This window comes from Halorubrum sp. ARQ200 (genome assembly GCF_005435115.1).
Classification (GTDB): domain Archaea; phylum Halobacteriota; class Halobacteria; order Halobacteriales; family Haloferacaceae; genus Halorubrum; species Halorubrum tropicale.
The window spans coordinates 56252-112483 of sequence record NZ_SGTZ01000009.1 but is presented as its reverse complement, the minus strand read 5'-3'; the positions used below and the strand labels follow the sequence as shown (position 1 = coordinate 112483).

General features: G+C 69.9%; 55 protein-coding genes (2 of these 55 only partly in view). 32 read left to right on the top strand and 23 right to left on the bottom strand.

The annotated features are described in order from the left end of the window. Together EXE50_RS11665 and EXE50_RS17880 are read left to right on the top strand one after the other, a co-directional pair. Window positions 1-530 carry the 3' end of a bifunctional oligoribonuclease/PAP phosphatase NrnA gene (locus tag EXE50_RS11665; RefSeq protein WP_053772409.1) on the top strand. Its footprint begins 646 nt before the window's first position, so only the last 530 of its 1176 coding nucleotides appear in the window; its start codon lies off the left edge, out of view; it ends in the stop codon at window positions 528-530. An 83-nt stretch (window positions 531-613) separates the two neighbouring features. After that, window positions 614-745: a hypothetical protein gene (locus tag EXE50_RS17880; RefSeq protein ID WP_255510291.1), complete on the top strand. Its 132-nt coding sequence runs from the start codon at window positions 614-616 to the stop codon at window positions 743-745. A 55-nt stretch (window positions 746-800) separates the two neighbouring features. On the opposite strand, the gene EXE50_RS11660 is transcribed toward EXE50_RS17880, so the two are convergent. Beyond that, the gene (locus tag EXE50_RS11660) at window positions 801-2018 is read right to left on the bottom strand and encodes a proteasome-activating nucleotidase (protein ID WP_053772408.1); all 1218 of its coding nucleotides are present in this window, start codon (window positions 2016-2018) and stop codon (window positions 801-803) included. Between the two features lie 191 nt (window positions 2019-2209). On the opposite strand from EXE50_RS11660, the gene EXE50_RS11655 reads away from it, so the two are divergent. From EXE50_RS11655 to rad50, 4 genes are all read left to right on the top strand, one after another. After that, a complete protein-coding gene (locus EXE50_RS11655) occupies window positions 2210-2473 on the top strand; it encodes a helix-turn-helix domain-containing protein (RefSeq protein ID WP_053772407.1) in 264 nt (87 codons plus the stop codon). A gap of 83 nt (window positions 2474-2556) precedes the next feature. Beyond that, on the top strand, window positions 2557-2943 hold the full coding sequence (locus EXE50_RS11650) for a hypothetical protein (protein ID WP_053772406.1): 387 nt from the start codon (window positions 2557-2559) through the stop codon (window positions 2941-2943). Then, entirely contained in the window at window positions 2940-4286 is a 1347-nt protein-coding gene (gene mre11 / locus EXE50_RS11645; protein WP_137705154.1) for a DNA double-strand break repair protein Mre11, read from the top strand. The genes EXE50_RS11650 and mre11 overlap by 4 nt, the downstream gene beginning before the upstream one ends. Next, on the top strand, window positions 4283-6976 hold the full coding sequence (gene rad50, locus EXE50_RS11640; RefSeq protein WP_137705153.1) for a DNA double-strand break repair ATPase Rad50: 2694 nt from the start codon (window positions 4283-4285) through the stop codon (window positions 6974-6976). The genes mre11 and rad50 overlap by 4 nt, the downstream gene beginning before the upstream one ends. A gap of 78 nt (window positions 6977-7054) precedes the next feature. Here rad50 and EXE50_RS11635 read toward each other — a convergent pair whose 3' ends face one another. The 4 genes from EXE50_RS11635 to EXE50_RS17490 all read right to left on the bottom strand — a co-directional run bounded on the left by EXE50_RS11635 (window position 7055) and on the right by EXE50_RS17490 (window position 8581). Next, complete coding sequence (locus EXE50_RS11635; protein WP_121600337.1) at window positions 7055-7333, bottom strand: hypothetical protein; 279 nt, start codon at window positions 7331-7333, stop codon at window positions 7055-7057. Between the two features lie 66 nt (window positions 7334-7399). Next, a complete protein-coding gene (locus EXE50_RS11630; protein WP_137705152.1) occupies window positions 7400-7861 on the bottom strand; it encodes a hypothetical protein in 462 nt (153 codons plus the stop codon). 26 nt (window positions 7862-7887) lie between these two features. After that, window positions 7888-8310, bottom strand: a complete 423-nt coding sequence (locus EXE50_RS11625; protein WP_121600339.1) for a hypothetical protein — start codon at window positions 8308-8310, stop codon at window positions 7888-7890. 97 nt (window positions 8311-8407) lie between these two features. Further along, on the bottom strand, window positions 8408-8581 hold the full coding sequence (locus EXE50_RS17490) for a hypothetical protein (protein WP_167551914.1): 174 nt from the start codon (window positions 8579-8581) through the stop codon (window positions 8408-8410). A gap of 102 nt (window positions 8582-8683) precedes the next feature. On the opposite strand from EXE50_RS17490, the gene EXE50_RS11620 reads away from it, so the two are divergent. From EXE50_RS11620 to EXE50_RS11595, 6 genes are all read left to right on the top strand, one after another. Continuing rightward, window positions 8684-11506, top strand: a complete 2823-nt coding sequence (locus tag EXE50_RS11620; protein ID WP_137705151.1) for a DNA-directed DNA polymerase — start codon at window positions 8684-8686, stop codon at window positions 11504-11506. A 145-nt stretch (window positions 11507-11651) separates the two neighbouring features. Beyond that, window positions 11652-12566 carry an ABC transporter ATP-binding protein gene (locus tag EXE50_RS11615; RefSeq protein ID WP_137705150.1) on the top strand — a complete coding sequence of 305 codons (915 nt, stop codon included), beginning with the start codon at window positions 11652-11654 and terminating at the stop codon, window positions 12564-12566. 52 nt (window positions 12567-12618) lie between these two features. Next, on the top strand, window positions 12619-14049 hold the full coding sequence (gene sufB / locus EXE50_RS11610; RefSeq protein ID WP_121600342.1) for a Fe-S cluster assembly protein SufB: 1431 nt from the start codon (window positions 12619-12621) through the stop codon (window positions 14047-14049). A 1-nt stretch (window position 14050) separates the two neighbouring features. After that, a complete protein-coding gene (sufD, locus tag EXE50_RS11605; protein ID WP_053770097.1) occupies window positions 14051-15265 on the top strand; it encodes a Fe-S cluster assembly protein SufD in 1215 nt (404 codons plus the stop codon). A gap of 154 nt (window positions 15266-15419) precedes the next feature. Then, complete coding sequence (locus EXE50_RS11600; RefSeq protein ID WP_053770962.1) at window positions 15420-15905, top strand: ferritin family protein; 486 nt, start codon at window positions 15420-15422, stop codon at window positions 15903-15905. A 43-nt stretch (window positions 15906-15948) separates the two neighbouring features. Beyond that, complete coding sequence (locus tag EXE50_RS11595; RefSeq protein ID WP_053770098.1) at window positions 15949-16392, top strand: metal-dependent transcriptional regulator; 444 nt, start codon at window positions 15949-15951, stop codon at window positions 16390-16392. A 27-nt stretch (window positions 16393-16419) separates the two neighbouring features. Here the strand turns inward: EXE50_RS11595 and prf1 are convergent, their stop codons facing one another. Together prf1 and argS are read right to left on the bottom strand one after the other, a co-directional pair. Beyond that, window positions 16420-17670 carry a peptide chain release factor aRF-1 gene (gene prf1 / locus EXE50_RS11590; protein ID WP_053770099.1) on the bottom strand — a complete coding sequence of 417 codons (1251 nt, stop codon included), beginning with the start codon at window positions 17668-17670 and terminating at the stop codon, window positions 16420-16422. 75 nt (window positions 17671-17745) lie between these two features. After that, window positions 17746-19554: an arginine--tRNA ligase gene (gene argS / locus EXE50_RS11585; protein WP_137705149.1), complete on the bottom strand. Its 1809-nt coding sequence runs from the start codon at window positions 19552-19554 to the stop codon at window positions 17746-17748. A 283-nt stretch (window positions 19555-19837) separates the two neighbouring features. Between argS and EXE50_RS11580 the strand changes: the two genes are divergently transcribed. Beyond that, entirely contained in the window at window positions 19838-22207 is a 2370-nt protein-coding gene (locus EXE50_RS11580; protein WP_053770101.1) for an amino acid permease, read from the top strand. A 37-nt stretch (window positions 22208-22244) separates the two neighbouring features. Here the strand turns inward: EXE50_RS11580 and EXE50_RS11575 are convergent, their stop codons facing one another. After that, entirely contained in the window at window positions 22245-22481 is a 237-nt protein-coding gene (locus EXE50_RS11575; protein ID WP_053770102.1) for an HVO_0649 family zinc finger protein, read from the bottom strand. 163 nt (window positions 22482-22644) lie between these two features. On the opposite strand from EXE50_RS11575, the gene EXE50_RS11570 reads away from it, so the two are divergent. Further along, window positions 22645-23412 carry an Lrp/AsnC family transcriptional regulator gene (locus EXE50_RS11570; protein WP_053770103.1) on the top strand — a complete coding sequence of 256 codons (768 nt, stop codon included), beginning with the start codon at window positions 22645-22647 and terminating at the stop codon, window positions 23410-23412. 72 nt (window positions 23413-23484) lie between these two features. Here EXE50_RS11570 and EXE50_RS11565 read toward each other — a convergent pair whose 3' ends face one another. Together EXE50_RS11565 and EXE50_RS11560 are read right to left on the bottom strand one after the other, a co-directional pair. Further along, on the bottom strand, window positions 23485-24420 hold the full coding sequence (locus EXE50_RS11565) for an NAD-dependent epimerase/dehydratase family protein (RefSeq protein WP_053770104.1): 936 nt from the start codon (window positions 24418-24420) through the stop codon (window positions 23485-23487). A 92-nt stretch (window positions 24421-24512) separates the two neighbouring features. Beyond that, entirely contained in the window at window positions 24513-24953 is a 441-nt protein-coding gene (locus EXE50_RS11560; protein ID WP_053770105.1) for a DUF302 domain-containing protein, read from the bottom strand. 162 nt (window positions 24954-25115) lie between these two features. Between EXE50_RS11560 and EXE50_RS11555 the strand changes: the two genes are divergently transcribed. From EXE50_RS11555 to EXE50_RS11530, 5 genes are all read left to right on the top strand, one after another. Then, window positions 25116-25538: a MarR family transcriptional regulator gene (locus EXE50_RS11555; protein ID WP_053770106.1), complete on the top strand. Its 423-nt coding sequence runs from the start codon at window positions 25116-25118 to the stop codon at window positions 25536-25538. Between the two features lie 79 nt (window positions 25539-25617). Continuing rightward, complete coding sequence (locus tag EXE50_RS11550; protein ID WP_137705148.1) at window positions 25618-26901, top strand: M20 family metallopeptidase; 1284 nt, start codon at window positions 25618-25620, stop codon at window positions 26899-26901. 275 nt (window positions 26902-27176) lie between these two features. After that, window positions 27177-27413, top strand: coding sequence for a sulfurtransferase TusA family protein (locus EXE50_RS11540; protein ID WP_053770963.1), 237 nt, complete (start codon window positions 27177-27179; stop codon window positions 27411-27413). After that, a complete protein-coding gene (locus EXE50_RS11535) occupies window positions 27410-28555 on the top strand; it encodes an NAD(P)/FAD-dependent oxidoreductase (RefSeq protein ID WP_137705147.1) in 1146 nt (381 codons plus the stop codon). The genes EXE50_RS11540 and EXE50_RS11535 overlap by 4 nt, the downstream gene beginning before the upstream one ends. Window positions 28556-28557: 2 nt before the next feature. Next, entirely contained in the window at window positions 28558-29187 is a 630-nt protein-coding gene (locus tag EXE50_RS11530) for a DUF1641 domain-containing protein (RefSeq protein WP_053770109.1), read from the top strand. Between the two features lie 145 nt (window positions 29188-29332). On the opposite strand, the gene EXE50_RS11525 is transcribed toward EXE50_RS11530, so the two are convergent. Both EXE50_RS11525 and EXE50_RS11520 read right to left on the bottom strand, forming a co-directional pair. After that, entirely contained in the window at window positions 29333-29935 is a 603-nt protein-coding gene (locus tag EXE50_RS11525) for a DsrE/DsrF/DrsH-like family protein (protein WP_137705146.1), read from the bottom strand. A gap of 2 nt (window positions 29936-29937) precedes the next feature. Beyond that, on the bottom strand, window positions 29938-30183 hold the full coding sequence (locus EXE50_RS11520) for a sulfurtransferase TusA family protein (RefSeq protein ID WP_053770111.1): 246 nt from the start codon (window positions 30181-30183) through the stop codon (window positions 29938-29940). A gap of 247 nt (window positions 30184-30430) precedes the next feature. Between EXE50_RS11520 and EXE50_RS11515 the strand changes: the two genes are divergently transcribed. The 4 genes from EXE50_RS11515 to EXE50_RS11500 all read left to right on the top strand — a co-directional run bounded on the left by EXE50_RS11515 (window position 30431) and on the right by EXE50_RS11500 (window position 33961). Continuing rightward, the gene (locus EXE50_RS11515) at window positions 30431-31624 is read left to right on the top strand and encodes an MBL fold metallo-hydrolase (protein ID WP_121600346.1); all 1194 of its coding nucleotides are present in this window, start codon (window positions 30431-30433) and stop codon (window positions 31622-31624) included. 8 nt (window positions 31625-31632) lie between these two features. Further along, window positions 31633-32190, top strand: a complete 558-nt coding sequence (locus EXE50_RS11510) for a YeeE/YedE family protein (protein WP_053770113.1) — start codon at window positions 31633-31635, stop codon at window positions 32188-32190. Between the two features lie 121 nt (window positions 32191-32311). Further along, entirely contained in the window at window positions 32312-32773 is a 462-nt protein-coding gene (locus tag EXE50_RS11505; RefSeq protein WP_053770114.1) for a YeeE/YedE family protein, read from the top strand. A 12-nt stretch (window positions 32774-32785) separates the two neighbouring features. Further along, window positions 32786-33961 (top strand): inorganic phosphate transporter, encoded by a 1176-nt coding sequence (locus EXE50_RS11500; RefSeq protein WP_121600347.1) that lies wholly within the window; start codon window positions 32786-32788, stop codon window positions 33959-33961. A gap of 92 nt (window positions 33962-34053) precedes the next feature. Here the strand turns inward: EXE50_RS11500 and EXE50_RS11495 are convergent, their stop codons facing one another. Next, window positions 34054-34899 (bottom strand): universal stress protein, encoded by an 846-nt coding sequence (locus tag EXE50_RS11495; protein WP_053770116.1) that lies wholly within the window; start codon window positions 34897-34899, stop codon window positions 34054-34056. 241 nt (window positions 34900-35140) lie between these two features. Here EXE50_RS11495 and EXE50_RS17485 point away from each other — a divergent pair, with 241 nt between their 5' ends. Next, window positions 35141-35305 (top strand): hypothetical protein, encoded by a 165-nt coding sequence (locus EXE50_RS17485; protein WP_167551881.1) that lies wholly within the window; start codon window positions 35141-35143, stop codon window positions 35303-35305. A gap of 40 nt (window positions 35306-35345) precedes the next feature. Then, window positions 35346-36353 (top strand): sulfite exporter TauE/SafE family protein, encoded by a 1008-nt coding sequence (locus EXE50_RS11490; RefSeq protein WP_121600405.1) that lies wholly within the window; start codon window positions 35346-35348, stop codon window positions 36351-36353. 141 nt (window positions 36354-36494) lie between these two features. On the opposite strand, the gene EXE50_RS11485 is transcribed toward EXE50_RS11490, so the two are convergent. Beyond that, window positions 36495-38105 (bottom strand): iron ABC transporter permease, encoded by a 1611-nt coding sequence (locus EXE50_RS11485; RefSeq protein ID WP_137705145.1) that lies wholly within the window; start codon window positions 38103-38105, stop codon window positions 36495-36497. Window positions 38106-38222: 117 nt separating this feature from the next. On the opposite strand from EXE50_RS11485, the gene EXE50_RS11480 reads away from it, so the two are divergent. The 3 genes from EXE50_RS11480 (at window position 38223) to EXE50_RS11470 (ending at window position 41301) form a co-directional block, all read left to right on the top strand. Then, window positions 38223-38780: a gluconate 2-dehydrogenase subunit 3 family protein gene (locus EXE50_RS11480; protein WP_137705144.1), complete on the top strand. Its 558-nt coding sequence runs from the start codon at window positions 38223-38225 to the stop codon at window positions 38778-38780. Beyond that, a complete protein-coding gene (locus tag EXE50_RS11475; protein ID WP_137705143.1) occupies window positions 38777-40423 on the top strand; it encodes a GMC family oxidoreductase in 1647 nt (548 codons plus the stop codon). Before EXE50_RS11480 ends, EXE50_RS11475 begins: the two co-directional genes overlap by 4 nt. A 224-nt stretch (window positions 40424-40647) precedes the next feature. Beyond that, on the top strand, window positions 40648-41301 hold the full coding sequence (locus EXE50_RS11470) for a dolichyl-phosphate hexose transferase (protein WP_241982676.1): 654 nt from the start codon (window positions 40648-40650) through the stop codon (window positions 41299-41301). A 589-nt stretch (window positions 41302-41890) separates the two neighbouring features. Here the strand turns inward: EXE50_RS11470 and EXE50_RS11465 are convergent. Genes EXE50_RS11465 through EXE50_RS11450 form a run of 4 tightly spaced genes read right to left on the bottom strand, consistent with a single transcriptional unit; the run spans window position 41891 to window position 47846 of the window. Continuing rightward, window positions 41891-44251 carry a glycosyltransferase family 39 protein gene (locus EXE50_RS11465; protein WP_394347756.1) on the bottom strand — a complete coding sequence of 787 codons (2361 nt, stop codon included), beginning with the start codon at window positions 44249-44251 and terminating at the stop codon, window positions 41891-41893. Between the two features lie 55 nt (window positions 44252-44306). Further along, window positions 44307-45461, bottom strand: a complete 1155-nt coding sequence (locus EXE50_RS11460; RefSeq protein WP_137705141.1) for an extracellular solute-binding protein — start codon at window positions 45459-45461, stop codon at window positions 44307-44309. A 39-nt stretch (window positions 45462-45500) separates the two neighbouring features. After that, window positions 45501-46682 carry an alpha-1 4-glucan-protein synthase gene (locus tag EXE50_RS11455; protein WP_137705140.1) on the bottom strand — a complete coding sequence of 394 codons (1182 nt, stop codon included), beginning with the start codon at window positions 46680-46682 and terminating at the stop codon, window positions 45501-45503. A gap of 30 nt (window positions 46683-46712) precedes the next feature. Next, window positions 46713-47846: a lysylphosphatidylglycerol synthase transmembrane domain-containing protein gene (locus tag EXE50_RS11450; protein WP_137705139.1), complete on the bottom strand. Its 1134-nt coding sequence runs from the start codon at window positions 47844-47846 to the stop codon at window positions 46713-46715. A 120-nt stretch (window positions 47847-47966) separates the two neighbouring features. On the opposite strand from EXE50_RS11450, the gene EXE50_RS11445 reads away from it, so the two are divergent. Both EXE50_RS11445 and EXE50_RS11440 read left to right on the top strand, forming a co-directional pair. After that, window positions 47967-48269, top strand: a complete 303-nt coding sequence (locus EXE50_RS11445) for a hypothetical protein (protein ID WP_053770127.1) — start codon at window positions 47967-47969, stop codon at window positions 48267-48269. A gap of 61 nt (window positions 48270-48330) precedes the next feature. Continuing rightward, window positions 48331-48891 carry a rhomboid family intramembrane serine protease gene (locus tag EXE50_RS11440; RefSeq protein WP_053770128.1) on the top strand — a complete coding sequence of 187 codons (561 nt, stop codon included), beginning with the start codon at window positions 48331-48333 and terminating at the stop codon, window positions 48889-48891. A 101-nt stretch (window positions 48892-48992) separates the two neighbouring features. Here EXE50_RS11440 and rpsJ read toward each other — a convergent pair whose 3' ends face one another. From rpsJ to EXE50_RS11420, 4 genes are all read right to left on the bottom strand, one after another. After that, window positions 48993-49301, bottom strand: coding sequence for a 30S ribosomal protein S10 (rpsJ, locus tag EXE50_RS11435; protein WP_004048854.1), 309 nt, complete (start codon window positions 49299-49301; stop codon window positions 48993-48995). A 3-nt stretch (window positions 49302-49304) separates the two neighbouring features. After that, complete coding sequence (gene tuf, locus EXE50_RS11430; RefSeq protein ID WP_053770129.1) at window positions 49305-50570, bottom strand: translation elongation factor EF-1 subunit alpha; 1266 nt, start codon at window positions 50568-50570, stop codon at window positions 49305-49307. Between the two features lie 174 nt (window positions 50571-50744). Continuing rightward, window positions 50745-51737 carry a homoserine dehydrogenase gene (locus EXE50_RS11425; protein ID WP_053770130.1) on the bottom strand — a complete coding sequence of 331 codons (993 nt, stop codon included), beginning with the start codon at window positions 51735-51737 and terminating at the stop codon, window positions 50745-50747. After that, window positions 51734-52357, bottom strand: a complete 624-nt coding sequence (locus tag EXE50_RS11420; protein ID WP_053770964.1) for an amino acid-binding protein — start codon at window positions 52355-52357, stop codon at window positions 51734-51736. The genes EXE50_RS11425 and EXE50_RS11420 overlap by 4 nt, the downstream gene beginning before the upstream one ends. A 368-nt stretch (window positions 52358-52725) precedes the next feature. On the opposite strand from EXE50_RS11420, the gene EXE50_RS11415 reads away from it, so the two are divergent. Then, window positions 52726-53217: a DUF3592 domain-containing protein gene (locus tag EXE50_RS11415; protein WP_137705138.1), complete on the top strand. Its 492-nt coding sequence runs from the start codon at window positions 52726-52728 to the stop codon at window positions 53215-53217. Window positions 53218-53290: 73 nt separating this feature from the next. On the opposite strand, the gene EXE50_RS11410 is transcribed toward EXE50_RS11415, so the two are convergent. Continuing rightward, window positions 53291-55480, bottom strand: coding sequence for an elongation factor EF-2 (locus EXE50_RS11410; protein ID WP_053770132.1), 2190 nt, complete (start codon window positions 55478-55480; stop codon window positions 53291-53293). Between the two features lie 217 nt (window positions 55481-55697). Here EXE50_RS11410 and EXE50_RS11405 point away from each other — a divergent pair, with 217 nt between their 5' ends. Further along, window positions 55698-56232 carry the 5' portion of a bifunctional 4-hydroxy-2-oxoglutarate aldolase/2-dehydro-3-deoxy-phosphogluconate aldolase gene (locus EXE50_RS11405; RefSeq protein WP_053770133.1) on the top strand. The gene runs 110 nt beyond the window's last position, so the window shows 535 of its 645 coding nt (coding positions 1-535); its start codon is at window positions 55698-55700; its stop codon lies off the right edge, out of view.

The following is a 56232-nucleotide window of genomic DNA, read 5'->3' as shown; positions in this document are numbered from 1 at the left end:
TGTACGGGATCCTGGCCGACACGAAACACCTCACCGTCGGCGCCAGCGAGCCCGACTTCGCGGCGGCCGCCTACCTCTACCCCGGGGTCGACCAGGACCGGCTCGACCGCATCGCGAACCCCGCGGTCGACGCGGAGGTGCTGGAGGTGAAGGCCCGGGCGATCGCGGGGCGGCGGATCGAGGGGTCGTTCGCGGTCGCCGACGTCGGCGGCGTGAACAACGTCGACGCGATACCGCAGGCTGCGGACGAGCTGATCCAGCTGGAAGGAGTCAGCGCCGTCGTGGTGATCGGCGAGCGCGACGAGACCGTCCACCTCTCGGGCCGGTCGCGCGACGACCGGGTCCACATGGGCAACGCGATTGCGTCGGTGTTAGACGACGTTGACAACGGGAACGGCGGCGGGCACTCCCGGATGGGCGGCGGGACGATCGAACCGGAGGTCGACCCCACCGGAGAGGGGGAGCGAGAGGTCGTCGACCGCGACGCGCTCGCCGACGGGCTGTTCCGCGCGATGGCGGGCGACGTGTGACCGAGCCGGCGAGCCGACGGTCGCCGCGACGCCCTCGGCGGCGCGACGCGCGGATTTAAGTCTCGGCCCGCGGTGGGTCCGACATGGACATCGATGCGTCGGTCGACGACGGCTGGCTCGCGCTCACCGGCGTCGGCGCCGGCTACGGGATCGCGGTCGGACTGGTGTTCCTGCTGGTCTTCGTCGCGCCGTACCTCGTCGTCGCTGCGCTGTAACGGGCGCTTCGACGGGAGCGGACGGTCGGAAAAGGACTGAGCGGCCGCGACGCGATCAGGCGAACGCCAGCGAGTCGTCGGCGTTCGTCTCCTCGTCCTGGCGGAGCTTCTCGTGGGCCTCGAGGAAGTCGTCGACGGTGACCTCCGTGCGGTCGTCGCGGATGGCGAACATCCCGGCCTCCGTACAGATCGCCTTGATGTCGGCACCGGACGCGTCGGGAGTCAGCTCGGCGAGCTCACCGAAGTCGACGCCGTCGGCGAGGTTCATGTTGCGGGTGTGGATCTGGAAGATGATCTCGCGGCCCTCGGTCTCCGGCTTGGGCACCTCGATGAGGCGGTCGAAGCGGCCGGGGCGCAGGATCGCGGGGTCGAGCATGTCGAAGCGGTTGGTCGCGGCGATGATCCGGACCTCGCCGCGCTCGTCGAAGCCGTCCATCTCGGAGAGCAGCTGCATCATCGTCCGCTGGACCTCGGCGTCGCCCGAGGTCTTCGAGTCCGTCCGCTTCGAGGCGATGGCGTCGATCTCGTCGATGAACAGGACGGCGGGCTGGTTCTCGCGGGCGACCTCGAACAGGTCCCGGACCAGCTTCGCGCCCTCGCCGATGAACTTGTGCACCAGCTCGGAGCCGGCCATCTTGATGAACGTCGCGTCCGTCTCGTTGGCGACGGCCTTCGCGAGCATCGTCTTGCCCGTCCCCGGCGGCCCGTACAGCAGGACGCCGCTCGGGGGCGTGATGCCCACGTCCTCGAACATGTCGGGGTGTTCGAGCGGCATCTCGACGGTCTCGCGGACCTCCTGCATCTGGTCTTCGAGTCCGCCGATGTCGGCGTAGGTGACGTCCGGCGAGTGCTCGACCTGCATGACGCGGGCGCGGACGTCGGTCTCCTTCTCCAGCTTCTTGACCACCGACAGCGAGTTGTTGACCGCGACGCGGTCGTCGGGGTCGAGCTTCTCGCGCATCTCGTCGGTGACCTCGGTGAGCGCCTCCTGGTTGTTGCCGTGCTGTTTGATCACGGCGCCGTCGGGCGTGATCTCCTGGACCGTCGCCACGAACAGCGGGGACTGCTTCAGCTTCTTGTTCTCGTGGGTGAGCCGTTCGAGCTTCTGCTGGTACTTGTTGTTCTCCGCGTTGGCGTCGAGGAGCTTGTCGCGCATCTCCTCGTTCTGGGACTCTAAGACGTCGAGCCGCTCCTGCAAGGAGTCGATCTTCTCCTGTTTCGACGCCGCTCCCTCGTCGTAGGGCATATCGACGTCGTCGACGGTGTCGCTCATTGTGCTTATTAAAGCGTCTCGCGGATAAGAGGCTTCGGGTGGGGGCACGATGCCGCCAGTATCGTCTGCGAGACGACGACGCGCGGGGGGTTCGCCGGACGGACTGGTCGGACCGAGGCACATGAATGCCCAATAGTAATGAAATGTGATAGTAAATATTATTATCCAGCATGCGATCGATCGAGGTACGCATGAGCACGACCGATGCCGTCACCGCCGAGGACGGGACCGCGGACCGCTGGGCGGCCGTTCGCGACCTGCCGCCGAGCGCGAAGCTCGTCGCGAAGGTGTTAGACTACAACGACACGCTGACCCAGAGCGAGCTTGCCGAGGAGACGCTGCTCCCGCCACGGACCGTCCGCTACGCCCTGTCGCGGCTCGAAGAGGAGGGCGTCGTCGACTCCCGGTTCTCCTTCACCGACGCGCGCAAGCGGCTGTACTCGCTGGGGATCTGAGGCGGGGTTCGGACCGCGCCGCGGTCCGTCGGGTCGAGGGAGCGTCCGCGACCGTTTATCACCGATGCCGCGCCAGTCGACCCGTGGTCTCGACTACCGCCGTCAAGCGCGCCTTGGCCGCGCTCGCGACGCGCACCGACACCGCGAGGCGCCCGTACGTCGCCGTGATCGACGAGGCGGACGCCGCGCGCGCCGACCTCCGCCGGGCGGCCGGCTTCGTCGACGCCGTCGGTCTCGACCGGCTGGCGGAGGCGGTCGACGCCGCGGAGCGCGCGGACGACGAGGCCGCCGCCGAGCGCGGGCGCGAGGCGCTGGCCGCGTACCGGGCGTTCCGACGCGCGGCGGACGGCCCCGGCCGGGACGGCGACGCCGACGCCGGCGGCCCCGAGCGGCGCGGCGACGGGCGCGACCACTTCCGCTCCGGCCCCGGAATCCCTAAGCCGGACACCGGCCAAGACGCGGACAGATGACACGGGTGATCCACACCGGCGACACCCACGTCGGGTACTCGCAGTACCACTCGCCGGTCCGACGCCAGGACTTCCTCGACGCGTTCGAGGCCGTGGTCGACGACGCGGTCGACGACGGCGTCGACGCCGTCGTCCACGCGGGCGACCTCTTCCACGACCGCCGGCCCGAACTCGGCGACCTGATGGGGACCATCTCCGTCCTCCGCCGGCTCGACGACGCGGGGATCCCGTTCCTCGCGGTCGTCGGCAACCACGAGTCGACGCGGGGCGGGCAGTGGCTCGACCTCTTCGAGCGCCTCGGCCTCGCGACCCGGCTCGGCGACGAGCCGGTCGTCGTGGGCGACACCGCCTTTTACGGCCTCGACCACGTCCCCGTCTCGCGGCGCGACGACCTCGACTACGCGTTCGCCGACCACGACGCCGAGTACGCCGCCCTGGTCGCGCACGGCCTCTTCGAGCCGTTCGGCTACGCCGACTGGGACACGGAGACCGTGCTGACCGAGAGCGACGTCGACTTCGACGCGATGCTTCTCGGCGACAACCACACGCCCGACACCGCGCGGGTCGCCGGGACGTGGGTCACGTACCCGGGCTCGACCGAGCGCGCGAGCGCCAGCGAGCGCGAGGGGCGCGGCTACAACGTCGTCGTCTTCGACACCGAGGCGGCCGGCGGCGACGACCGGGTCGAGATCCGACGCCGCGCGCTCGACACGCGCCCGTTCGTCTTCGTCTCCGTCGAACTGCGCGAGGGCGAGGGCGAGTCGCGGGTCCGCGAGCGCGTCCGAGAGCACGACCTCGCCGAGGCGGTCGTCCACGTCGAGGTCACCGGGGAGGGCGACCCGGTGACGCCCGCGGCCGTCGAGGAGTTCGCGACCGACGAGGGCGCGCTCATCGCGCGCGTCACTGACAGGCGCGAGGTCGACGCCGACGGCGAGGTGGACGTGAGCTTCGCCGACCCGGAGGACGCCGTCCGCGACCGCCTCAACGAGATGTCGCTGTCGACCGCCGCGCGCGACGTGGAAAGCGCGGTCCGCGAGGACACCGTCCCCGACGCGAACGTGCGCGAGACGGTGAAGCGACGGGTCGAGGAGCGGCTCGACGGGGACCTCAGCGCGTTCGAGGCCGTGGAGCCCGACGCCGAGACCGACGAGGATGACGACGGCAAACCGGGTGCCGAATCGGATGACGCCGAGGGCGGCGACGAATTGGACGGCGACGCACCGGACGACGAACTGGACGACGGCGAACCCGAGCCGGACGAGTCCGACGCCGACCCCGCCGAGGCGACGGACGCCGACTCGGCGTCGCCGGACGGCCAGGTCTCCATGGAGGACTACCTGTGAAGTTCGACCGCGTCCGCCTCGCGAACTTCAAGCCGTACGGCGACGCCGACCTGCGGCTGACCGAGGGGGTCACCGTCATCCACGGGCTCAACGGCAGCGGGAAGTCGTCGCTGTTGGAGGCCTGCTTCTTCGCGCTGTACGGCTCTAAGGCGCTCGACGGGACCCTCGATGACGTGATCACGAACGGCGAGGAGGAGACGGAGGTCGAGCTGTGGTTCACCCACGACGGCGTCTCCTACCGGGTCGAGCGGCGGCTCAAGTCGTACGACGGCCGGATCGACCACCAGTGTACGCTCGAATCGACCGACGGGAGCGACGTGACGCGTGACGGCGCCCGCGCGGTCCGCGAGTTCGTCACGGAGCTGCTGCGGATGGACGCCGAGGCGTTCGTCAACTGCGCGTACGTCCGGCAGGGAGAGGTGAACAAGCTGATCAACGCCACCCCGCGGGAGCGGCAGGACACGATCGACGACCTGCTCCAGCTGGGGAAGCTGGAGGAGTACCGCGAGCGCGCCGGCGACGCCAGGCTCGGCGTCGAGGACGTGCTGGAGAACCGGCGCGGGCGGCTCGACCAGCTCGACGAGCAGATCGCCGCGAAGGAGGACCGCGACCTCCACGCGCGGCTCAACGAACTTGAGGGCGAACTGGGCGAGGTCACCGACGACATTGACCGGTACGAGACACAGCGGGAGCAGGCGAAGGAGACGCGCGACGCGGCCGCCGAGACGCTGTCGACGCACGCGGAGAAGCGGGAGAAGCTGGAGGCGGTCGAGTCGGAGATCGGCGAGATCGAGGCCGCGATCCGCGAGGCCGAGCGCGAGCGCGACGGCCACCGCGACGCGATCCGCGAGACGCGCGAGCGGATCGACGAGATCGAGGCCGAGATCGACGATCGGCTCGACGACGCCGGCCTCGACGCGGCGACCGAGGAGGCGATCGCCGACCGCCGCGCGGCGCTCGACGAGCGGGAGGCGACGGTCCGCGAGGGGCTCGACGACGAGCGGGTGAACGCCGAGGGGCTCCGCAATCAGGCGACGAACCTCGCCGGGAAGTCCGACGACCGGACCGAGCGCGCCGCGGAGGTCGAGGCCGAGGCCGACGACCTCGCCGACGAGGCCGAGGCGACGGCGGCGGAGGCCGACGAGGCCGAGTCGTCGGTCGCGGACCTCCGCGAGGAGGCCGACGAACTCCGCGAGCGGTTCGCGGCCGCGGACGCCGACGTCGACCGCGACGGCGTCGCCGACGAGCGGGACGCGCTGCGCGACGAGCGCGGCGAGGTCCGCGAGCGGATCGCCGAGCTGTCGGCGGAGCTGAAGAACGCCCGCGAGCGCGTCGCGGAGGCCGAGGAGCTGCTCGCGGCCGGGAAGTGCCCCGAGTGCGGCCAGCCGGTCGAGGACTCGCCGCACGCCAGCGGGATAGAAGAGGACCGCGAGCGCGTGGCGGAGCTGGAGGCCGAGCTCGAGGACGCCCGCGAGCGCGAGGGCGACCTAGACGACCGGATCGCGGAGCTCGACGGGCTCGCGAGCGCCGCCGACCGGCTCGACGAGATCGACGAGCGGGTCGAGACGCTCGAAGCGCGCGTCGAGGAGAAGCGCGAGGCGGCGGACCGAAAGCGGGAGACGGCCGAGGAGAAGCGCGAGCGTGCCGCCGATCTCAGGGAAGAGGCCGAGGAGACGCGCGAGGTAGCCGCCCAGAAGCGCGAGGAGGCGAAGGCGGCCGCGGCGCGCGTCGAGGAGCTCGAGTCCGAGCTCGCGGAGATCGACGACGCCCGCGAGGCGGTGACGGCGATCGAGGAGCGCCTGTCCGCCGTGGCGGACGCGGAAGACGAGATCGAGCGCCGCCGCGAGAAGCGGGAGAACCTCGAAGAGGTGAACAACGAGCGGCGCGACCGGCTCGCCGACAAGCGCGAGCGGCGCGACGAGCTCGCGGACGCCGTCGACGAGGCCGCGGTCGAGACGGCGAGGGAGCGGAAGCAGGAGGCCGAGCGGTACCTCGAACAGGTCGCCGAGGAGCTCGACCGCCTCGGCGAGCGCCGAGAGGAGCTCCAGAACGCGATCGGCGGGGTGAAAGGCGAGCTCCGCGAGCTGGAGGAGCTCCGCGAGGAGCGCGAGGCGCTGGGCGAGCGGGTGGCCGCGCTGGAGGGCCTCCACGAGGAGACGAGCGAGCTTGAGTCGATGTACGGCGACCTGCGCGCGGAGCTCCGCCAGCGCAACGTCACCGAGCTGGAACGCACCCTCAACGAGACGTTCGAGCTCGTCTACGGCAACGACGCCTACTCGCACATCGAGCTCGACGGTGAGTACGTCCTCACCGTCTACCAGAAGGACGGCGAGCCGCTCGACCCCGAGCAGCTCTCCGGGGGCGAGCGCGCCCTGTTCAACCTCTCGCTGCGCTGCGCCATCTACCGGCTGCTCTCGGAGGGGATCGAGGGAGCGGCGCCGACCCCGCCGCTCATCCTCGACGAGCCGACCGTGTTCCTCGACTCCGGTCACGTCTCTCGGCTCGTCCGACTCGTCGAGGAGATGCGCGGCTTCGGCGTGCGCCAGATCGTTATCGTGAGCCACGACGACGAGCTGGTGGGCGCGGCCGACGAGCTCGTCACCGTCGAGAAGGACCCGCGCTCGAACCGCTCGACCGTCCGGCGGGAGGACGCGGCGGACATCGAGGCGGCGTCGCTCGCCGACGACTGACCGCAGTCCCGCAGGACCGCCCTCCGCGTACTCCGACGGGCGGCCGTTCGTATCTCTTCCCCAGGCAGCGGGCGACGCTCACGCCCCGGCCTGCCCGAGCAGATAGGCGAACGTACCGAGGGCGACGGCGACGGCGAGCCCGGCGTACGCGAGCAGGTACCGCCACGAGTCCGCCGAGGAGTACCGGAAGGCGGCGACGGCACCGACTCCCGCGAGCGCGAGGAACCCGTACGCGACCGGGGGTCCGGCCAGGCCGAGGCGATGCGCCAGGACTCGTTCCGAGATGAGCGGGGCGAGGAGACCACAACAGACCGCGAGGAGGGCGCCGCCGAGGCGCCCGTTCGGTCGGAGCGCCATGGGCGAGGGGCGTCGGCCGACCGGCAAGTGCTTTCTGTCGGCGTCGGCCGTTCGACGCCGGCGGGATCAGCCGTCGTCCGACTCGGCGCCGCCGTCGTCCGCCGACTCGCCGCGCAGCAGCGCCAGCGCCTCGACCGCGACCGAGGTCGCCTCGTAGCCGCGCCGTCCGGCGACCTCGGCCTCGCCGACCAGGCCGGCCGCGCGGAACTCGGAGAGCGCGCCGTGGAGGTCGGACTCGCACATGTCGGCCGCGTCGAGGAGGTCGATGGCGGCGATCGATCCCTCGTCGACGACCACCGCGAGCAGGCCGAGCGACCGGTCGTCGCGGACCGCGCCGAGCGTCCGACGGACCGGTTCCGGCACGCCGGAAGCGGCGGTCGCGAGCGGCGACTCGCCCTCCACGACCCGGAGGTCGTCGTTGTCGACGTAGCGCTCGACGCCGGTCGCCGGGTCCCGCACGCGGCTCGACTCGGCGGAGCGCTTCACGAGGAGGTACGTCTCGCCGTCGCCGTCGCGGACCGTCTGCATGATCGGAGGAGGGCCCTCGCCGGGTATTACGCTTCCGGGGGCGTCTCGTCGGGGTCGCGGTCGTCCGCCTCGGTCACCGTGTCGTCGGAGTCGGCGTCCGGCTCGGCCTCGTCCCGTGACCGCTTCCACGATCGATACGTCTGGTAGGTCCGGACCCCCGCTAAGAGGCCGACGACGAACAGGGCCGGACCGATCCGCGACCAGCCCTCGAAGAACCACACCATCGGGCCGAGCGCGACGAGGAGGACGGCGGCGTTGGCGTAGATGACGGCGACGACGAACGCGCGGAGGGTGTCCCGGTCCACGTCGCTCGCGCCCTCGAAGTCGCCGCCGTCGTCGAACGACTTCACCGAGGGCGCCTTCGGGATGTCGGGCGTCATCTCCCGCTCGGCGTCGGAGCTCTCGCCGACCGAGATCTCGCCCTCGTCGTCCTCGTCGAGGCTGAACACGTCCGGTCGTACGCCGCGCCGGTGCAAATGGGTTCCGTCCGAGCGCGGCGGCTACGGGGGACGGGATCGGCGCGGCGGGACCGAGGGCCGAACCCTCTCAGACCGCGTCGGCGAGCCGGACGGTTCGGCTCGCCTCGACCCACGCGAGGGGGTTCGCGGCGTCGAAAAGCACCACGTTTCCGTCGTCTTCGTACGCCTCCACCTCGGCGTCGACCGCGTCGGAGTCGGCCGGGCGAGCCACCTCGGATTCGGAGCGTGGGTCCGAAGACATGGACCGTGGTAAGTCATCACACATTATATGCCTTTCCGTGGCGGGATAGCTCGCCGCACCCGAAAGCCGAGTTTTTTAGCCGGGTGCCGCCGAAGGACGGATATGACTCAGTCGGGGCTGTCGGACTTCTCGTCGACCGGGGACGCGGGCGACGGGGCCGACGGCGACACGGACACCGAACGGGAGGAGCTGGCCGCCCAGGAGGCGGCCGTCGTCGCCGGCGGCGGCCGCGGGCACGTCAGCGACGTGGTCGACGTCGACGAGGCGAAGTTCCCGGAGTCGACCGGGACCGTCGAGCTGATGATCACCCAGATCGACTACGCCGTCGAGGGGTACGGGAGCGACGAGTACCCGGTCGTCCACGTGTTCGGTCGGCGGCCGGCCGAGAACGTGGACGGGGAGGCCGAACACGTCGACGGGGACCCGGACCACGACGTCGTCGAACACCTCCGCGTGCTCGGCGTCGAGCCGTACTTCTACGTGCCCACCGCCGACCTCGACCGCGACCCCGTCGAGGAGTACGACGTGGTGATCGGGACCCGCGAGGAGAGCCCCGACGGCGAGCCCTTCGAGAGCATCCGCGGCGAGCCGCTCACCCGGATCGTCACCCGGACGCCCCGCGACGTGGGGAACATCCGGGACGACTTCGAGACGAGCTTCGAGGCCGACATCCTGTTCCCGAACCGCTTCCTGATCGACAACGGGATCAACGGCGGGATCCGCGTCGAGGAGCGGCGCCTCGACGACGGGGAGGGGACGATACAGGTCCACGAGGGCCACCTCGAACCCGCCGAGGTCGACGCCGACCTCCGCGTGAACACCTTCGACATCGAAGTCGACGACCGGCGCGGCTTCCCCGAGGACGGCGAGGAGCCGATCATCTGTCTCACCAGCCACGACTCCTACGACGACGAGTACGTCGTCTGGCTGTACGACGCGCCCGAGGCCGACATCCCGCCGCCGGCGGACCTCCCCGACTACGAGGGGATCGTCGGCGGCGACGGGGAGCTCGACTTCCGGGTCCGCACCTTCGAGGAGGAGGCCGCGATGCTCGACGCGTTCGTCGAGTACATCGACGAGACGGACCCGGACCTCCTGACCGGCTGGAACTTCGAGGACTTCGACGCGCCGTACGTCCTCGACCGGCTGGAGGTGCTCGACGAGGGGAGCCAGTACGACCTCGACGTCGACCGGCTCTCCCGGATCGGCGAGGTGTGGCGCTCCGGGTGGGGCGGTCCGGACGTGAAGGGGCGGGTCGTCTTCGACCTGCTGTACGCCTACAAGCGCACGATGTTCACCGAGCTGGAGTCGTACCGGCTCGACGCGGTCGGCGAGCGCGAGCTCGGCGTCGGGAAGGAGCGCTACACGGGCGACATCGGCGACCTCTGGGAGCAGGACCCGGAGCGCTTACTGGAGTACAGCATCCGCGACGTGGAGCTGTGCGTCGAGATCGACCGGAAGCAGGACGTGATCGCCTTCTGGGACGAGGTGCGCACCTTCGTCGGCTGCAAGATCGAGGACGCGCCGACGCCCGGCGACACGGTCGACATGTACGTCCTCCACAAGGCGTTCGGGAAGTTCGCGCTCCCGACGAAGGGCCAGCAGGAGTCGGAGGAGTTCGAGGGCGGCGCCGTCTTCGATCCGATCACCGGCGTCAAGGAGATGGTGACGGTCCAGGACCTGAAGAGCCTCTACCCGATGTGTATGGTGACGATCAACGCCGGCCCGGAGACGAAGGTCGACCCCGACGAGTACGACGGCGAGACGTACGTCGCGCCCAACGGGACCCACTTCCGGAAGGAGCCGGACGGGATCATGCGCGAGATGGTCGACGAGCTGCTCTCCGAGCGCGAGGAGAAGAAGGCGCTCCGGAACGACCACGACCCCGGCACCGAGCCGTACGAGCAGTACGACCGGCAGCAGGGAGCTGTCAAGGTTATTATGAACTCACTCTACGGCGTGACGGGGTGGGATCGGTTCCGTCTTTACGACAAAGAGGGCGCAGCAGCCGTCACAGCGACCGGTCGCGAAGTCATCGACTTTACCGAGGAGGCCGCTGAAGAGCTTAATTACCAGGTTGCTTATGGAGATACCGATTCGGTAATGTTGTCTCTTTCTGACATGTCGAAGGAGGAGGCGATAGAGACCTCCTTCGAGATAGAGGACCACATCAACGAGCGCTACGACGACTTCGCGCGCGAGGAGCTCAACGCCAGCGAACACCGCTTCCAGATCGAGTTCGAGAAGCTCTACCGGCGGTTCTTCCAGGCGGGCAAAAAGAAGCGGTACGCGGGCCACATCGTCTGGAAGGAGGGGAAAGACGTCGACGACATCGACATCACCGGCTTCGAGTACAAGCGCTCGGACATCGCCGGCATCACGAAGGAGGTCCAACAGAACGTCATCGAGACGATCGTGACGGGCGACGACATCGACGACGACATGGAGGAGGTCAAGGGGTACCTCGTCGACGTCATCGCGCGGGTGCTCGACGGCGACGTGGACCTCGACGAGGTCGGGATCCCCGGCGGCATCGGCAAGAAGCTCGACGCCTACGACACCCCGACCGCCCAGGTCCGCGGCGCGAAGTACGCCAACCTCATGCTCGGGACGAACTTCGGCAGCGGGTCGAAGCCGAAGCGGCTCTACATCGAGAAGGTCCACCCGGACTTCTGGGCGCGGATGGAAGACGAGGCGGGGCTCGACCCCCAGCGGGACCACCTCTACGGCGAGTTCAAGCGCGACCCGGACGTGATCTGCTTCGAGTACGCCGACCAGGTCCCCGACGAGTTCGAGGTCGACTGGGAGAAGATGCTCGACAAGACCCTCAAAGGACCGATAGAGCGCGTGATAGAGGCGCTCGGCATGTCGTGGGAGGAGGTCAAGACGGGCCAGGAGCAGACGGGGCTGGGCTCGTTCATGTGACCGACGGCGAGGCGAAACGCCGGTCGTCGAAAGCACTTTTCGATCGGAAGAAAATTTCTTGGTCGATCTGCGATTTTTGAGGCGGAGATGCGTAACCGTTAACCCCCGCAACGCCCACTGTTCGCACACGAGGCACGAGAACACAATGGCAACTCTCGAAATCAACGACCTTCGGGCACGAGTGGCCGAAGAGGGCGGTGAACGGATCCTTCGCGGCGTCGACCTGACCGTCGAGTCCGGGGACATCCACGCGCTGATGGGTCCCAACGGCTCGGGCAAGTCGACGCTGGCGAAGGTGATCGCCGGCCATCCGGCCTACGAGGTGACCGACGGGTCGGTCTCCCTCCACCTCGACGAGGACGACGTCGCCGACATCGACGCCGACCTCGACGACGAGGATTACCACTGGGAGCTCCTGGAGCTGGAGCCGAACGAACGCGCCGCGCTCGGCATCTTCCTCGGCTTCCAGTACCCCGCCGAGATCGAGGGCGTCACCATGACGAACTTCCTCCGCCAGGCCCTCAACGCGAAGGCCGACGAGCGCGAGGAGCTGTTCGAGGACGAGGACGAGGAGTCGGCCGAGGCCGACGACGAGGGGTACGAGACCTCCCCGATGGAGGGCCCCGCGGACGACGGCGAGATCGGCGTCGCCGAGTTCCAGGAGATCCTCTCCGAGAAGATGGAGCTGCTCGACATGGACGAGAAGTTCATGCAGCGGTACCTCAACGCCGGCTTCTCCGGCGGCGAGAAGAAGCAGAACGAGGTCCTCCAGGCCGCGATGCTGGAGCCGAGCGTCGCCGTGCTCGACGAGATCGACTCCGGGCTCGACATCGACCGCCTGAAGGACGTCTCGAAGGGGATCAACGCGCTCCGCGACGAGCAGGGCACGGGGATCCTCCAGATCACCCACTACCAGCGCATCCTCGACTACGTCGAGCCCGACCACGTTCACGTCATGCTCGACGGCGAAGTCGTCAAGAGCGGCGGCGCGGAGCTCGCCGAGAAGCTGGAGGACGAGGGGTACGACTGGGTCCGCGAGGACGCCTTCGAGGCGGCGTAACCGAATGCGGGCACGCGACACACCTAAACACGGGAATCCGTAACAATACACTATGAGTTCACAACAGGACGACCTCAAGGAGACAGACACCGAGGCTCGCTTCGAGTTCAAGAAGGAGGAGAAGTCCGCCTTCAAAAGCGAGAAGGGCCTCACCGAGGAGACGGTCCGCGTCATCTCGGAGGACAAGGACGAACCGGAGTGGATGTTGGAGCGCCGCCTGCGCGCGCTCGAGCAGTTCCAGGAGATGCCGATGCCGACCGACTGGCCCGGGCAGCCCGATCTCTCTGAGGTCGACGTCGAGGAGATCGTGCCGTACATCCGCCCGGACATCGACAAGCGCGGCGGCGCGGACAGCTGGGAGGACCTCCCGGAGGAGATCCAGGACACCTTCGACAAGCTGGGCATTCCGGAGGCCGAGAAGAACGCGCTCTCGGGCGTCGGCGCGCAGTACGAGTCCGAGATCGTCTACCAGAACATGCAGGAGCGGTGGGAAGAGAAGGGCGTCATCTTCTGTGACATGGACAAGGCCGTCCAGGAGCACGAGGAGCTCGTCCGCGAGCACTTCATGACGAAGTGCGTCCCCCCGAGCGACAACAAGTTCGCGGCGCTCCACGGCGCCATCTGGTCCGGCGGTTCGTTCGTCTACGTCCCGGAGAACACCACCGTGGAGATGCCCGTACAGGCGTACTTCCGGATGAACTCCGAGGGGATGGGCCAGTTCGAGCACACGCTCATCATCGCCGAGGAGGGCTCCGAGGTCCACTACATCGAGGGCTGTTCCGCGCCGAAGTACTCGGCGTTCAACCTCCACTCGGGCGGCGTGGAAGTGTTCGTCGGCGAGGACGCCCACGTCCAGTACTCGACCGTGCAGAACTGGTCGAAGAACACGTACAACCTGAACACGAAGCGCGCCATCGCCGAGAAGGGCGGGCGCATGGAGTGGATTTCGGGGTCGATGGGGTCGAAGGCGACGATGCTGTACCCCTCGACGATCCTGAAGGGGCGCGGCGCCTCCGACAACCACATCACCATCGCCTTCGCGGGCGAGGGCCAGGACATCGACACCGGCGCGAAGGTGTACCACAACGCGCCGAACACGAAGTCCACCGTCGAGTCGAAGTCGATCGCGAAGGACGGCGGCCGCACCAACTACCGCGGCCTCGTCCACATCGCGGACGGCGCGGAGAACTCCTCGACGGCCGTCGAGTGCGACGCGCTGATGTTCGACAACGAGTCGACGTCGGACACGATGCCGTACATGGAGATCAACGAGTCGAAGGTCGACGTCGCCCACGAGGCGACCGTCGGCAAGATCGGCGACGAGGACATCTTCTACCTCCAGTCGCGCGGACTCGACGACGACGACGCCAAGCAGATGATCGTCTCGGGCTTCATCGAGCCGATCACGGAGGAGCTGCCGATCGAGTACGCCGTCGAGCTCAACCGGCTCGTCGAGCTCGAGATGGAGGGTTCGCTCGGATAACATGAGCACGAAGCAAATCGAGAGCCTCTCGGAGGAGACGGTACGACGCATCGCCGACGAACGCGACGAGCCCGAGTGGCTCTTAGAGACCCGACTGAACGCGCTGGCCGCGCTGGAGACCGCGGAGCTGCCCGACGTCATCCAGACGCCGGGGCGCCGCTGGACCGACCTGGAGGCGCTGGACTTCGAGGCGCTCGTCGACCCGCTGAACCAGGCCGACGAGACCGAGCGGACCGCGGGCGACGACGAGGTCGTCGTCCTGCCGTTCACCGAGGCGCTCGCCGAGTACGGCGACGTGATCGAGGCGAACTTCGGCTCAGTCCTCGACCCCGAACACAACTACCTCACCGCGCTTTCGGTCGCGCTCTTCACCACCGGGACGTTCGTCTACGTCCCCGAGGGCGTCGACGTCGAGGACGTGACGGTGCGCGCGGAGATGAACTCCCGCTCGCTGTTCAGCCAGACGCTCGTCGTCGCCGAGGAGTCCTCGTCGGTGACGATCCTCGAGTCGATCGAGACCGGTGACGCCGAGGTCGACGACGACCGGTACTTCTCGAACCTCGTCGAGGTCGTCGCGGGCGAGAACGCGAACGTCCAGTTCGGCTCGCTCCAGAACCTCGACTCGGACGCGTACACCTACTCGCTGAAGCGCGGCGTGACGGACACGTACGCGACGATCGACTGGATCGAGAGCAACTTCGGCTCGAAGCTCACCCGCTCCGACATCGAGACCGACCTGAACGGCGACGGCTCCGAGAGCCAGATCGTCGGGACGTTCTTCGGCACGGACGACCAGCACTTCGACATCAACGCCCGCGTGTGGCACCAGGCCGAGCAGACGACCGCCGACCTGGTCACCCGCGGCGTGCTCGACGACGTCGCCCGCTCCGTCTACGAGGGCGTCCAGGACGTCGGCGAGGACGCGTGGAACACCTCCAGCTACCAGCGCGAGAACACGCTGATGCTGTCGGACGAGGCCGAGGCGGACGCGTCGCCGAAGCTGATCATCCACAACCACGACACCGAGGCCTCCCACTCCGCGACGGTCGGGCAGGTCGACGCAGAGGACCTGTTCTACCTCGAGAGCCGCTCGATCGACTCGCGGACGGCCCGGAACATGCTCGTCGAGGGCTTCTTCGTGCCCGTCCTCGAGGAGATCGCGGTCGACGAGTTCCGCGACGACGTCGAGGAGCTCGTCTTCGAGCGCCTCCAGTAAGCGGTCGGCGCTCGCCGCCCGCCCGCCGAACGGATTTTTCCGACGCCCGACGCGCCGACTCCGCGACCGGCGCGCGAGGGGAACCGCTTAAGACCGACGACGCCCGAGTCGATGGTATGCGAACCCGCGTATCGCGCCGTCTCGGGTGGTCGCGGTGAGCGTGAGCCAGCGGGTCGCCTCCGACGACCAACTCGCGCGACTGCTCCAGATCGGCATCGTACTCGAAGAGGTCGTCGAAGCGCGAGCGCACCGCCACTACCAGCAGCTGGACGCCGAGCTCGACGAGGAGGTGGAGACGCTGCTCGCGGACGCCGCCGAGGAGTCGGCCGACCACCGCGAGCGCTTGGAGGCGATCATCGAGGGGCTCGGCGTCGACAGCGTCCCGTTCGACGAGATCGAGTCGCTGGTCGACGCCCGCTACGGACGGACGCGACCGGAGGACTTCGACGACGTGCTGTACGACCAGCTGTGCAACGAGGAGACGGCCTACAAGTTCTACGACGACCTCATCGAGGCGATCGAGGGCTCCGACGCGGCGTTCTCGATCGACCGCGATGAGCTGATCGCGACCCTAACGGCGATCCGCGACGAGGAGGCCGAGGGCGTGCGCGAGGTCACGGAGGTCATGGAGCGCCGATGAACCGGACAGACGAGTCGCCGACGAGCGCCGACGGAGGACAGCCGTGAACACCGCAGATCAGTACCTCAAGACGATATACGTCGTACAGGACCAGGAGGACGGGCCCGCCTCGACCGGGTCGATCGCCGACGCGCTCGGCGTCAGCCCGGCCAGCGCCAACGAGATGATCGGCAAGCTCGAAGAGCGGGGGCTCGCCGAACACGAGAAGTACAAGGGCGTGCGCCTCACCGACGACGGCATCGTCCGCGCGCGGGACGCCCTCCAGACGTACTGTATCATCGAGCGCTTCCTCGCCAACGTCCTCGCGGTCGAGGACTTCCAGGCGGAGGCCCGCGAGCTTGAGGCGGTCATCGACGACACGGTGGCCGAGCGGCTCGACACGATCATCGACCGCCAGCCGGAGTGTCCGGACTGCTTCGACCCCGAGTCCGACGCCTGCGCGTGCCTGGAGGTCGCGGCGACGCCGGTCGAACCGGAACAGCAGTAACGTTTCGCCCCGTCGCGGAGAGCGGCTTTACACGCCGGTGGAGTAGCGCAGGATGCCCGCGATGCCGCCGAACGCGTCGAGCAGCTGCTCGCCCTTCTCGAAGTCCGTCGAGATGAACCGCGTCTCGGTGCCGCGCTGCTCCGCGATGGCCATCAGGTGTTCGATGACGTCCTCGCGCTTCTCGACGGTCGCCTCGTCGCCGCACTCGCTACACTCGTGGTCTGGCGTCGAGTGACGGGCGTCGACCACCTCGTACTCCTCGTGGCCGTTCGGGCACTCGTAGACGACGACGTCCGAGCGGAGGTCCTCGGAGATGAGCAGGCGGTCGACCGACCCCATGATCAGGTTCCGGCGGGTCTGTTCGAACCCGTAGGTGGCCTCCTGCCCGGTGTTGAGCTTCTCGAAGAACTCCTCCATGTCGTTTTTGTCCTGGACGATCTCCTGGTCCGCGAGCGCCTCCTGGCCCGCGTCGACGAGGTCCTTCAGGCCGGACTCGTCGGTGTAGGCCACGTCGAACTTGCCGAGGACCTTGTCCTGAAGTTCGTGGTGGAGGTAGTCGCCGTCGAGGAACTCGTCTTTCGTCGGCGAGGGGCCGCCGACGAGGATGCCGTCGAGCTCGTGGCGCCTGTCGACGAACAGGTCGTTGGCCATCCCCGCGACCTCCTGGTAGAAGTTGTCGATGGCCTCTAAGCGCAGACGGGCGAACCGCTGTGCGGACTGACCCCCCTTCCGCTGCTTGCCGGGGACGAGCGAGGAGGCGGACTTGACGGGTTCGACGCGCTTGCCCTTCAGCCAGCCGACGTTCGCCTCGCGGCGGTCCAAGACGATGAGCCCGAAGAGCCCGGAGTCTTCGAGCATGTGTTCGAGCGGCTCGGTGAGGAACTCCGAGTCGCAGTGGTATCGGAACGACTCGACGGGCTGTGGCGGCGACTCCAGCGTCCGGGTGACCATGTCGGTCTGGCCGCCGCCCGCGTCGATGGCGCCGGAGAAGATCACCAGTCCGTTCTCGGGCGGGAAGGTGTCGTAGTAGCGCAGTCGGTCCTTGATCGAGGTGAGCGCGTCCTGAACGGCGGTCCGGGTCTGCTTGGACTTGATGTTCGACGCCTCGCTGTGCTCCTGGGTAACGTGGGCCACCACGTCGGAGATCTGCCTGTCTTCGGGGATGTAGATGGTGACGAGCTGGGTGCCGGAGCCCTCGTAGTCTTTGAGTTCCTCGATTACCTTGCGGAACTCGTACTTCCGGCGGTCCTCGTTCGCCTCCTGTGCGTCGCTACTCATTGTCCGAAATACGGTCGCGTGCGTGTAAGTAAGCTTTGACCTGACGATACCCCCGGGAGCGACCGTCTCGCCGCGCTACATCGACTCCGGCGCCTCGACGCCCAGCACGTCGAGCGCGTTCGCCATCGTGTGCTTCGCGGCCGCGACGACGGCGACGCGGGCGTCGCGGAGCTCGTCGGTCTCGGCGGTCACGACCGGGCACTCGCGGTAGAAGGCGTTGTAGGCGTCGGCGAACTCGCGGGTGAACGTCGCGATCGTGTGCGGCTCCAGGTCGTCGGCCGCAGCCTCGATGGCGGCGGGGAAGCGGGCGACCTCCCGGAGGAGGTCGCGGGCCGCCTCGGTCTCTAACGCGCCCGCGTCCACGTCGAGCGCGTCGGGATCGACCGCGCCGTCGGCGTCGGCGGTCACGCCGGGCACGTCGACGCCCTCGGCCGCTGCCTCGTCGAGGATGCCGGCGCAGCGCGCGTGGACGTACTGGACGAACGGGGCCGACTGCGCCTCGAAGTCGAGCGCGTCCTCCCACTCGAAGGTGATCGCCTTGGCGGGCTGCTTCGAGACGATGTCGTACCGCACGGCGCCGATCCCGACCTGGTGGGCGATGCGCTCGACGTCCTCGTCGGTGAGGTCATCGCCGCGGATGCGGTCGTCCATCCGCGACTCGACGGCGTCGCGGGCGCGGTCGATGGCCTCGTCGAGGAGGTCGTCGAGCATCACGCCCGTCCCCTTCCGCGTCGACATCTTCCCGTCGGGGAGGTTGACGTACGAGTAGATGACGTGGCCGAGCCGGTCGGTGTCGTTGCCGAGGAGTTCGAGGGTCGCGTCGAGCTGGTCGGCCTGGAGCTTGTGGTCCTCGCCGAGGACGGTGACGGCGCGGTCGTAGTTGTCGAACTTCCACTCGTGGTGGGCCAGGTCGCGGGTGGTGTAGAGGCTCGTGTCGTCGGAGCGCAGGAACACGAGGTTCTTGTCGATCCCCCACTCGTCGAGCTCCAGCTGCCAGGCGTCTTCCTCGTAGACGGCGTGATCGGTCTCCTTGAGCCGCGCGGCGATGTCGTCCGTCGAGCCGTCGCGCATGAACCGCGTCTCCTTGACGAACTCGTCGAACTCGGCCGGCAGGCGGGCGAGGCACTCCTTCATGCCGCCCAGCACCGCGTCGACGACCTCGCCGACGCGCTCGTAGGTCGCCTCGTCGCCGGCCTCGAGCCCCTGGAGGATCGCCTGTATCTCCTCCTCCGCGGCCTCGACCGCGTCCGGGTCGGCCTCCTCCAAGAAGGCGTTCCCCTTCCGGTAGTAGCGCACGAGGTCGTACTCCGCGCGGTCGCGGGCGGGCTCGGCGTCGAGGTCGGCCTCGTCGAACCGCTCGTACGCCCACGTGAACACCGCCATCTGCCGGCCGGCGTCGTTGACGTAGTAGTGGCGGTCGACGTCGTAGCCCGCGTACGCCAGGAGGTTCGCCACGGCGTCGCCGACGATGGGGTTGCGCGCGCGGCCGACGTGGACGGGGCCGGTCGGGTTCGCGCTGGTGTGCTCGACGACGACCGAGGCGTCGCGGTCGGGGAGCGCGCCGTACGCCGGATCGACGGCCGCCGCGTCGAGCGTGTCGGCGAGGTAGCGCTCGTTCGCGTGGAAGTTGACGTACGGCCCCGCGGTGTCGACGCGCCCGACGTAGTCCGCGTCCGCGACCGACACCGCCTCGGCGACGGTCGCCGCGACGTTCGGCGGCGCGTCGCCGACCTCGCCCGCGAGCCGGAACGCGACGCTGGAGGCGAGCGTCGCGTCCATGTCGTCCGGCGGGCGTTCGATGCCGAGGTCGTCGGTCGGGAGGTCGAGCTCGGCGAGCGCGTCCGCGAGCGCCGCCTCGACCTCCGACCGGAGCTGCCTGAACATACCGTCCGTTCGACGGGCGGGTTAAAAGGCCCTTCCGAACCGTGCCGCGGACTCGAACGGACGGAGGGCCCTCGGGTCCGCCGCGGCGCGCGCCGCCGACCCGTTTTCGAATCGATAATTTCCGCTCCGACTGGACCACTCATGGGCAAATCGTACCGGGAGATATTTTGTCTCCGGGGTTCAGACCAGGAGGTAACCATGTTCTACGGCATAGCGGCGAGACCACGGCACGACGCGATCGGTCGACGCGGACAACTGGTACGCCGGACGCTCCTTCGCACCGATGGTTGAGCACACCCGGACGCTGGACTTCAAGATCGCGTTCGCCATCGGCCTGGGGACGATGATCGCCGCCGGCATCTTCTCGCTCTCCGGCACCGCCGTCGCGGCGATCGGCTCCAGCGCCGTCATCGCGTTCGTCATCGCGGCCGTCATCGCCGGGATCACCGCCGCCGGGTACTCGGAGTTCGCCTCGATCTACTCCGAGAACGGCGGGGGATACCTGTTCTCCTCGCGGACCTTCGAGAACGACACGCTCGTCTACGCCATCGGCGCGATGCTCTTCCTCGGCTACACCGGGACGACGGCGTTCTACCTCGCGACGATGGACGAGTGGTTCTTCAGGTTCGTGCTCCCGGAGGCGTTCCACGTCCTCCCGCACGGGACGACGGGAGTGCTCGCCGCGCTGCTCCTCGGGACGCTGAACGCCCGGGGGACAGAGGAGAGCGGGATGTTCCAACTGTTCGTGACGGGGGCGAAGGTGGCCGTCCTGCTGGCGTTCATCGGCGGCGCGTTCTCGTTCCGCGGCCCGTCGACGGCGGTCGGCACCTTCGCGACGGGCTTCACGACGGACGTGGTGGGGATCGTGTCGATCGCCGCGCTGGCGTTCATCACGTTCTTCGGCTTCTCCGCCATCGCCGCCAGCGCCGGCGAGATCATCGAGCCGAAGCGGACCGTCCCGCGGGCCATCGCCGCGTCGATTGTCACGGTCACCGTCCTGTACGCGCTGGTGATCGTCGCGATGGTCAACTCGCCGGTCCCCGCGGAGGTCATCGCCCGCGAGGGCGAGACCGCGATGGGCGAGGTCGCCGCCGGCTTCCTCGGCCCCGTCGGGCGGTCGCTCATCGTCGCCGGCGCCATCTTCAGCATGGTCAGCGCGTCGAACGCCTCGATACTCGCCGCCAGCGGGATCGGCTCGCTGATGGGCCGCCAGGGGCAGGCCCCCCGACCCTTCTCGCGGATCCATCCGGAGTACAACACGCCGTTCTGGAGCATCGCCACCGCGACCGGCACCATCGTCTTCCTGATCGTCGCGTTCATCATGTTGTTCCCGGCGGAGGGCGGCGTCCTCCCGTTCCAGATCAGCGTTCCCCTGCCCGTGGTCGGCTCCCTCGCGATCACGGAGCTGGGACTGACGACGCTGACCGGGTTCGCGACGCTGAACCTCCTGTTGCCGCTCTCGATCGTCAACCTCGCGCTCATCTACTCGCGGCGGCGCTACCCGGACATCGAGCGCGGGTTCCGGGTGCCCGGAGTCCCCCTCGTCCCGATCGCGGGCGTCCTCGCGAACCTCGGGCTGATCTACAACCTCCCGCTGAAGGGCGTCCTCGTCGGCGTCGTCCTCGTCGGGGCGCTGCTGGTCGCGTACCTGTCGTGGGGCGGGGCGCCGGCCGTCGACGAGCTGTTCGAGAAGGTGGTCGAGCCGGAGCCGGCCGCCGAGGAGACGGCCGGTGGCGCGGACACCGAGGCGACCGACGAAGACCGATACCGAGTGCTCGTCGCGGTCGCCCGCCCGGACAGGGCGGCGCGATACATCAGGCTCGCCGATACCCTGGGGAAGCTCCAGCACGACACGCCCCACATCCACGTGCTGAACGTCACGCAGATACCGGAGCAGACGCCGTCGGAGGTCGTCCGGGAGACCGCGGAGAGCCGCGTGACCCGGATCGAGGAGCTGCTCGCGGGCGAGGACCTCGACGCGGACTACACGGTCGAGGGCCACATCTGTCAGGACGTGGCGTTCGACATCCTCCAGACCGCCCGCGAGGGCGACGTCGACCAGATCCTGATGGGGTATCCCGAGGAGCACACCGACGTGGCCGAGACGATCGAGTACAAGGCGCCCTGCGGCGTGATGTTCGTGCGCGGGTTCACCGACGAGACGGACGCCTCGGTCGTCAACGTCGGCGCGGGCGGCGGCCCGCACCACAAGGCGCTGCTGCCGATGGTCGAGCGGCTCGGGCGCGACGGCGCGGAGCTCCACGTGGTCAGCGTCAATCCCGACGGCGGCGGGGGACGCGCGGAGTCGGCGGACGCGACCGTCGCCGGCCTCTCCGACGCCCCTGAGGTACAGATCCACAACGTCCAGGCGGCGACCGTCGCGGAGGGGTTAGTCGAGACGGCCGCCGAGAACGGCGGGATCCTCGTGATCGGCGCGACCCGGACCCGCAGGCTCAGGCGCTGGGTGTTCGGGAGCACGCCCGACCGCGTGATCGACCTCGCGGACGGGGCGGGCGTCCCGGTCATCGTCTACGCGGGCGACCGCGGCGTCCAGGGGCCGATCGAGGACTACCTCTACCCCGTCTACCGCTCGCTGACCGGTCGACAGCGGACCGAGGCGCCCGCCGACGGGACGTCGACCGAGGGCAACTGACCGCGTCGGCGCGGACCCTCCGGGGACGGTCGCCGGCTCACTGCCGCTTTTCGACGTGTTCCAGGGCCGTCTCGCGGTCCGAAAGCTCCAGCGTGTGTTCCCGTTCCGCGCCGCACCGGGGACAGGCGTGCGTGTACACGATGTCCGCCCCGTCGGCCTCGGCGTCCCACGCGCCGTCTTCGTCCTCGAACCCGCACGCCGGGCAGACGAGCTCCTCGTGGTCGTAGTGCTCTTTGAGCCGTTCGAACGGGGAGCGGCTGCGATCCGACGCCATACGCGACGTTTTGGTTTTTGAACCACAAAAAATTACTTCGTTTGAGTACGGTATACGTATTTGAGATGTTTCGAATCCGCGTTTCTCGAAACCCCCCTCGGGCACGGGGCGTCGTCGTGTGAGGGGCAAAACGTCTTTGGCCGGATAGCCAGTAGCTGGGGCCATGACCTACCGCCCCGACGAGATCGACCGTCGGATCCTCTACTACCTGGGGATGAACGCGAGGGACACGTCCGCGCCGATGATCGCCGAGGAGGTGGACGTCACTCCGGCGACGGTCCGCAACCGCATCAACCGACTGGAGGAGCAGGGAGTCATCCGGGGGTACCACGCCGACATCGACTACGAGAACTCGAACGGGAAGGTGACGACGCAGTTCACCTGTACGGCCCCCGTGAGCAAGCGGTCGGCGCTCGCCAACGAGGCGCTGTCGACCCCGGGGGTGACCCAGGTCCGAGAGCTCCTCGCCGGGCAGGAGAACCTCGTGGTCACCGCCGTCGGCGAGGACACGACGGACATCAACCGCATCGCGCAGCAGCTCTCCTCGGCCGGGGTGACCATCGAGCGCGAGGACATCGTCCTCGACGAGACGTTCCAGCCGTACCACGAGTTCGCCCCGGAGGAGGACCGGGCCCCGTCGGCGGTGACCGACTTCCAGACCGTCGTCGGCGGCGGGGAGGTCGTGGAGTTCACCGTCTCGGAGAGCGCCGACGTGGCCGGGCTCTCGCTTGAGACCGCCAACCAGCGGGGGCTGTTGTCCGACGAGGTGCTGGTCGTGGGGATCGAGCGCGACGGCGACCACATCGCGCCGAACGGCGACACGCGGATCAAGCCGGGCGACCTCGTCTCGGTGTTCTCGCCCGAGGCGCTCCCGGAGCGGCTCGTCGACGCGTTCGACGGCGACCCCCGACCGGCGAACGAGCGGGCGTGACCAGGCGGGGCCGTCTCGTCGCCCGGGGCGACGGCCGGAGCCGCGACCGGCTCCGCAGCGGTCGACCGCTCCCTACTCGACTATCTCGTCGATGAGTTCCCGGGCGCTCCGCCGGACCGCCTCGTCGCTCTCGATCGACGGCTCCCAGCCCAGGGCGGACAGCTTCTCGATCGACAGCCGCATCTTCGGCACGTCCCCGGTCCAGCCGCGGTCGCCGCCCGTGTAGCTGTACGCGGGGTCGACGCCCAGTTCCTCGCTGACGACGTCGGCGATCCGGGTCACCGAGGTGGTCGTCCGCGTCCCGAGGTTGTAGACGTTCAGGTCGTCGGCGGCGTGTTCGACGACGTGCTGGATGGCGTCGACGCACTCGGTGACGTGCATGTACGACTTCTCCTGGCGGCCGTCGCCGAGGATCTCCAGTTCGGTCGGGTCGTCGTCGAGCTTCTGGACGAAGTCGGGGATCACGTTGCCGCGCTGGCGCGGGCCGACGATGTTCGCGAACCGGAACACCCACGACTGGATCCCGTAGGAGTGCGCGAACGTCGAGATCAGCGCCTCGTCCGCGAGCTTCGCGGAACCGTACATCGAGATCGGTTCGAGGGGGGCGTAGTCCTCGGGCGTCGGCCGCGGCGCCTCGCCGTACACGGTCGACGAGGAGGTGAACGCGAACCGGTCGACGCCGACCTCGCGCATCCGTTCCAAGACGTTGTACGTCATCGCGGTGTTCTCCTCGAACAGCGCGCGGTCGTCGTCGTAGTTCGTGTCGGTGTACGCCGCGAAGTGGAAGACCGCGTCGAGGTCGGCGGAGACCGCGCGGGCGACGGCGTCGGGGTCCGTCACGTCCGCCTCGACGAACTCGGCGCCGTCGGGGACGCGGTCGCGGGTCCCCTTCGAGAGGTCGTCGGCGACGCGGACGGTCGCGCCGCGGTCGAGCAGGGCGGCCGCGAGGTGGCTCCCGACGAGCCCGGCGCCCCCGGTGACGAGGACGCGCGAATCGGCGAGGTTCATACGGGGTCGTCGTCGGTCGCGAATAAGTAGGTGTGGAATCGGAACGGAGGACGGGCGCGAGGCGGGCAGGGCGGGGCGAGAGCGACGCGACCTTACAGGTTCGCGAACGCCTCGTCGACGATCTCGCCGGTGTCGGCGACGATGTCCGCCATCTCGTCGTCGTCCGGCGCCATGCCCACGAGTCGAGCGATGCGCATGATGGAGACGTGGTAGACGCGCTGCGTGCCGGGCTCCTCCTCCCACACGACCACGTTACAGGCCATCAGCGCGCCCAGCTTGTTGTCCGTCGCGTCGAGGGCGCGGTCGGCGACCTCGGGGTTACACGCGCCCAGCACGTAGTAGGGGTCGCGACCCGCGTCGATCTTCTCGTTGAGCATCTCGGACGGCGAGAACTCGACGGGGATGCCGAAGCCGGCGTCGGTGAACACGTCGCGGACGTGTTCGATCGCCTCCTCGTGGTCCATTTCGAGGGTCGTCTGTTGCTCGCCGATGTCGTCCGGGTCGATCTGGGTCGGGTCGATCGGAAGCGTCATTCGTGTATCGTCTTGGGCCAACGTAGCAAATACCCTTTGGATAGGACGCCGAGAATCCGAGCGACACGCCGACCGAAGCGCGTCTGTGTCAACGCGGGAGAGATAGTCTTGTGCTGTTCGGGAACATCTTTAACCACCTCCGCCGCCCTATAGCCCGGTACGATGACCGCGTCAGTGCGCGAGGACCTCGAACGTGACATGGAGTGGCCGGACGTGCTGGAGTGTATCCACGGGCTCAACGACCGGGACCGGGCAGTCTTCCGGGCGCTCCAGCGGGCGGACGAGGGGCTCACCGTCGACGACGTGGCGGACCGGCTCGGCTGCGAGCGGTCGACGGCGCACCGGTCGATCTCGCGACTGGTCGAGGTCGACCTCGTCGTCCGGCGACAGGTGAACTACGACCACGGCGGCTACTACTACGTGTACCGGCCGCGGGCGCCGGAGGCGATCGCCCGCGAGATGCGGCGGCTCCTCAACAGCTGGTACGCGACCGTCGGCCGGCTCGTTCAGGAGTTCGAGGACCGGTACGGTCAGGAACCGGACGGGAGCGAGGACCGGACAGCGCAGCCCGATCCCGAGGCGTGAGCTGGCGACCCCCTCCCGCCGCAGCATATTGTGCAATATGTACAAAACAGCTAAATCGCCGGGCACCGAACCGGACGGTATGGCCGAAGACACGAGCGCGTCGCGGTCGGCGCCCGCCGGCGACGCCCCCGCCGAGTACGTGCGGGCCAACCGGGAGGCGCTGGTCTCGCTGGCCCTCGACCTGCTCGCCGTCGACACGTCGAACCCGCCCGGCGACACGCGGGAGATCGCCGCCGCCGTCGAGCGGTTCCTCGACCCGCTCCCGGTCGAGGTCGAGCGGGTCGCCGTCGACCCGGCGAAGCCGAACCTGCTCGTGCGGGTCCCCGGCGACGCCGACCGCACGCTCCTGTACAACGGGCACCTCGACACGGTGCCGTTCGACGCCGACGCGTGGACGCGCGACCCGCTCGGCGAGCGCGCCGACGGCCGGGTCTACGGCCGGGGGGCGACCGACATGAAGGGCGCCGTGGCGTCGCTGCTGTTCGCGCTCCAGGCCTTCGCCGCGACTGATACCGAGCCGCCCGTCGACCTCCTGTTCGCCCTCGTGAGCGACGAGGAGGTGGGCGGCGACGCCGGCCTCCCGGCGCTGCTCGACGCCGGTGTGCTCGACGCGGAGGCGTGCGTGATCGGCGAGCCGACCTGCGAGGCGGGGCGTCACTCCGTCACGGTCGCCGACCGGGGCAGCATCTGGTTGACGCTCGAAGCGGCGGGCGAGGCGGCGCACGGCTCCCGCCCGGCCCTCGGCGTCAACGCCGTCGACCGGCTCTACGCCGCCGTGGAGCGGATCCGAGATCGGTTCGGCACCGAGCGGCTGGCGATCGGCGCCGAGATGGAGCCGATCGTCGAGGAGTCGGTCGCGTACTACGCCCCGTCGATGGGCGAGGCGGCCGCCCGGGAACTGTTCCGGTACCCGTCGATCAACCTCGGCGTCTTCGAGGGCGGCGACGCGGTGAACGCCGTCCCGGGCTCCGCGCGCGCCGAGGTCGACGTGCGGCTCACCGCGGGCGTCCACACGCCCGACGTGCTCGCCGGGATCCGGGAGTGCGTCGCCGACTGCGAGGGGATCACGATCGCCGACGTCTTCTGGAGCGTCGGCACCGCCGAAGACCCCGAGGGCCCGCTCGTCGAGGCCGTCGCGTCGACGGCCGCGGGCGTCACCGGGGACCGCGTCTTCAGGCGGAGCGCGACGGGCGGCGGCGACGCCAAGAAGCTCCGGAACGCCGGGATATCGACGGTCGAGTTCTCGCTCGGGACCGACACCGCGCACGCGCCCGACGAGTACGTCCCGGTCGACGCGCTCGTCGACAACGCGGTCGTCTACGCCCGGCTCCCGGCGGCGTGGCGGGCCCGAACCGATGAGTAGCCGCCGGGGGCGAGCCCCGCGGACCGCCGACGGCGGTGCTGATGTCCCCCGAGGAGACGGCGGCGGCCGTTCGCAGCGCCGCGCCGCTCGAGTACGACCGGCGAGCCGATCTGTCGCCGTACCACTACGCGCTGGTGTTCGATCGGTAGCCGCACGACCACCGCCGTCGCGACCGTCACCGTTCGGCGCTGACCGGTCGATGGAATTTTTAGAATTGTGGAATGCTCGCACAAGACTAATAGGCCGCCCGCGAAACTGTGGGGTGTGAGACCGCCATGACCGACATCGAACCCCAAGAGACCGTCGACGCCAGAGGCGCAGCGTGCCCCGGCCCCCTGATGGACCTCATCGGAGCGATCCGGAGCGCCGAGTCGGGTGACGTCGTCCGGCTGCTGAGCGACAGCGACGGGTCGCTCACCGACGTCCCCGAGTGGGCCGAGGAGGCCGGCAACGAACTGCTCGCCGTCGAAGAGCTCGACGACCACAACGCGTTCTACGTGGAGAAAGCATGACCGAACGCATCGTCATCCTCGGCGGCGGGACCGGCGGCTCCGTGCTCGCCAACGACCTCGCCGACCGGCTCGGTCCGGAGATCGACGCGGGCGACGTCGAGGTCACCCTGATCAACGACGGCCCCGACCACGTCTACAAGCCCGTCTGGCTGTACGTCCCGTTCGGTAAGCGCGAACCGGCGGACGGTCGCCGCGCACTCGACGAGCTGATCGACGACGCGGTCGACCTCCGGATCGGCCGCGTGTCGGAGATCGACACGGATTCACGGGAACTCCGGTTCGACGGGACCGCGCCGACAGTGGAGTACGACCACCTCGTGCTGGCGACCGGGTCGACGCTGAAACCCGAGCGTATCCCCGGGCTCGCCGAGGGCGGGCACGACTACTACAGCGAGTCGGGCGCGACCGCCCTGCGCGACGAGCTGCTGGAGTTCACCGAGGGCGAGATCGTGTTGAGCGTCGTCGGGACGCCCCACATGTGTCCCGCGGCGCCGCTGGAGTTCGTGTTCATGGTCGACGACTGGTTCCGCGAGCGCGGTCTGCGCGAGGACATCGGGATCACCTACACGTACCCGATCCAGCGCGTCCACGGGAACCCCCACATCGCCGAGTGGGCCCGCCCCATCATGGAGGATCGGGACATCGCCGTGGAGACGTTCTTCAACGCGGAGTCGGTCGACCCCGAGGCGGAGACGATCACGTCGATGGAGGGGACCGAGCTCGACTACGACCTCCTCGTGTCGATCCCGCCCCACGGCGGCGTCGACCTGATCGAGGAGGCCGGGCTCGGCGACGACGGTTGGGTCGACGTCGACAAGCACACCCTGGAGGCCGAGGCCGCGGAGAACGTGTACGCGCTCGGCGACACCGCGGACACCGGCGTCCCGAACGCGGGCAGCGTGGCGCACTACCAGGCCGGCGTCGTCGGACAGCGCCTCGCCAGCGAGGTCCGCGGACGCCCGGCCACGGCGACGTACGACGGGAAGACGCTGTGCTTCATCGAGACGGGGATGGACGCGGCCTCGTTCGTCGAGTTCGACTACGAGCGCCCGCCGTCGCCCGCGCCGCCGTCGGAGAAGCTCCACTGGTCGAAGCTGGCGTACAACGAGTCCTACTGGCTCACCGCGCGGGGGCTGCTCTGACCATGTCCGAGACGGAAGCACCCGAGTCGGCCGACCTCGAGGCGGCGATCGCGGAGAATCCGGAGGCGGTCGCCGCGTTCGTGGAGCGGCTCGACGCCGTCAACGAGCTGCTGGACGTGCTCTCCTTGGGCGAGAGCGCGCTCTCCGACGAGATGGTCCGCGAGCTCTCGGCCACGGGGTCGACGCTCGCGGAGTCCGCCGACGGTCTGGCGACCGACGAGACCGTGGCGCTGGCCGAGGCGGTCGGCGAGAACGGCGACGACCTGCGAGCGGCGCTCGACACGCTGCTCGAGCTCCAACGGAGCGGCACGCTCGACGAACTGGCCGAGATCGCAGAGGTCGGCTCGCTCGCGACCGCGGCCCTCGACGACGAGATGGTCGCGTCGCTGGCCGGCACCGGCGCCGCGCTCGGCGAGGTGGCGCAGACCGCGGCCGACGACGACACCCGCGACGGCGTCGAGACCCTGCTGAAGGGCGTCGGCGAGGCGGAGCGCGAGCCGCCGGAGCGGGTCGGCGCCGTCGGGCTGCTCCGCGGCGTGCGCGACCCGGAGGTCCAGTACGGGCTCGGCTACCTGCTCGCGGTGGCGAGCGCGATCGGTCGCGAGCGCGCCGGCCGCGAGCGGAGTGAGTGAGCCCGCGGACCGGCGCGTCCGCCGGTCCGCGGCGCGACGGGGCGAATCCGGTCGCTACCGGTTCGCGTCCGGAGAGACGGTGTCGGGGGCAGCCGCCGCCGGTGGCGGACGGGGAAAACAGAACCGAACGGTCGCTTCGCGGCGCTCAGACGAGGAGCTGGATGTCCGCCTCGGCCATGTCCTGAATGGCGGTCGCGGCGCCGACGCCGGTAGTGACGCCGTCGTAGAAGTCGTCCTCGTCGTAGTCCATCAGCTCGATGGTCATCTGACAGGCCTGGAACTCCACGCCCATCTCCAGACTCGTCTCGAGGAGCTCCTCGATCGTGGCGGTGTCGTTGTCCGTGATCCGCTTTTCCATCATCTTCGTCGTCACGCGGTCCATGCCGGGGAGCGCGGCGACGGCGTTGGGGACGGGCATGTTGGGGTTCCCGACGGAGCTGAGCTGGAGGTTCTTCGACCGCTCCTCGTGGAGCATGTCGAGCCCCCAGAAGGTGGTGAAGACGGTCACCTCGTAGCCGAACGCGGCCGCGGTGCTGGCGAGGATGAGCGGCGGGTACGCCATGTCGAGCGTCCCCTTAGTGGCGATGATGCTCATCTTCTTGGTGTCGTCGTCGGCGGTGGCCTCGGCGAGCGCGTCCTCGAGCTCGTCGACGCGCGCGGCCAGCTCCGCGCGGGAGGGCGCGTCCTCGGTCGGCGCGTCCTCGGTCGGCGCGTCGTCGCCCGGGGTCTCGGATGTGTCCGTGCTCATCGTCACGCCGTCTTGCGGACGTAGTGTTTGTACACGTCGTCGCCCTCCGTCTGCTCGAGGAGTTCGACCCCCGCGGTGCCGTCGGCCCACCCGTCGATGTCGCTCATGCTGCCGGGGTCGGTCGCGATCACTTCGAGGACCTCGCCCTCCGCGAGGCCGTCGACGGCGGACTTGGTCTTCACCACTGGCATGGGGCACGATGCGCCTTTCACGTCGAGCGTCTCCGCGATGTCGAATTCAGCACTCATTGTGTGTCTGCTCCGGTGTCTGTATTGGAGCTAGCGCACAATACCCCCCGATGAAGTAAAACTGTGTCGGTTCTTGAGAATTCTACTAACTACTGTATAACATGAAACCGGTTTAGACGGTTTACAAGGGTAATGACGGTAGACCTGCCCGCGTATATCTGGATCCGTCGGGAGGTAGTATTGCTCAGAAAAGGAAATACTATGAAAATACTTTTGTGCGTCGGCCCGGTATGAACGACTGCGAAACATGAATGCCGACGACTTCCCGACTCCGGACGTCGACGTCGACTCCGTCGCTCCGGAATCGCTCAAGGACCGAATCGACGCCGGCGAGGACGTCACGATCCTCGACACGCGCATGCAGTCCGACTACGAGGAGTGGCGTATCGACGGCGAGAACGTCACGTCGATCAACGTCCCGTACTTCGAGTTCCTCGAAGACGAGATCGACGACGACGTCCTCGACCGGATCCCCGACGACCGCGAGGTGACCGTCCTCTGTGCGAAGGGCGGCGCCAGCGAGTACGTCGCGGGCACGCTCGCGGAGCGCGGCTACGACGTCGACCACCTCGAAGATGGGATGAACGGCTGGGCGAGCATTTACGAGGCCGTCGAGGTCGAGCGGTACGACGGCGCCGGCACGCTCCTCCAGTACCAGCGTCCCTCCTCGGGCTGTCTCGGCTACCTCCTCTACGACGACGGCGAGGCCGCGATCATCGACCCGCTGCGGGCGTTCACCGATCGCTACCTCGACGACGCCGACGAGCTCGGCGTGGAACTGAACTACGCCATCGACACGCACATCCACGCCGACCACATCTCGGGCGTGCGCGACCTCGACGCCGAGGGCGTCGAAGGCGTCATCCCCGAGGCCGCGGTCGACCGCGGCGTCACGTACGCCGACGAGCTGACCACGGCCGCCGACGGCGACACGTTCGCGGTCGGTGACGCCACCGTCGAGACCGTCTACACTCCCGGCCACACGACCGGGATGACGTCGTACCTCGTCGACGAGAGCCTGCTCGCGACCGGCGACGGGCTGTTCGTCGAGAGCGTGGCCCGCCCCGACCTCGAAGAGGGCGACGAGGGCGCCCCCGACGCCGCGCGGCTGCTGTACGAGTCGCTCCAAGAGCGCGTCCTGACGCTGCCCGACGACACCCTCATCGGCGGCGCGCACTTCAGCGACGCGGCCGTCCCGGCCGACGACGGCACCTACACGGCGCCCATCGGCGAACTCGTCGAGGAGATGGACGCGCTCACGATGGACGAGGACGACTTCGTCGACCTGATCCTCTCGGACATGCCGCCGCGGCCGGCCAACTACGAGGACATCATCGCGACGAACCTCGGGCAGAACGCCGTCGACGACGACGAGGCGTTCACCCTGGAGCTCGGGCCGAACAACTGCGCCGCCAGCCAGGACTCGCTCGCGGGTGACTGACGACGCCGATGGTCGCTGACCCAGTACTGCTGCAGGCGGTCGCCGAGCTGTTCCCGAACGGGATCAGCCGGTACGCCGTCGGCGGGCTGCTCGTCGGCCTCGGGACCGTCGTCATCTACGTCGGGACCGGCATCCCGGCCGGGGCGAGCACGTTCCTCGAGTCGACGCTGTCGTACGTCTCCGATCAGTCGCGGTTCCAGCGGTACGTCGGCTCGCGCGACTGGCGGGTCGTGTTCACTGCCGGGATCGTCTTGGGCGCGCTCGCGTTCGCCGCGACGGTCCAGTCCGGCGTGGTCACCACCTCGCTGTACGAGCCCGGAACGACCGGCCAGCTGTACGAAGTCGCCGGGGTGACGCTGTGGACGACGGACGTCCAGCCGTGGCGGCTGTTCCTCGGCGGGATCCTGGTCGGCATCGGGACCCGCGTCGGGAAGGGGTGTACGTCCGGACACGGCGTCTGCGGCGTCGGCTCGGCGTCGAAGACGTCGCTCGTCGGCGTCGCGACGTTCCTGACCGTGGCGATCGGGACCGCGCAGGTCGTCGCCGCGCTGGGGGTGAGTCCGTGATGCGCGAGACGCGGAGGGCGAACGGAGCGAGCGCCTCGGAGGGCGAACGCCGAACGCCCGTGCGTCGTCAGCGGCGGCCGTCTCGAACTGCGCGAACGGGAGCGACCGGAGGGAGCGACGCGTGAGCGCAGACCGACATCCGCTGTTCAAGCCGCTGGTGTTCGTCGGCGGGCTGATCTTCGGGTTCGGACTCGGCTTCAGCCACATGGCGCGGCCGGAGGTCGTGGTGAACTTCCTCCTGTTCGAGGACCTCGGGCTCCCGTTCGTGATGTTCGGGGCCGCGATCGTCTCCGGCGTCGCGTTCGCGCTGCTGCCGCGGATCCGAGACACCGCGCCCCTCACGGGGAGCCCGTACGAGCGCCGGCTGAAGCCGTTCGACCGGAACGTCCTCGTCGGCGGGGCCGTCTTCGGCGTCGGCTGGGGGCTCTCGGGGATCTGCCCCGGCGCGGCGTACGCGAGCCTCGGCGTCGGCAACGTCACGATACTCTGGGCGCTCGGCGGCATGTTCGTCGGCGCGTACGCCCAGGGGTACTGGCGGAGCCGGAGCGAGTCGCGCGACGCCGCCCCGGCGGGCGCGGACTGACACGCCTGCTTCATGGACCCCGCTCTCATCGCCCTCTTCGTCGGCGCGGCGCTCGCCAGCCTGTTCATGGCGTGGGTGATCGGCGCCGGGTCGAGCGGTGCGACCCCGTTCGCGCCCGCCGTCGGCGCGAACGCCATCGGAACGATGCGCGCGGCCCTGCTGGTCGGCGTCTTCGGCTTCGCCGGCGCCGTCACGCAGGGCGGGAACGTCTCGGAGGCCGTCGGCAGCGGCCTCGTGGGCGGGATCAGTTTACCCGTCTCCGGCGTCATCCTCGTGCTCCTGCTGGGCGCGGGGCTGATGGCGGTCGGCATCACCACCGGGATTCCGATCGCGACGGCGTTCACCGTGACCGGCGCCGTCGTCGGCGTCGGCCTGGCGCTCGGGGGGACGCCGGTCTGGGCGAAGTACCAACAGATCGGCGCCGTCTGGCTGCTGACGCCGTTCGTCGGCGGCGGCATCGCCTTCGGTATCGCCTCGGTCCTCCCGCGACCCGGAGTCGCCGAGCGATACAGCGTTCCGGTCCTCGCGGGACTCGTCGGCGCCGTCCTCGCGAACGTCCGGTTCAGCTTCCTCGGCGAGGGGACCGCGCCGGGGACCGTGCGCGGACTCGCGCAGCGGACCCTCTCGGTCGACGGGCTCGCGTCCGCGGTCGCTATCACCGCCTTCGCGGCGCTGGCCGTCGCCGTCGTCGTCTGGTGGGACGTGCGCCGCGACGAGCGAGGTGGCTTACGGCGCGTGCTGCTCGCGCTCGGGTCGCTCGTCGCGTTCTCCGCGGGCGGGAGTCAGGTCGGGCTCGCGGTCGGCCCGCTGCTGCCGCTGCTCGACGAGGTCGGGATGGTGTCGACGACGGCCGTCCTCGTCGGCGGCGGGTTCGGGATGCTGGTCGGGTCGTGGACCGGCGCGCCGCGGATGATAAAGTCGCTGGCGCAGGACTACTCGTCGCTCGGGCCGCGGCGTTCCATCTCGGCGCTCGTCCCGTCATTTCTGATCGCGCAGCTGGCGGTGCTGCTCGGGGTTCCCGTGTCGTTCAACGAGATCGTCGTCAGCGCGATCATCGGGAGCGGCGCGGCCGTCGGGGGCCGCGACGCGGTGGACGCGCGGAAGATCCTCGCGACGGTGGGCGCGTGGGCGGGCTCGTTCGGCGTCTCGTTCGCGATCGCGTACGCCGTCGCGGCGCTGGCGCTGTAACCGATCCGGGACGCGGCGTAGATGCCGGCGGTAGCGGCGCGCCGGTGTGTGGTGCACCGCGGCGTGACGGTCCGTTCGGCGAGACACCCGTCTTACGTCGCCCGAGGCGGCGGGACGAGGAAGACGTTACCCGCCGCCCGCGCGACGATGTCCTCCGAGACGCTACCCAACAGGAGCCGCCGGATTCGGCTTCGCCCCTTCGACCCGACGAGGACGGTCGACGGGGTGACCTCGGCCTCGACGGCGAGAATCTCCTCCGCGGGGTCGCCGCGGCGGACCTCGGTCCGCGTCTCGATCCCCCAGCCCGCCAGCGTGCTCGCCCGCTCGGCCAGCCGCTCCGCCGGGCCGACGTCGCCGTCCGGCCCGTCGTCTTTCGGCGACCGAACGTGGACGAGCGTCGCCTCCTCGGTCGCGTGACGGAGGTAGGAGAAGGCGCCGAACGCCCGGTCGGCGTGCTCGGAGAAGTCGGTCGCGAAGAGGACGTGCCGGAAGAGGTGCTCGCGGAGGACGTCGGGGTCGTCGGCCGCCCGCTCGACACGGTTGACCAGCAGCGGGACGACGGTGGTCCGAGCGAGGTTTCGCGCAGTCGAGCCGACGACCCGGTTCAGTAGCGGGCTCTGTCCGCGCGAGCCCACGAGCGCCAGGTCGGCGTGAACTGTCTCCGCGATGTCGTTGAGTCGGCGGTACGGTGTCCCGCGAACGACGTGCGTCTCGACGCCGAACCCCGCGGCCTCGATCACCTCGCGGTACCTGTCGAGCCCTCGCCGGCGGCGCGCCTCGAAGTCGACGCCGGGCATCCCGGGATGGACGTTCCCCGACACGACCGTGACGAGGTGGACCGTCCGGACGCCGATGCGACCCAGGCAGCGGAGACAGGTCTCGTTCTCGATCGTCGCCTCGCTGGCGGCCGACAGGTCAGTGGCGCATAGGGCCCGCATGCTAACTCCTTCGGCGGGCGTCGACAACACGGTTTTGTTCGGTGTGTGATGCGTTGGCGAGCGCGCGGCCGGCGGCCGTACCGTATTATCCGTATAAGTTATCGGTACTCCGGCCGAGGTTACCGGAATATAGTATTGTACAGCTAGCCCAAAACCGTTATAGGCACGAAGCAGGTAGGGTAGAGTGAGCAGAAATGTGCCAGAAGCGAATTTCCGCGTTCAGAAGTCGGAGGGTGAGTCGATGGCAGGACTAGAGATACCCACGTGGGATCCGGAGACGGCCCTACTCATCGGCGTGATTCTACTGGAAGCGTTCGTGTTGTACGTCGGGTACGGCGGCCTCGAACGGCTCGTCGGGCCCTATCTGATGCGGCTCCTGGTCGGGGGTGACGCGAGTGCTCAGTAACTTCCTCGGCGGACTCGGCATCTTCGAGACGAGCCCCGAGATGTTGGCGCTGTTCGTCGGGTTCGGTCTCGTCGTCGGCGTCCTGTTCGGCTTCTTCGGCATGGGCGGGTCGTTCCTCGTCACCCCGGCCCTACTCATGCTGGACTACCCGGCGCCCGTCGCGGTCGGCAGCGGGATGGCGTTCGTCTTCGGGACGGCCGTCATCGCGACGCTGAAACACCACGACCTCGGACAGGTGGACTACAAGCTCGGCGTGATCATGATCACCGGGACGACCATCGGCATCGAGGCAGGGCGCGCCAGCGTCTACTACCTCGAGTCGATGGGACTCGCCGGCGGCGTCATCAGCGTCGCCTACGTCGTCCTGCTCGGCGGCGTCGGCGCGATGGTCACCCGCGACGCTCTGAAGGGCGACAGCGACGGCGGTATCGACCACGAGGCCGCCGACAAGGACCTCGACGAGTACGAGATCCCCGAGATCGCGAAGAAGATCCAACAGACCGTTCGGATCCCGCCGATGGTGACGCTCCGCGGCGACGTCCGCGTCTCCGCGTGGGTCATCACGGCCGTCGCCTTCGCGACCGGCGTCCTGTCGGGCTTCCTCGGCGTCGGGGGCGGCTTCATCCGGATGCCCGCGATGATCTACGCGATCGGCGTTCCGGTGCCCGTCGCGGTCGGCACCGACCTCTTCGAGATCGTCTTCTCCGGCGGCCTCGGGAGCTACCTCTACGGGCAGGGCGGCGGCGTGAACCTCGGTATCGTCGCCCCGCTACTGTTCGGGAGCGCGCTCGGCGCGCGCGTCGGCTCCGCCGCGACCGCCGTCGTCAACTCCGACGATATCAAGGTGTACTTCGGCGGGATGCTGTTGGTCGGTTCCATCGCCGTGGGTATCGGCGAAGTGGGGTCGTACCTCGGCAACTCGACGCTCGAACTGCTCGGGCTGGTGCTCGTCATCGGCGCGGCGGTCGTCGTCGCGTTCGCGGTCCTCTACACGACGGTCACCTCGCTCCGCGTGACGCGCCAACAGCAGACGTCTGCCGCGGACTGAGCCGCTTTTCTCGTCGGTCCACGGCAGGTTTGTCTATTCAGATCGACACCGTCGAGAGCCGCCGACCCGGTAGACCGTCGGGAGCGGCCCGGATCGGAAGCTGACGCGGACCGCGGTATCTGCGGGGACCGTTCGCGTCCGTCACAGTCCCTCTTCGCCGCCCTCCTGCGTGAGGATGACGACCATCGAGAGCCCGGAGATGAGGAGGAGGATGAGCGTCGGGACGACCGCGTACTGGTAGAGCGCCGTCGACTGCGCCCGCCAGATCTGGGTGACGATCGTGTCGAAGCCGGACGGGCGGAGCACGAGGGTGACGGGCAGCTCCTTCATCGTCGTGAGGAACACCAGCGCGGCCCCGGCGACGATCCCGGACCGGGTGAGCGGGAACGTCACGCGGCGGAACGCGCCGGTCGGCGACTCGCCGAGCGTGCGCCCGGCCTCGACGAGCCGCCGGTCGACCTGGAGGATCGAGGTCCGGGCGGACCCGACGGCCTGCGGGAGGAAGCGGACGACGTACGCGAAGATCAGGAGCGGCAGCGTCTGGTAGATCCACGGCACGTAGCCGGAGCCGAAGTACACTAACGCGAGCGCCAGCACGATTCCGGGCACGGCGAAGCCGACGTACGTGGCGCGCTCGAAGACGACCGCGAGCGGCGAGTCGTGGTTCGCGGCGAAGTACGCGACGGGGATGGCGGCGAGCGCGGCGACGACCGCGGCGGCCGCCGAGACCGACACCGAGTTGAGCACCTGTATCGGCTCGAACGCGAGCGATGGGCGGCGCCCGGCCTCCGAGTTGACCAGCCACAGGCCGAGGATCCACAGCGGGACTAAGAGGGCGAACGCGGAGACGCCGGCCGGGAGCAGCGTCGCCGGCCAGCGCAGCCGCCCGAGCGACACGCGGTCCTCGGTCCGGCCCGCGTCGTCGCCGCTCGTCTCCCGGTCCGAGCGGACGGCCCACTCCAAGGCGAGCACGAGGACCACGACGACGAGCAGCTGGAGCGAGAGCAGCGCCGCGTAGTCGCGGCCGAAGGCGTTGTACTCGACGTATATCTGCCGGGTGAACACCGGGAGTCGCATGATGGAGGGGGTACCGAAGTCCGAGACCGCGTACAGCGCCGCCAGGAGCGATCCGGCGGCGATCGCGGGTCGGATCGTCGGGAGCGTCACGCGGCGGAACGCCGCGAGCCGGCCGTGGTTCAGCGTCCGGGCGGCCTCCAGGAGCGTCGTGTCGAACGACAGCAGCGCGGCCCGGGTCGTCAGGTAGACGTACGGGTACGTGTACAGCGTGATGACGAAGATCGACCCCCAGAGCCCGGATATCTCCGGAACGCGCTCGACGCCGAGCGGCGCGAGCACCTCGTGGAACTCGCCCTGCGGCCCGAACGCGGAGACGAACGAGAAGGCGCCCACGTAGCTCGGGACGACGAGCGGGAGCGCGGCGGCGACCGTCCAGAACCGACGGAAGGGGAGGTCGGTCCGGGCGGTGAGGTACGCGAGCGGGACGCCGATCAGGATCGACGCGACCGTGACGCCCGCCATCAGGAGCAGGCTGTTGACGAGCACGTCGGCGGTCCCGGCGCTGAAGAGGAGGTCGACGGCGCGCTCGCGCTCGACGGCGACCGCCTCGATGACGAGCCACGCCAGCGGGAAGACGAGGGTGGCGGCGATCGCCGCGCAAAGCAGCGTGAGCCCCAGCGGGAGGTCGCCGTCGCCGTCTGTCAAGCGGTCGCGGATCCGGGTTCGCAGAGTCATTGTGCGGGAGACGGGATCGGGTTGTCGAGGCGAGGGCGCGCCCGGCGTTAGGGGTTCCGATCGCCCGGCGAGCGCGCTCCGACGGATATATGAATTTAGGGCTACCTAAACACTTCCATGGAACTGACGCGACGCGACGCGGCGGCCGCGCTGGCCGCGATCGGCGCGACCGGTGGCGTCGCGCTGGGCGTCCGTCGGACGACCGACGACGGGGGAGCCGAGGAGGAGGCGCCCGCGTGGGACGGCGACGGGACCCCCGGCGACGAGGCGGTCCGGACGGCGATGACGGCGGTCGCGCGGACCGTCTACCCCGACGCGGTCTCGGGGGTCGAGGCGTTCGTCGAGGCGTTCCTCGACGGCCGCCTCGACGGGTCGGCCCACGGCGAGGGGATCCGGAGCGCGGTCGCCGAGGTGGAGTCGGCGGCTCGCTCGTGGTACGGCGCGCCGGTCGCGGAGCTGTCGGCCGCGGACCGCGACGCGCTGCTCCGCGAGCTCGGCGCGGACGTGGCCGAGGAGAACCCGGACGGCACGGCCGCGGAGCGAGTGCGGTACTACGTCGTGAACGAACTGCTGCTCGCGCTGTACTCGTCCCCGACCGGGGGGGAGCTCGTCGGCATCGAGAACCCGCAGGGGTACGCGGGCGGCGCCGAGAGCTACCAGCGGGGGCCGCCGTGAGCGGCGCCGAGAGCCTGGGCGACGGGCGCGGGAGCGAGGGGCGAGACGTCGACCGGACGCCCGTCCCCGACGCCGACGTCTGCGTCGTCGGCGCCGGCCCCGCTGGGGCGCTCGTCGCCGACCGGCTCGCCGGCGACCGCGAGGTCGTGATCCTCGACGCCGGGCCGCGGTTCGACCCGGCGGACCGACTCGCCAGGCAGGAGCGGGCGATCCGCCCCGCCTACGGCCGCCCCGACGTCTGGGGCGTGGGCGGCGCGCGCGACGCCCACGAGAACGACGGCGAGTGGTTCTACCCGCTCAACCACGCCCGCGTGAAGGGCGTCGGCGGCTCGACGCTCCACTGGCAGGGGATGGTGATGCGGCTCCACGAGGACGACTTCAACTCCGCCAGCGAGCGCGGCGTCGGCGCCGACTGGCCCATCGACTACGCCGACCTCCGCCCCTACTACGCCGAGGCCGAGCGCGAGCTGGGCGTCGCGGGCGCGTCGGACAACCCCTACGCGCCGCCGCGCGAGGAGCCGCACCCGATGCCCGCGTTCGAGCCCTCCTACAGCGACTCGCTGTTCGCCGAGGCCTGCGAGGAGCTGGGGATCGACATGCACTCGGTGCCGAACGCGCGCAACTCCGAGCCGTACGACGACCGCTCGCCGTGCGTCGGCTACGGCACCTGTCAGCCCGTCTGCCCGAGCGGCGCGAAGTACGACGCGACGGTCCACGTCGAGCGCGCGGAGGAACGGGGCGCGACCGTCATCGACCGCGCGCCGGTCGAGCGGCTCGAACACGACGGCGACGACCGGGTGACCGCCGCCGTCTACGCGACGCCCGACGGCGAGCGCCACCGACAGGAGGCGGACGCCTTCGTCGTCGCCGCCGGCGGCGTGGAGACGCCGCGGCTCCTCCTCCTGTCCGCGTCCGACCGCTACCCGGACGGGCTCGCGAACGGGAGCGGCCACGTCGGCGAGTTCTTCATGGACCACCTGTTCGCGGGCGCCGGCGGCACGCTCGACGAGCCGACCAGGCAGAACCACGTCGGCTTCTACACCAGCGCCTGCGACCAGTTCTACGACGAGGCCGACGCCGAGCAGGCGCCGTTCAAGCTGGAGTTCTTCAACTACGCCGGTCCCTCACCGGTGGAGATGGCGCTCACGGGCGACGACTGGGGCGACGCGCTCGCGGAGCGGCTCCGCGACGGCTACGGGAACCACGTGGCGATGGGCGGGCTCGTCGAGCAGCTGCCGGACGCCGAGAGCCGGATCACCCTCGCGGACGACCGGACCGACGACCGCGGCAACCCGGTGCCGCGGATCGAGTGGACGGTCGGCGACCGGGCGCTCGACACCATCGAGCGCGCCAACGAGATTCAGGTGTCGGTCCTCGAAGAGCTCGGCGCCGACGTGGAGTGGGTCGCCGGGCCGGACGCGACCGGACCCGCCTACCACCACATGGGCACCACCCGGATGAGCGACGACCCCGACCGAGGCGTGGTCGACGCGGACTGCCGGACGCACGACCTCGACAACTGCTGGATCGCCTCCAGCTCCGTCTTCCCCACGAGCGGCGCGATGAACCCGACGCTCACCATCGCCGCGCTCGCGCTCCGCGTCGGCGACGACGTGGCCGGCTGGCTCGCCGACGGGACCTGACGGCCGGCTGCCACTGTTTTAGGCAAACCTAAAAATTCAAGTGCGTCCGGGCTGAGATGCGGGTAATGAGCGACTCAGCACACGCGACGAACGGTTCGGCGGCCGCGGTCGAGAACGGCAGCGAGGCGGCCGCAACGGACGATATCGACGCGACGGACGAATCGACCGTCGACGACGGGACGGACGCGGCCGGAGAGTACACCTTCGACGACCTCAGCGTCGTGATGGGCACCTGCAACGAGGAGGAGGCCATCGCGACGGTGCTGGAGGACATCGACGAGGTCACCGACGGGAAGGCCGAGGTCGTCTGCGTCGACGGCTCCTCGGACCGGACGCCGGAGATCGCCCGCGAGCACGGGGCGACCGTCATCGAGCAGGAGCCGCAGGGGTACGGCGTCGCCGTCCGCGAGGCGGTCCTGACGCCCGACCGGCCGGTCGTGGTCACCACCGACTGCGACGACACCTACCCGATGGAGGCGCTGCCGGAGTTCCTCGCGGAGGTCAACGACGGCGCCGACGTGGTGAGCGGCGACCGGCTCTACCACGGCGCGGAGGCGATGCCGGCGTTCAACCGCTTCGGCAACCACGCGTTCGCGGCGATCGCGAGCCTGCTGATGGGCGAGCGCGTCCACGACACCACCACCGGGATGCGCGCCTACCGCCGCGAGGTCGTCCAGGAGATCGGCTGGACGGAGAACACCGGCCTCTCCGCCGAACTGCTCATCCGTCCGCTGATGCGCGGCTACGACGTTCGCGAGCGCCCGATCCGTTACGCCGAGCGCCTCGGCGAGACGAAGCTCGACCCGATCGGCGGCGGCGCCGCCATCGCGAAGTCGATCGTCACCGTCTGTCTCGAAGAGCAGCTGCGACGCTTCTGAGGGCGCGTCGCCCTCGACGCCGTCGTCGGACGGCGGTCCGGACGGACACTGTGGGCACAGTGGACCGCCGCCGGCGACGTTTGTACACTCGTGAGCGACAGCGCCGATTATTTATAAATAAACGATGCGGTGGCGCGCGCCTGCGAGCGGCCGACAGGCCGCGAGTCAGCACGCGCGAGGTCGCCGGCGCTACGCGCCGGCTGCCAGAGGGACCGGAGGTCCCTCGCTGGAGTCAGTCGCCGGAGCGAAGCGGAGGCGACTGACGAGGCTGGGGAGGTGCGAGGTGTTGTGCGGTCGCGGTCGGGTGGGACTCAAAGGGGCAGTCGCGAGGACGCCGGAGGCGACGTAAGCACCGCAGCGAAGGAACGGAGTGACTGAGCGAGGAGCGTGGTTCGAGAGAGCTTCGCTCTCTCGTCATCACGAGACGCCGAAGGCGTCTCGAACGACAACGAGCGTCCGGCGTCCTCGCGACTGGGGCTTTGGCGGTGTTCCCCGCCAATTCACAGTCGATTATTTATAAACGAGCGACTGGGGCTTTGGCGGTGTTCCCCGCCGATCTGCTGACAACTATGTAAATGAAATCGACGTATCAGTCGCTCGTGTCGGCATCAGTCTCGAAGACGACCCAGTCGGAGTGGGCGTCGGGCTCGTCGGGGAGGTACGTGCCCTCGGTCCCGCACGCGGTGACGAGCCGGCAGGTCGAGCGCTCGGGCGGCCAGACGGCCTCGACGCGCTCGCCGGCGGCGCCCGCCTCGCCGCCCTCGGTCACCCGAACCGTCACCTCCTGTCGGTAGGTGAACGTCGCGCCCGTGGGGTCGACGAGCGTCACGGTCACGGCGACCACGTCGCCGTCGGGGTCGAACGGGACCGGTTCGGCCGCGTCGGGCGCCCCGGCGGCCGCCGCGCCGGGCAGCCGGACGCCATCGGGCGTCACCGCCCAGTCGACCGCCAGCGAGTCGCCGGGATCGCTCACGGTGTAGGAGACGTGGTCCGGACCGCCCGGGGCGCCCCGGCGCGGGTCGACGCGGACCTGCGCGCGGGCGACGCGGTCCGGCACGCCGACGGTGGTCTCGGCGTCGATCCGGGGGCCCGACCGCCGGTCGAGCGCCTCCAGCTTCGGCGTGACGCGGGCCTCCGGGTCCGCGGTCCAGACGCCCTGATACCCGAAGCGGTACAGGGTGCGGTTCGGGTAGGCGTCCAGCACCGCGAAGTTCTCCTCGGGGTCGCGGTCGAGCGCGTACACGACCTCGCCGTCGAGCCCCGGCCCGTTCCGGAGGTACTGGAACGGGTGGTTCTGCCACTCGCCGTACGGCGTCGGCAGGAACACCAGTCCGCTCTCGAAGGTCGTCTCGTCGAAGGGCGCGTACGCGGCCTCGTGTTTCGCGTCGATTTCGGCGTTCCGCTCGATGGGGTCCGCGGCCGCGTCGACGGCCGCGACGCCCCCGCCCGCGACCGCGAGCGCGACGACGGCGGCGACGGCGACGCGCGCGGCCGTCGGCGAGCCGCCGCGCTCGACGACCCGCTCGCGGGCCGCGGCGAGACCCCGCCAGCCGGCGGCGACGGCGAGGCCGCCGAACACCGACAGCGGGACGAGCAGGTCGAAGTGGTAGAACGGCCCGAACAGCGACGCGAGCCCGTCGGTCGGGTCCGAGAGGTCGGCGAGCGCGTTGTGGGTGCCCCAGAAGTAGAGGTTCCCGACGGCGACCGAGACCGCGACGCCGCCGAGGAGGAGCGTCGCCGTCCGTCGGAACGCGGGCGATCCGGCGGGACCGGATCCGCCGTCGGGGGCGGTCGCGGCGTCGGCGGCGCCGACCGCGTCGGCGAGGAGGCCGCGCGGGTCGCCGCGCGCGCGCCACCCGAGGGCCGCGACCGCGACGCCGGCGAGGGCCGCGACCGTCCCGAGCGGACCGGCCGCGAACCACCGGGTCGCGATCTCCTGGAGCGCGTAGCGGTTCGACTCGATCGCCAGCCCGAGCGTGTAGTCGACCGAGTGGCCGAGGATGCGGCGCTCGCCGAAGCCGGGGCCGTCCATCGGCGCGAACTCCTGGTAGGGGAACACGAGGGGCGACCCCGTCATCCGGACGTTGTACGCGAGCGTGACGCCGACGAACAGGGTACCGAACAGCGCCGTGAGCCCGTGGCGCCGGATCGGGTCGGGGAGGCCGCGGGACCCGCCGACCCCGAGCGCGCGGCGAGCCAGGGCCGCCGCCGCGGGGGGCGTCGATCGTCCCGTCTCGGCGCCGAAGCGCCGGACCGCGGACCCCACCCGCCACAGCGCGTGGACGATGAACGGCGCGGCGAACAGCACCGCGGTGTACGGCCGCGCGAAGGAGGCGATCCCGATCGCGACGCCCGCGACGCCGGCCGCTGGGAGCGACCGGTCGCGGACGCTCCGGAGGTACGCGACCGCGAAGACCAGGTTGAAGAACGTCGTCGGGGCGTACGGGAGGAACGCCGAGGAGGTCGCGATCGCCATCGGCGACGCGGCGAAGAGCGCGGCCGCGGCGAGGCCCGCGCGGCGGCCGACCGCCTGCGACCCGAGCAGGTAGACGAGCGCGGCGTTGCCGGCGGCGACGGCGGCGAGCGTGACGCGCGGCTCCCCGAACAGCCCCATCGAGACCGCGAACATCGCCGCCGGGACGGGGTTGTACTTCGGGTAGAGCCGGCCGCCGTCCTCGATGAAGAACCACGGGTGGACGGCGTCGGCGAGCGGGCCGGCGTGGAACTCCAGTTGCCCCCCGAGCAGCAGCGCCGCCTGCGTGAGGTAGACCCCCTCGTCGTGGTTCGCGGAGTGGTGCGAGAAGACGGTGGCGGCTATCGCGAAGGTCATCGCGCCGGCGGCGACGGCGACGAGGGCGGCCGCGACCGTCACGCGGTCGGCGCGGGCGAGCCGCTGGCGGAGTCGGGCGGCGAGCCGGCGGGGACGGACGGACGGTGGACGGAGTGACACGGGCGGGACGGTGTGGCGGTGAGAGAGCGGTGCGAGTGCGGCGCGCGGCGGCCGATCAGATCTGGACGCCGGCGTCGCGCATCAGGTCGATCGTCGGTTCGAGGTTGGACAGCTGCGAGAGGTCGAGGTCCGGCACGTCCAGCTCGTCGATCGACGGGAGGTCGCCGATCGGCTCGACCTCGGGGATCAGCGGGTACTCGAAGGTGGAGCGGGCGAAGTAGTCCTGCGCCTCCGCCGACAGCAGGTGCCGGACGAAGTTCGACGCCAGGTCGGCGTCGGAGGCGGTGTCGACGACCGCGGCGCCCGCGACGTTGAACACCGCGCCCGCGTCGCCCTCGGTGAACGTGGTGGCGATGGGCGCCTCCGGGTTCCCGTCGAGCACGCGCTGGATGTAGTAGTGGTTCGTGAACGCGGCGTCGATCTCGCCGTCGGCGATCTCCTGACAGGTGCGGAACTCGTCCGGGTACGTCGCGGCGCCGCGCTCGACCATCGCCTCCAGCCACTCGCGGGTCGCCTCCTCGCCTTCGAGGATCCGCATCGCGGTGATGAACGCCTGCGCGGAGCCGTACGACGGCGCCCAGCCGAGGTCGCCGTCGAACTCCTCGGGGTACGCCATGATGTCGTCCGGGAGGTCGCCCTCGTCGTACTCGTCGGTGTTGTACGGGATGGTGCGGGCGCGCCCGGAGGTGCCGACCCACTGCTCGGTGCGGAACTCCTCGCGGACCTTCTCGGTCACGTCGTCGGGGAGCGCCTGCGTGCGCCCCGCGTCGGCGAGCGCGCCGAGCGCGCCGGCGTTGACCGAGTAGAACACGTCGGCCGGCGAGCCCTCGCCCTCGTTGGCGATCTGGTTCACGAGGTCGGTCGAGCCGCCGTACCGGACCGTCAGGTCGAGGTCGTCGTACAGGTCGTCGATGTAGCTGACCAGCTCGCCGACGAGGAACTCGCCGCGGCCGGAGTACACCGTGAGCTCGCCTTCGAGCGCCGGCATCTCCGACATCGACGTGCCGCCGGGGGCGCCGCGGCCCGCGCGGCCGGAGCCGATCTGTCCCACGGCGTCGCCGCCGGCGTCGTCGTCGCCGTCCGACCCGTCGTCGTCTCCGGTCCCGTTACAGCCCGCGAGCCCCGCCGCGCCGACCGCGCCGGCGGCCGCGAGGAACTTCCGTCGTCGAACGTCGCGTCCGTCGTTGGAGGTGGAATCGTGAGTCGTCATGTGTTTTAGGCGTGCCTAAATGGTTTTAGTCGTGTCGGTTCAGTCGTCCGCGGGCGCCGGCGTCCGCCGGATCGCGTCGAGGCAGTCGAGCCAGTCGCGCATGTACTCGCCGCAGTGGTTGAGGAACGCGCCGTTGTTCCACTCGTCGAAGTCGCCCTCGGCGAGCGCGTCGGCCATCGCGTCGAAGACCGCCGCGTACGAGTCGGCGTCGGCCCCGGCGTCGTCGATGACTTCCCAGACGTGTTCGTTCAGCTCCAGTCCGGCGACCTCGTTCGCGAGGTCGTCGAACGTCGAGCGCGGGGCCTTGTTGTGTTCACAGAGCGGGTCGCCGTTGTAGATGCGCTTGCCGAGCACGTCGCAGGCGCGTTTCAAGAACAGCCCCGACCAGATGTCGTCGAACCGCCCCACGTCCCACTCGTTGTCGTCCATCGGCAGCTGGTAGAACGCCGGGATCACCTCGCGGCGGAACGCGAGGTTCATCGAGCAGACGGTGAGGTAGTTGCCGCGCGCGGCGACGAAGTCGTCGCCGAAGTCGTCGGCGGTCGTCCGCGTCTGCGCCTGGCCCTCCAGGTCGCCGTCCATCAGGATCCGGACCGCGTCGAGGTCGGGGACGTTCGTCCACAGCCCCTGCGAGGCGACGACCTCGCCGGACTCGACCTCGACCGCGTCGGCCTCGACCGTCTCGTCCATCGCCGAGTAGGGGTAGCCGCGCGGGTAGAGGCCGTGCTCGTCGGCGTTGTCGTAGAGGACGTTCACCCAGTCCTCGTCGGAGCTGACGCGCTCGACCTCGCCGCCGAACGCGAGGTTCTCCATGTGGCGCCCGAAGTAGTCGACGTCGTCGTGCGGGAGCGTGTCGTCGTCGATGAAGACGCCGTAGTCGAACGACTCGTCGGCCCACATGTACAGCAGGCCGAAGCTCGTCTCGGCGTGGCTCGCGGCCGGGACGACGTGGCCGTACTCCGCGACGTCGTTGGCCTCGTACCACTCCTCGCGGCGGCTGCCGTCGAACACCTCGCCGGAGACGTCGAGGTCGTCGAGCATGGCGCGCATCTCGTCGGTCTCGCAGAAGTCCTCGGTGACTAAGAGGAAGTGGAGCCGCGAGACGTCGAAGCCGTGCTCGCGGGCGTTCGCGACGTACGCGCGAAGACACTCGTACTCTCGAATCGTCGGGACGATCACGCAGATGTCCTGACCGTCGCTGTCGGGGTCTGTCGGGCTCATACCCGATCGTTTTTAGGCTGACCTAAAAGACTAGCGGTCCGTCGTCGGCCGCGTGGCGCCCGCGTCGGGCTCCCGGTCGGAGTCGTCGGGGGCGCGCGTCACGGAGAGGTCGAGCGCGGCCGCGACGAGGCCGCCGCCCGCGAGCGTGACGGCGTTCTTCAGCGCGTGGTCGAGCGCCGCGGCGGCGAGCGCGACCGCGGCCGGGATCGGCGTGGCGGCGACGACGATGCCGGTGAACGCCGCCTCGTACAGCCCGATGCCGCCCTGCGAGAGCGGCAGCACCTTCGCGAGGTTCCCGGCCGAGACGGCGAGGGTGCCGACGACGCAGAGCGCAACCGGGTCGACCGCCGTTCCGAACCCGCCGAGGAGCGCCGCGAGGACGAGGACCGCGGTCGCCACGTCCGCCGCCCACACGACGCCGCTCGCGAGCGACACCCGGACGAGCGCGCCCGCGTCGGCGGCGACGACGCGGACCGCGGCGCCGAACCGGACGGCGGCGTCGACGGCGCTGGACAGTCGGGACTCCGCGGCGCGCTCGCGGAGCGCCGGACCGAACCGGCGGTCGCTCCGAGCGACCGCGACGACGCCGGCCGAGCCCACCGCGGCCGCGAGCGCGAGCGCGGCGGCGGCCGCGACGGCCCGCCCCGACCCGTCCGGCGCGACGGTGCGTCCGTTGAGGAGGAGGACCGCGAACGCCGTGCCACCGAGCGCGCCGAGCGCGACGAGGTCGAACGCCCGCTCGACCGCCAGCGACGCGACGCCGGTCGGGTAGGGGACCTCGCGCCGGTCGTTCAGCAGGTACGCCCGCACGCCGTCGCCGGCCCGGGCGGGGACGATCAGGTTCGCGGTCTGGCTCGCGAACACCGCCGCCGTGAGGAACGCCGTGCGACACCGGTGGCCCATCGGCGCGAGCACGTCCCCGTATCGGCGGCCGCGGACAGGCCACGACGCGAGGTAGACGACGAGCGCGGCGGTAAGGAACGCCGGGTCCGCGTCGGTCGCCGCCGAGACGACGGCCTCGACGTCGAGGGTCCGCGTCAACACCACGCCGCCGACGGCGAGGACGAGGACCGTCCCCGCGACCGGGAGCGCTCCCCGAGGGAGCCGCTCCCGGAGGCGGAAGAAGCGTTCGCGGAGTCGAGCGGCGGCGACGCGCGGCTTCATGCGTTCGTTTAGGTAGACCTAAAGAATAAAACGCTGGCGGTTCGGGGCGGCGAGCGCCGGCGGAGCGGGCCGGACCGTCCCGCCGCAACGCGTTTGTGTGTGTAAATCGAAATACTACGCATGAACGCTGACGAGGCGGCCCCCGGCGCCGCGACCGAGCCCGTGCGGATGTGGCTCGTCGAGCGCACCTACTCCGACGACGAGCAGAACATGGTGATCCTGACGTACGCGACCCCGGACGGCGAGCGCTACTTCCGCAAGGAGCGCGCGCTCACCTCGTTCTCGGACGTGCGCGACACCACGGCCGCCGTCGACGCGGCGCCGTCGAACGTCGGCACCGTCGACGACCCCGACGACCGCGAGCGCTACGCCGCCGAGGCGGCGCGGATGGCGCGCGCCCACGACCCCGACGACGTGATCTGAGTCGGTTCCGCGACGGTCGGCTCACCCACCCTTTTCACCGCGCGGTCCCAACCGTCGCCAGATGCGCGCCACACTCGAAACGCTCGGAATCACCCTCCTCGTCGGCGCCGCGCAGGCCCTCCTGAGCCTCGTCGGTCTCTTCGGACTCCTCGCGCTGTCGACCCCGCTCTCCGTCGCCCCGTGGACTCTCGTCACGAGCGTGTACGCGCACCGCTCCGTCGGTCACCTCGTCGCGAACGCCGTCGCGCTGCTGCTCGTCGGCCCGCTCGTCGAGCGCCGGACGACCCGTCCGCGCTTCCACGCGTTCGTGATCGCCACGGGCGCGCTCGCGGGCGCCGCGCAGGTGACGCTCGGGGGACTGCTCGGCCCGCCGTCCGCCGTGCTGGGGATCAGCGGCGCGGTGTTCGCGCTCGGCGGCTACCTGCTCGCCGGCAACGTCGTGAGCGCGACGCTGTTCGACCGCCTGCGGCTCTCCCCGCGGGCGCAGTTCCTCCTGTTCGGGCTCGTCGCCGTCGTGCTCACGGCGACGACCGCCGCGCCGGGCGTCGCGCTCGTCGCGCACGCCACCGGGGCGTTCTGCGGGCTCGCGGCCGGTCGCGTCGGCCTGCTCGACGCGCGGTGACCGAGACGGTGACGCGGTACCGCCGCGGTCGAAGCCGAGGGACAGCGCCGTCGCTGGGCGGGGTGAAAAACGGAGGGGGTGAAAGAGAAACGCCCTAGCGCTCAGTCTTCGAGAACGATCTCGATGCTGACGTCGTTCGGCACTTGGACGCGCATGAGCTGGCGGAGCGCGCGTTCGTCGGCGTCGATGTCGATCAGACGCTTGTGGACGCGCATCTCCCAGTGCTCCCACGTCGCCGTCCCCTCACCGTCCGGGGACTTGCGCGACGGGATCTCGAGCGTCTTCGTCGGCAGCGGGATCGGGCCCGACAGGGCGACCCCCGTCGAGTCCGCGATCTCGCGGACGTCGTCGCAGATGTCGTCGAGGTCCTCGGGGCTCGTGCCGGCGAGGCGGACGCGTGCCTGCTGCATCGATTATCGCTCGTTGACTTCCAGCACCTTGCCGGCCGCGATGGTCTGACCCATGTCGCGGATGGCGAAGCTGCCGAGCTCCGGAATCTCGCCGGACGGCTCGATGCTGAGCGGCTTCTGGGGGCGCACGGTGACGACCGCCGCGTCGCCGGACTTGATGAAGTCCGGGTTCTCCTCGGCGACCTCGCCGGACGACGGGTCGATCTTCTGGTCGATCGACTCGATCGTACAGGCGACCTGCGCCGTGTGAGCGTGGAAGACCGGGGTGTAGCCGGCCGTGATGACCGACGGGTGCTGCATGACGACGACCTGGGCCTGGAACGTCTCGGCGACGCTCGGCGGGTCGTCGGCCGGGCCACAGACGTCGCCGCGGCGGATGTCGTCCTTGCCGATGCCGCGGACGTTGAACCCGACGTTGTCACCGGGCTCGGCCTTGGGCACCTCTTCGTGGTGCATCTCGACCGTCTTCACCTCGCCGCCCACGTCGGACGGCTGGAACGAGACGTTGTCGCCGGTGTTGAGGATCCCGGTCTCGACGCGTCCCACGGGGACGGTCCCGATGCCGGAGATGGTGTAGACGTCCTGGATCGGCAGGCGGAGCGGCGCGTCCGTCGGCGGCTCGGCCTCCGGCAGGTCGTTGAGCGACTCCAGCAGGGTAGGGCCGTCGTACCACGGCGTGTTCTCGGACGCCTCGGCGACGTTGTCGCCCTCGAACGCCGAGATCGGCACGAACGTGGTGTCGTCGGTCGCGAAGCGGACCTGGTTGAGCAGGTCCTCGACCTCGCCGATGACCTCCTTGTAGGAGGACTCCTGGTAGTCGACCAGGTCCATCTTGTTGACGCCGATGATGAGCTCGTTGATCCCGAGCGTGCGGGCCAGGAACACGTGCTCGCGGGTCTGGGGGGCGACGCCGTCGTCGGCCGCGACGACGAGCACCGCGTTGTCGGCCTGCGAGGCGCCCGTGATCATGTTCTTCACGAAGTCACGGTGGCCCGGACAGTCGACGATGGTGAAGTAGTACTCGTCGGTGTCGAACTCCTGGTGGGCGATGTCGATCGTGACGCCGCGCTCGCGCTCCTCGGCGAGGTTGTCCATCACGTAGGCGAACTCGAAGCCGCCCTTGCCCTTCTCTTCGGCTTCCTCGCGGTGCTGCTCGATTACGTGCTCGGGGACGCTCCCCGTCTCGAAGAGGAGGCGACCCACGAGCGTACTCTTGCCGTGGTCGACGTGGCCGATGATGGCCAGGTTCTGGTGCGGTTTGTCACTCATGGGGTAATCACGCGCTAAGGCGCTCTGTGAGTAGGTTTCGGTAGATTCCACTAAAACGGTTTCGATACGGCCCACAGAGCATCGCGACGCCGTCTGTCGATTCTCGACAACGCGGGGCACGACAGATCGGCACACGCCCCGGCCCGTGGCGACGGGACCGGTGACCGGAGCGGCCTACTCCAACCGGCCGACGTCGCCGAGGACGGCGCTCGCGGTCTCGGGGCCGCCCGCGCCGCGGCCGGAGATGTTGAGCCGGCCGGCGTGGGAGGTCTCGATCTGGACGATGTTCTGGGTGCCGGAGACCGCGAGCGTCCCGTTCTCGGGGACGAGCCGTGGCGCGACGCGGACCGTCTCGCCGGTCGCCTCGCCGATCAGCCGCACCGTCCGCCCGTCCTCGGCCGCGAGCCGGAGCGCGGAGCCGGGCACGTCGCGGATCCCTGACACGTCCGCGTCGTCGAGCGTGAACTCCCGGGCGTCGGCCGGGTCGTCGGCCGCGCCGAAGGACAGCACGTTCGCGAGGATGACGCACTTCAGCGCCGCGTCGGTGCCGTCTACGTCGAAGGAGGGGTCGGCCTCGGCGACGCCGAGGTCCTGCGCCTCCGCGAGCACGTGGTCGTAGTCGAGCCCCTCGGCGGCCATCCGCGTCAGGATGAAGTTCGCCGTGCCGTTGAGCACGCCCCGGACCGCGGTGACGTGGCCCGGCTCGATGTCCTCGACGGTCGAGACCGCTGGGATCGCGCCGCCGACCGTCGCCTCGAACCGGATCTCGCCGTCGCTGTCGTCGACGGCCGCCCGGAGGTCGCCGAACCGCTCCGCGACCGGGCCCTTGTTCGCGAGGACCGCGTGGCGGTCGCGCTCCAGCGCGCGAGTCACGTGCGAGAAGCCGGGCTCCGCGTCGCCGAGCGTCGTCGGCGTCGCCTCGACGAGCACGTCGTAGTCCGCCTCGAGGGCGTCCTCGGGGTCCGCGTCGCCGACGATCCCCCGCTCCGCCTTCCGCGCGACGACCGCGTCGGGGTCGACGCCGGCGGTCCGGCTCCCGGCGCCCGTCCCGTCCGCGACGACCGCCGTCGAGGAGTCCGCGAGCGCGACGACCTCGTGGCCGTGTTCGCCGGCCAGGTCGACGACGGAGCGCCCGACCGCGCCCGCGCCGATGACGGCGAGCCTCACGCGTCCACCCCCGTGAGCGGCTCGACGACGCGGAAGTCCTTCTCCGCCGCCAGCTCGCGGACCGCCGCGAGCGCCGCGTCCGTCTCGCCGGCGCGCGCCTCGAGCCGGAGCCGCGCGCTCGACACCTCCTCGGTGCCCTGCGGGGCCGCGAGCGACACGTCGGCGACCGACGCCGACTCGCAGGCCTCGATCCGCGAGAGGGTGTCGGAGAGGTCGGTGTCGATGAGGTGGCCGAACAGGAGCAGCGTCACCTCCTCGGCGTAGCGCTCCGTGCCCGCCTGCATCACGTTCACGCCCTCGCTGCGGAGCGCGTCGACGATCTCCTGGAACCGCTCGGGGGTCGCCTCGAAGTCGACCTCGACCGGGATCCGCCCGCGGGGCGTCTTGTTCCCGCGCTCGTGGTAGATCGACAGGAGGTTCCCGCCGTTGTCCGCGATCGGGTGGAGCGCGGCGAGCAGCTGGCCGGGCTCGTCGACCAGCTCCAGCCGCACCGTGTGCGTCGAGGGGGCCGCGGCCGCGTGGCCGCCGTCCGGAGAGGCCGGGTCCGCGCTCTCCGCGGCGTCGGTCGCGTCCTCCGCGTCGAGCGCGGCCGCCGGCGTCCCGTCGCGACGGTCGCTCACGGCGCCACCCCCGGCGCGGCGGCGCGCCGGTCCGGACCGCGCGGTCGCGGGCACGCTCCTGTCCCGGGGCCGGAGCAGTCGCTCGGTGGCTCCGTCGCGGTGCGCCAGGGTGGAGTCGTACCCGTCTGCATACCCGAACGGAGTCGGACGATCGGGTATAAGCCTTCGGCGATGGCAGGCGTTGCCTCGCCGCAGCGGGTGCCAACGTACCGCACGGTTCGGGGAGCCCCCACATATTTGACCGACGGGGCTCGACGACTCCGCGTGCGACACCCTCCACGCAGTCCGCCGAGCGTCGTAACGCGGTCCGCCGCGCCGACCCACCACTTCCCGATCCACCGCTCCCCGAACCGAGGTGTGCGCCCCGTATGAGCGACGGCCTGTCCATCGACGGCCCGAAGACGCTGAAGGGCGCGCTGCTCCTGTTGGCGGTCGGGCTCGCGGTCACCGGCTACGGCGCGTACGACTACACGCAGCAGTCCGACGCGGTCGACGACGCCGTCGCGGTCGACGCCGCGATCACCGACGTCGGCGTCGAGTCGACCTCGACCGGGAGCAGTCCGGGCGCCGACTACCGACCGACCGTCCGGTTCACCTACGAGTACGAGGGGACCGAGTACGCGAGCGCCAACGTCTACCCCTCGGCGATCACGTCGAACTACGACACCGAGTCGGCGGCCCGCGAGGTCGTCGCGGCGTACGCCGTCAACGAGTCGACCACCGCCTACGTCGACCCGGCCGATCCGGACGGGGCGTTCCTGAAAGCGCAGACGTCGAACGCGCCGCTGTTCGCGGCCGCGCTCGGGCTGTTGCTCGCCCTCGGCGGCGGGGTGTCGGCCGTCGGGCGGATCCGCGGCTGACGGTCGCGCCGCTGGGGGAATCGAGCGCGGAAAGGAGAATAGAAACCCGACTACCGCGGACCGCGTCGTCGACTCAGAAGTAGTCGATCGACTGCGGCAGCTCCAGCTTCATCCCCTTGCGCTCGCGGATCTCCATGATCTTCTCGCGCTGGAGGTTGTCGACGAGCACGCGGAAGCCCGCGTTCTCGGTGTTCCACGAGGCGCGGCCCTCGGTGGCCGAGCGGATGTCGGAGGAGAACCCGATCATCTCCTCGACGGGCGCGATGCCCTCGACGACCATGAGGTCGCCCTCCTGGTACATGTCGTCGACGCGGCCGCGGCGGCCCTGGATCTCGCCGGACGCCGCGCCCATGTGCTCCGAGGGCACGTCGATCCGGACGTCCTGGATCGGCTCCAGCAGGCGGACCTCGCCGTCGATCAGCGCGCGGTGGACCGCGTCGCGGACCGCCGGGATGACCTGCGCCGGACCGCGGTGGATGGTGTCCTCGTGGAGCTTCGCGTCGTGGAGCCGGAACAGCGACCCCTGGACCGGCTCGGCCGCGAGCGGCCCGTCGTCGAGCGCCTCTTGAAGCCCCTCGAGGACGAGCTCCATCGTCTCGTTGAGGTGCTGAATCCCCTTCGTGTCGTCGATGAGGATGTTGGTCCGGTGGATGTCCTCGACGTTCTGCGAGGTGTCCTTGTCCATGCCGGCCTCCTGCAGCGCCTCGCGGCGCTCCAGTTCGGGCATGTCCATCGAGACCTCGCCGAGCTGGATCGCGTCGACGATGTCCTGCTCGAGCGGCTCGACGGTGATGTAGAACTTGTTGTGGCGGTTCGGCGACTGCCCCTCGACCTCGCGGGACTCCTCCTGGGGCTGCTCGCGGAACACGACGATCGGTTCGCCGGTGATGACCGGGATGCCTTGGTTGTCCTGGATCCGCTGGGTGATCACTTCGAGGTGGAGCTCGCCCTGCCCGCTGATGAGGTGCTCGCCCGTGTCCTCGTTGATCTCGATCTGGATCGTCGGGTCCTCCTTGGCGACCTGCTGGAGCGTCTCGATGAGCTTCGGCAGGTCGTCCATGTTCTGCGCCTCGACGGACTTCGTGATGACCGGCTCGGAGATGTGCTCGATCGACTCGAACGGCGTCATCTCGACCGAGGAGACCGTCGAGCCGGCGATGGCGTCGCGCAGGCCGGTGACCGACGCGATGTTCCCGGCGGGGACGCGATCCACTTCCTCCCGCTCCGACCCCATGAAGAGGCCGACGCTTTGGATGCGGTTCTTGCCCGCAGTACCGGAGACGTACAGCTCCTGGCCCTTCTCAAGCGTGCCGGAGAAGACGCGGCCGGTCGCGATCTCGCCGGCGTGCGGGTCCATCGAGATGTCGGTGACCATGAAGACGACCTCGCCGTCCTCGTCGACGAGCTGCATGCCCTCGGCGAGGTCGGTGTCGGGATCGCCGCGCCAGATGCGCGGGACGCGGCGGGGCTGGGCGTCGACCGGGTTCGGGAAGTGCTCGCAGACCATGTCGAGCACGACGTCCGACAGCGGCGTGCGCTCGTGGAGCTCCTGCCGCTTGTCGTTCCGTTCCAGCTCCATGATGTCGCCGAAGTCCATGCCGGTCCGCTGCATCGAGGGCATCGAGACGCCCCACTTGTACAGCGCGGAGCCGAATCCGACCGTGCCGTCCTCGACGGAGACGGTCCAGTCGTCGGGGATGTCGTCCATGTTCTCGGCCATCCCGCGGATGAGCTCGTTGACGTCGGCGATGACGGACATCAGCCGTTCCTGCATCTCCTGGGGCCCCTCCTGGAGCTCGGAGATGAGGCGGTCGACCTTGTTGATGAACAGCGTCGGCTTCACGCCCTCGCGGAGCGCCTGCCGGAGCACCGTCTCCGTCTGGGGCATCGCGCCCTCGACGGCGTCGACGACCACTAAGGCGCCGTCGACCGCGCGCATCGCGCGGGTGACGTCGCCCCCGAAGTCGACGTGGCCCGGGGTGTCGATGAGGTTGATGAGGTGGTTGGTGTCCTCGTACTCGTGGGTCATCGAGACGTTCGCCGCGTCGATGGTGATGCCGCGCTCCTGCTCGTCCTCCTTCGTGTCCATCGCGAGCTGCTCGCCCGCGGTGTCCTGGGAGATCATGCCGGCGCCCGCCAGCAGGTTGTCGGAGAGCGTCGTCTTCCCGTGGTCGACGTGGGCGGCGATGGCGATGTTCCGGATGTGCTCCGGGTTGTCCATCAGCCGCTCACATTCCTGAACGATCTTCTTGCGTCGGCCCATTATACCGACTGTTACCGAAAGCAGGGTCAAAAGGGTAGTGTTTCGTCGCGGCCGTTTCGCGGCCGAGTACCCCCGATCGCTGCCGATTTCGTGTCGACCGGTGTCACGGAGGGGCCGCGGAGCGACGCCCCGTCGCGACCGGACGGGTCGCCCGCGTCGGCGGCAGCGCCCGCGGGCATCGGCGCGGTTTTAAGTACCGACTCGGGAAACGGAGAGTATGAGCGAGACGCTCTCACGGCTCGTCGACAGCGGCGTCGTCGCGGTGCTGCGCGGCGTGCCCGCCGACCAGCTCATCGAGATCGCCGAGGCGCTGCGCGAGGGCGGGGTCACCGCCGTCGAGATCACCGCCGACACGCCGGACGTCGCCGACCTCATCGGCGAGGTCGCCGGCTCCTTCGACGACGAGGTCGTCGTCGGCACGGGGACGGTCCTCGACAGCGAGACCGCGCGGGCCACGCTGATGGCGGGCGCCGAGTTCGTCGTCTCGCCCAGCCTCCACGAGGACGTCATCGAGACGTGCAACCGCTACGGCGCCGTCACCGCGCCGGGCGTGATGACCCCGACCGAGGCGGTCCGGGGCTACGAGGCCGGCGCGGACTTCGTGAAGGTGTTCCCGGCGAAGACCGTCGGCCCGGACCACCTCGGCGCGATGAAGGGACCGCTCGGCCAGATCCCGATGATGCCGACCGGCGGCGTGAGCCCCGACAACGCGGCGGAGTACATCGACGCGGGCGCGTTCGCGGTCGGCGCGG

Coding starts and splice junctions, on each gene's coding strand:
- EXE50_RS11660 (WP_053772408.1), bottom strand. CDS start 2,018: ATGAGCGACACCGTCGACGACGTCGATATGCCCTACGACGAGGGAGCG.
- argS (WP_137705149.1), bottom strand. CDS start 19,554: ATGTTCAGGCAGCTCCGGTCGGAGGTCGAGGCGGCGCTCGCGGACGCG.
- EXE50_RS11415 (WP_137705138.1), top strand. CDS start 52,726: ATGAGCGACGGCCTGTCCATCGACGGCCCGAAGACGCTGAAGGGCGCG.
- EXE50_RS11565 (WP_053770104.1), bottom strand. CDS start 24,420: ATGAACCTCGCCGATTCGCGCGTCCTCGTCACCGGGGGCGCCGGGCTC.
- EXE50_RS11615 (WP_137705150.1), top strand. CDS start 11,652: ATGGCAACTCTCGAAATCAACGACCTTCGGGCACGAGTGGCCGAAGAG.
- EXE50_RS11535 (WP_137705147.1), top strand. CDS start 27,410: ATGACCGAACGCATCGTCATCCTCGGCGGCGGGACCGGCGGCTCCGTG.
- EXE50_RS11620 (WP_137705151.1), top strand. CDS start 8,684: ATGACTCAGTCGGGGCTGTCGGACTTCTCGTCGACCGGGGACGCGGGC.
- EXE50_RS11635 (WP_121600337.1), bottom strand. CDS start 7,333: ATGGCGCTCCGACCGAACGGGCGCCTCGGCGGCGCCCTCCTCGCGGTC.
- EXE50_RS11555 (WP_053770106.1), top strand. CDS start 25,116: ATGACCGCGTCAGTGCGCGAGGACCTCGAACGTGACATGGAGTGGCCG.
- sufB (WP_121600342.1), top strand. CDS start 12,619: ATGAGTTCACAACAGGACGACCTCAAGGAGACAGACACCGAGGCTCGC.
- rpsJ (WP_004048854.1), bottom strand. CDS start 49,301: ATGCAGCAGGCACGCGTCCGCCTCGCCGGCACGAGCCCCGAGGACCTC.
- EXE50_RS11580 (WP_053770101.1), top strand. CDS start 19,838: ATGGTTGAGCACACCCGGACGCTGGACTTCAAGATCGCGTTCGCCATC.
- EXE50_RS17490 (WP_167551914.1), bottom strand. CDS start 8,581: ATGTCTTCGGACCCACGCTCCGAATCCGAGGTGGCTCGCCCGGCCGAC.
- EXE50_RS11480 (WP_137705144.1), top strand. CDS start 38,223: ATGGAACTGACGCGACGCGACGCGGCGGCCGCGCTGGCCGCGATCGGC.
- EXE50_RS11500 (WP_121600347.1), top strand. CDS start 32,786: ATGGACCCCGCTCTCATCGCCCTCTTCGTCGGCGCGGCGCTCGCCAGC.
- EXE50_RS11510 (WP_053770113.1), top strand. CDS start 31,633: ATGGTCGCTGACCCAGTACTGCTGCAGGCGGTCGCCGAGCTGTTCCCG.
- EXE50_RS11520 (WP_053770111.1), bottom strand. CDS start 30,183: ATGAGTGCTGAATTCGACATCGCGGAGACGCTCGACGTGAAAGGCGCA.
- tuf (WP_053770129.1), bottom strand. CDS start 50,570: ATGAGTGACAAACCGCACCAGAACCTGGCCATCATCGGCCACGTCGAC.
- EXE50_RS11410 (WP_053770132.1), bottom strand. CDS start 55,480: ATGGGCCGACGCAAGAAGATCGTTCAGGAATGTGAGCGGCTGATGGAC.
- sufD (WP_053770097.1), top strand. CDS start 14,051: ATGAGCACGAAGCAAATCGAGAGCCTCTCGGAGGAGACGGTACGACGC.
- EXE50_RS11575 (WP_053770102.1), bottom strand. CDS start 22,481: ATGGCGTCGGATCGCAGCCGCTCCCCGTTCGAACGGCTCAAAGAGCAC.
- EXE50_RS11450 (WP_137705139.1), bottom strand. CDS start 47,846: ATGAAGCCGCGCGTCGCCGCCGCTCGACTCCGCGAACGCTTCTTCCGC.
- prf1 (WP_053770099.1), bottom strand. CDS start 17,670: ATGAGTAGCGACGCACAGGAGGCGAACGAGGACCGCCGGAAGTACGAG.
- EXE50_RS11530 (WP_053770109.1), top strand. CDS start 28,558: ATGTCCGAGACGGAAGCACCCGAGTCGGCCGACCTCGAGGCGGCGATC.
- EXE50_RS11490 (WP_121600405.1), top strand. CDS start 35,346: ATGTTGGCGCTGTTCGTCGGGTTCGGTCTCGTCGTCGGCGTCCTGTTC.
- EXE50_RS11455 (WP_137705140.1), bottom strand. CDS start 46,682: ATGAGCCCGACAGACCCCGACAGCGACGGTCAGGACATCTGCGTGATC.
- EXE50_RS11445 (WP_053770127.1), top strand. CDS start 47,967: ATGAACGCTGACGAGGCGGCCCCCGGCGCCGCGACCGAGCCCGTGCGG.
- EXE50_RS11630 (WP_137705152.1), bottom strand. CDS start 7,861: ATGCAGACGGTCCGCGACGGCGACGGCGAGACGTACCTCCTCGTGAAG.
- EXE50_RS11485 (WP_137705145.1), bottom strand. CDS start 38,105: ATGACTCTGCGAACCCGGATCCGCGACCGCTTGACAGACGGCGACGGC.
- EXE50_RS11525 (WP_137705146.1), bottom strand. CDS start 29,935: ATGAGCACGGACACATCCGAGACCCCGGGCGACGACGCGCCGACCGAG.
- EXE50_RS11460 (WP_137705141.1), bottom strand. CDS start 45,461: ATGACGACTCACGATTCCACCTCCAACGACGGACGCGACGTTCGACGA.
- EXE50_RS17880 (WP_255510291.1), top strand. CDS start 614: ATGGACATCGATGCGTCGGTCGACGACGGCTGGCTCGCGCTCACCGGC.
- EXE50_RS11655 (WP_053772407.1), top strand. CDS start 2,210: ATGAGCACGACCGATGCCGTCACCGCCGAGGACGGGACCGCGGACCGC.
- EXE50_RS11570 (WP_053770103.1), top strand. CDS start 22,645: ATGACCTACCGCCCCGACGAGATCGACCGTCGGATCCTCTACTACCTG.
- EXE50_RS11560 (WP_053770105.1), bottom strand. CDS start 24,953: ATGACGCTTCCGATCGACCCGACCCAGATCGACCCGGACGACATCGGC.
- EXE50_RS11495 (WP_053770116.1), bottom strand. CDS start 34,899: ATGCGGGCCCTATGCGCCACTGACCTGTCGGCCGCCAGCGAGGCGACG.
- EXE50_RS11550 (WP_137705148.1), top strand. CDS start 25,618: ATGGCCGAAGACACGAGCGCGTCGCGGTCGGCGCCCGCCGGCGACGCC.
- EXE50_RS11440 (WP_053770128.1), top strand. CDS start 48,331: ATGCGCGCCACACTCGAAACGCTCGGAATCACCCTCCTCGTCGGCGCC.
- EXE50_RS11540 (WP_053770963.1), top strand. CDS start 27,177: ATGACCGACATCGAACCCCAAGAGACCGTCGACGCCAGAGGCGCAGCG.
- mre11 (WP_137705154.1), top strand. CDS start 2,940: ATGACACGGGTGATCCACACCGGCGACACCCACGTCGGGTACTCGCAG.
- EXE50_RS11470 (WP_241982676.1), top strand. CDS start 40,648: ATGGGCACCTGCAACGAGGAGGAGGCCATCGCGACGGTGCTGGAGGAC.
- EXE50_RS17485 (WP_167551881.1), top strand. CDS start 35,141: ATGGCAGGACTAGAGATACCCACGTGGGATCCGGAGACGGCCCTACTC.
- EXE50_RS11515 (WP_121600346.1), top strand. CDS start 30,431: ATGAATGCCGACGACTTCCCGACTCCGGACGTCGACGTCGACTCCGTC.